This is a genomic window from Nocardioides sp. Z38_18 (assembly GCF_058215695.1).
Genome location: NZ_JBZAJE010000001.1, coordinates 2,129,693 through 2,187,363, shown reverse-complemented (window position 1 = coordinate 2,187,363; position 57,671 = coordinate 2,129,693). Strand labels below are relative to the sequence as shown.

Below are 57,671 nucleotides of genomic sequence, written 5' to 3'. Positions count from 1 at the left end.
CGTACGAAGCCGGATGGATTCCGTCCGCCTCTACGAGGATGCGGCAGCCCAATGGCTGGAGGACGAGCCGGCCGCGCTCGTCGGGGATGACTTGAACAGGTGGGTCCGCGATTGGGTGAAGGCGTTCGAAGAGGGCGACAAGCACGACCCGACGGCGCGCACCGCCCTCGAACACATCCTCGTCCTCGACTTCGTGAAGCCCGAGCAGGTCATGTACCCGCCCGGCGACCCCCAGAACCCCAGCGATGTGTTCGCGTTCTGGGTCCAGAAGCCCATGCCGGTGCTCCCCCCAGCCGCCGGCAGCGCGCCGTCCCAGGTCCTGTCCACACCCGGGGAGACAGAGTGATGTCTCGGACCTATCTCAACGTCGGCATGGGGCAGGTGCAGACCTGGCTCAACCGTTCACCCGACCTGGCAGGTCGCCGCGGGGCGTCCTCGATGCTCGCCGTTTATACCGGGAAGGGCGCCATCGCGAAGTGCCTCGGAGATGAGCCGGGAGTGGCCTGGAATGAAGATGCCGGACAGATCTCCGGCATCGCCGCCCTGTCGCTTGATCTCTCGTTGGAAGTGGCGCCGGTGGCGCAGCGGGTGCTGAGTCACCTGCGGGCCAAGATCCCCGGGGGCACCTTCACCGCTTCGTGGGCCCAGGGTGACAGTTACGTCGCTGCCTACGGCGGGCTCTCGGCGATGCAGAACTCGGGTTCGGCCCTAGTAAGCCGCCCACCACCCACCGAGCACGTCGGCGCGCTCCGGTGCACCCGATGCGGCCTCGACCCTGCGGTGGCTGTCGTGACGTTGGGCGGGGGCCGAGTCGCCCAGGTGTGCCTTGACTGCAGGGCTCGGTACGACGCAGCCGGGAACAAGCGCGTGCGCGCGGCCAACCTTGCGGACTACTACATGAACCTGAAGGCAGAGCCCGTCGACGACCTGCACATGTTGGCGCGAATGAACCGCTGGCCCGCCAAGGATGGAACTCGGGTGGCGGTCTTCTACGCAGACGGCAACGCTGTCGGCAAGTTCATCGGTGAGGTCCTCAAGACCGCCGACACGAGCGAGTGGGACATCAAGGCGAAGATTGTGCGTCTCATCTCTGAGGCCAACGACGCCGCCTTCTACGCGGCGGCAGAGAAGATCTCCGCCGGCAGCGACAGAGTTCAGGTCATTCCCCATCTGGTGGCAGGCGACGACATCCTTGTCTCGTTGCCTGCCAGCGAGGCGTGGGCGTTCGCCACGACCGCTCTGGAGCACTTCAACAGCGAGGTTCACCGTCGGGCATCCGAGTTCATCCCAGAAGGTGCGCCGCCCCCGACCCTCTCGGGCGCCCTGGTCTTCCACCACGCCTCCAGCCCGTTGCACGAGGCGATCACCATTGCCGGAAACCTCCTCCGACACGTCAAGGACACTAACGGCGCACGGCCCTCGCTGGGCTATCTCGACCTCATGCGTGACCCGCGCGACCTCGAGCATCACGGCGTACGAGAGCTGGCCTGGGTCCAGGAAAGCCACCACCTGGTGGAGTCGCTGACCCGAGCTCCACGAGCGCACCGAAAGCGCCTGCAGGAGCTTGCTTCCCCCGACGTCAAGGACTGGCCGACCTTCAAGGAGACCTGCCGAGCAGCGGGCACGAACCTGGCCGCCCATCTGACGAAAGCCAGCGGCAAGGCAAGCGAGAACTGGGACGACACCGCGACCTGGCTACTGGCCCAATGCGAAGACCTCCCAGCACCCGACGCCGAGGCGCAGGACAACCCATGAGTATCGGCGAGCTCGAGTTCACCATCACCTTCCACAGCCCACTGCTGCCGGCCACCGGGACCGCCGCACCGGGCTTCGACATCACCCTCGACCCACAGGCACCCCTGCGTGCCACGGCGCTCAAAGGGCTGATGCGGTCGTCGGCCCGAGATCTCCTGGGCGTGCCCGAGGAGTTAGTGAAGTCGGTCTTCGGGACGTCCCAGACCCCGTCACCCTGGCACTGGCGAGTGACCCGCCAACCCGAGGTCACCTCGGCACGGCGGACGCGGGTCGGGATCGACCCGAGGACGGGAGCAGCGATGGAGAACGCGCTGCTCCTCATGCAAGTCGGGCTGGCCAGCGACCAGGCGTCCTTCGTCGTCGAGACCGACGGACTGCCCGCCGGGCAGGACCGTGCCATTCACGAACGGATCCTGACCGCCGCCGCGCGCGCCTGTGCCGCGCTGGGCTCGCAAAGGCGTCGCGGACTCGGCTGGATCACGGTCTCCGGTGGGGCGGATCTTGCCCCCGCCGACTACGAGCTGATGGCCGCTGGCCGATGGGAGGTTCCGCGATGACGCTTTCGGTGGTCGAGCTCGAAGTCCGGCTGCTCCAAGACGCGGCGCTGGGCGGTGCCCCAAGGGCCGGACGCTCGGCGACGACGCTGAGTCACATACCAGGTTCGATGGTGCGCGGGGCCCTCGCGGCCCAGTGGATCCGTCGAAACGGGGTGCCGAGGGGACCCATCCGAGGCCGCTTCCTTGACCTCTTCGAGTCCCGGGTGCGCTTCGGTCCCCTGTACGCCGGCAACGCCCCGGTCGCGCTGAGCGTCCACACGCACAAGGGGGCTTCAGTCCGTGGGTGTTTGAGGCGCTACGACGCCGCCACACAGAAGACGCACGAGGTGTGCGCGTGCGGCGCCGGTTTCACCCAGTCCAAGGGCGAGCTCCCCACTGCCGTCCCCACCCGGGTCGACGTACACGTCGAGATCACCCCGCAGGGGACGGCCAAGGACGCCCACCTGTTCACCCGCGGAGTCGTGCGTGGCGACGGTGACCTCGTGTTCAAGGGGTCGGTCATCGGGCCGCGGGACCTGCTGGACGACGTTGCCGAGTTCACCCGGCTGCGCCTGGGCGGCAAGCTGTCGACACACGGGGCCGTCCGTGCACAATGGACGCACGCCGACGTACCGACGTACGGCATCCCCGGTCGCACCCCCGAAGGCCTCCTGGGCGTTCGAATGGCCTCACCCGGCATCTTCGTCGACGAGCTCGGGCGGTCTATTCCCCAGCCGGGGGAGTACGAGCTCGAGCGGCTGCTCGGCCGCGGCAGCAAAGTCGTGAGGCGCTGGATCCGCTGGGACGAGTCCGGTGGATGGCACGCAGCGTCGGGGCTACCCAAGCCCGTGGACGCGAGTGTCGTGGCCGGTTCGGTCTTTCTCGTGCAGACCGATGCGTCGCCAGCGCAGATTCGCGAGCTGGCGCTGACCGGTCTGGGGTTGCGTCGCTCCGAGGGGTTCGGTCTCGTGACGGGACTGGGGGGAAACTCATGAGCACGATCCACCTGTTCCAGGTGGAACTCGCGATGACCAGCCAGGGCGGGGTCTTGATGCCCAACACTGGCGACGGTGAGCCAGACGCGCGTCCTTTGCTTCACACGCTCGATGCTGTCCGTGCAGGTGATCGGCAACGACGCCTCGGTGACGATGGCGACGACCCGCTCACCGGTGAACACGACGCCAGTGTTGAACACGGCCCCGCAGACAGGAGCTACGAGGTCCCGGTCACCTCCCTGGCAGGCAGCCTGCGCCAGCACCTGCTCGACAGCGGTGCCGACGTCGAGTGGTGGCTCGGCAAGGTCATCAAAGGCGAGGCAGCCGTCGCCAGCCGGGTGTGGCTCGTCGGCAGCAGCCTGATCAAGGCCCAGACGCTGGAGCGGATGCAAACCGCGGTCGATCGTCGTCGCGGCGCAGCGCGAAACCGCACCCTGCGCCACCACGAGTTGCTGTGCCCCGGCCCGAAGCTCACCGTCTACTTACGGGCGGAGAACCTCGCCTCCCAGGAGCACGCCGGTCTTGTCGACCTGCTGGCCTCGTGGTCGCCGTACCTGGGTCGGGGAATCAGCGTCGGGCACGGAGCCACCGCGTCCCTCGGCGTCAGGCACGGGACGCTCGACCTGTGCACCGCTGATGGGCTGGAGACCTACCTCGACTTCGGCGGACCAGAGCTCTACGAATGGATCGAAGAGGAAGCTCCACCCGCCCCCGTTGCTCGCCAGGACGCCCACTGGTCCCTGCGCACCAGCAGCTGCGTCAGCGTCGGAAGTGGACACGCCCAGCGCAAGACTTCGGACGGGGCCGAGGTGGTCACCGTCCTGAGGGGGCCGGATGGCACCACGCCCATCGTCCCGGGCAGCACCTGGAAGGGCGTGCTGCGCTCTCGGATCGAATACGTGCTTCGTTCGCTGTGGCCGGTGGACCGCGAAGGCCGACCCTGCTTGGACAGCTCGTGCGGGCGGTGCCTGCCGTGTCGCCTCTTCGGCCACGCGGGCGGGGCGCAAGCGCAGAGGTCACGGGTGCGGTTTGAGGACTCACCGATCTCCGGGAAGCTGGTCGAGCGGACGCACGTCGCCATCGACCGGTTCACCGGCGGCGCCTCAGCCGGTCTGCTGTTCACACGCGAGTCCGTGGCGCCGGGGGCCGAGGTGACCCTGCGCGTGGTACGCCTTGGCGGCACCGACCAGGAATGGCAATGGACTCTAGCTCTGGTGGAGCTGGCGGTCCACGACCTCGGTCGGGGCCAGGTCGGTCTGGGCTGGGGGACCACGCGCGGCATGGGGTTCCTGACCTCGACACAGGACCGGGCCACGGCAGTGCAGGACGCCAAGACCGTTCTGCGGGGACTTGTGGAGACGTGGCAACCCGACGAGGAGTCGAGCGACATGCAGACGGAGAACATTGCATGAGCGCCACGCTGAACGGTGGGCTGAGCACCTGGGAGGTGTTCAAGCACTCCGCCACGGGCTGCATGCTCACCTGGCAGGACCCCGACGGCCTGCACGTATGTGCGCCACCTGAGACGGCGCCGTACACTTCCCTGCTTCACGGTTGGAACCCTGAGACGGGGGAACTGCTGCGCGCGCGTCTCAATGACGGCGAGGTACACCTCGCCCGGCTACACCCTGACACCCACCTGGCGGGCGAGGACGTCGAGATCAGGGTGGACGAGCTGTTGGCTTCGCGGGACGGGTCGGACTCGCGAATCACGTGGTGCCCCACCGCGCGGCAGACCGTGCCGCTGGGGCGCGTGACCACCCTCGACCACGGCACAGGTGGACTGGTCTTCACATGTGCCGTCGACGTCTTGGAGCAATGGCGATGAGTGTGCCGTTGGGGCCGGTGCGATGGTGGCTCCCCCTGAATGGGCTTGACCCCGAAGAGGTGCGCGTCGAGGCACTGCACGCGGCACTGAGCTGGTGGCTCGAAGAGCCAGCGGAGCACCAAGCCCAGGTCAAGCCGTACGCGCTGAGTCCCATCAGCGTCCGCGAAGGGACCTTCGGGGTGGAGGTGGTGACCCTCAGTGCCGCTTCGGGGGCCAGGTTTGCTGACTCCGCCACGGCCGGGGCGCGACTGCGTTTGGATCGGGCGACGGCGAGGGTGGCCGCTGACGCGCGGCCTCTGGCGCACGAATCCTGGGCTTCGCTCGGCACCCCGAGCGGTGCGCGACGGTGGCGGCTCGACCTGCACACCCCCACCACGATCCACTCTGCGAAGCGGTTCTCCCCGATGCCCCGCCCGGAGTCGTTTCTGCGTCGTCTCTCGCAGGTCTGGGACCACTACAGCGGTCTGCCGGCTTGTGTCGTGGACCGCACCGAGTACGGCGAGATCTGGGTCTCGGAGATCGAAGGGGAGACGATCACGATGCGGCTGAAGATCGGCGCTCGCGACTCCTCGGGCCGCCCGACCGCCGTGACGGTCGCCGGCTTCCTGGGGCACCTCGTGGTGCGATGCGACGAGCCGGTCGTAGCCCACCGGCTCGACGTGCTGTTGCGGACTGCGGGCTGGTGCGGGCTGGGATCCCTGACTGAGAAAGGACTCGGCGTCACGGAGGTGCGACCGCAGCATTCTCGTGCATCGTCTCGAGTGGGCTGAGAATGGGACGTCTTTGGCAGCGCGCCGTCGACCCGAAGTCCTTGCTCCGGGCCTGGCAGCAGATGGCGGAGGGGATTGATCCTGACGCCGGGCCGAACGGAGTTGCCGGCTTCGCACCCCACGCGGGCGAGCACATCGAGCAGCTGTCGGCCGAACTTCGAGTAGGCACCTACGTCCCAAGCAGCCTGCAGACAATAGAACTCGTCAAGGGCGACGGCACTCGGACCCTGCACGTGCCGTCCGTACGTGATCGCCTGCTCGAACGGTCCGTCCTGCGATCCCTCACACCAGTACTGGACCCACTGCTGGGGCCTTCCTCGTACGCCTACCGCCCGGGGCTGGGAGTCAGCGACGCCGTACGCGCGGTCGTGGAACTGCGTGAGGAGGGATTCGGCTGGGTCCTGCGAGGTGACGTCGAAGATTGCTTCCCCAGCATCCGACCACGCGTCGTGCGCCGACGTCTCTCCCTCACGGTCGACGACCCTGAGCTGCTGGAACTGATCGACCAGTTCCTGGCGCGCCGGGCTCGAGGGAGATTCCGCGGTACGAGGGCGGTCCGGGGGTTAGCCCAGGGGACACCGTTGTCGCCCCTGTTCGCCAATCTGGTGCTCGAGCAGTTGGACAGTGCGCTCACTGAGGCGGGCTGGCCTGTCGTGAGGTACGCGGACGACTTGGTGGTGGCGGCGACCAGCCGTGACGAAGCATGGGAGGCGGCTAGGGTGGCAACCGCAGAACTGGACTCGATGGGTCTCACGCTAGGGGCGGACAAGACCGAGGTCATGAGCTTCGAAGAGGGGTTCGCCTTCCTCGGCGAGGACTTCGGTGTCAGGTACCCGCCCACGGCTCAATCCGGGGGGCCCAACACGAATCGAGGTCCTCTACGTCGGAAGGCAGGGCTCGGGGGTTCGACGCCGGCGAGGCCGGATCGAGGTTCGTTCCAAGGACGATGCGACGCTGGTGGACGTGCCAGAGACCAAGGTGTCCCGAATGGTCTGCTTCGGATCCGTGGGGGTGTCCTCCTCTGTCCGCTCGTGGGCGGTGGAGTCCGGCATCGATGTGGTCCTGGCCTCCCGTCGCGGGCATTACCAGGGCCAGATCATCGGTGGCGGGCGCGGCCCGCGGATGGAACGGGTACGAGCCCAGTTCGACTTCGAGCACTCCCCGAGAAGACTGCCCCTCGCAGCAGCAGTAGTCGAGGCCAAACTGCGCAAACAGGTGGTGTTGCTGCAACGCTTCGGGCGCCGAGCAGGCGTCGATGTCGTCCGCCGCGAGATCAGGGCTGTGCAGAGCCTCCTGACGATGATTCCCCAGTGCACCAGCAACGAGGAGCTCATGGGACTCGAAGGTGCGGCGGCGAGGAGCTACTTCAATGCCTTCGGGGCGCTGATACCGGAGCCGCTCCAGTTCCCCGCACGGACAAGACAGCCGCCCCGCGACGTCGTCAACGCCGCGCTTTCGTTCGGCTATACCTTGCTGCTGGGGGAGTGTGAACTGGCCCTCCACTCGGCTGGTCTGGAGCCCAGCCTCGGCGTGCTTCACGCGTTCCAGGGGCAGCGGCCAAGCTTGGCTCTGGACCTGATGGAAGAGTTCCGACCGCTCATCGTTGACCAGTTGGTGCTGACGATGGCGCGAGGTAGGTCTCTGCGCCCCGAGCACGGCCGCCCCGACAAAGAGGGCGGCATCGGTGTCTACCTCACTAAAGCTGGTCGGGAGGAGCTCGTCTCGGCCTACGAACGTCGCATGCTCACGGAGAGGCGCGGCGCGCTGCAGGACTTCTCCGGAACCATGCGCAGACACATCTACCGGCAAGCGCAGCGAATGGCGCGCGAGATTCTCCGTGACGATGACCTGGAAGCAGGGGACATCGAGTGGACGGGACTGTCATGGCGTTGACCACGACAGTCGTGAGCTACGACATCCGCGAGAACCAACCGCGAGCCAAAGTGGCAGCCATCCTTCAAGCCTATGGCGACCGTATCCAGAAGTCGGTCTTTCTTATGTCCGCTACCGACGAGGAACTCTCCGAGGTGATCGGGCGGTGCCGACGTCTCCTCGATGAGTCAAAGGACAGCCTCTATGTGTTTCACCAGTGCGCGTCCTGCTGGATGGACCAAGTTTGCGTCGGGCAGGCGATGCCACCCACGGAGGCATGGCATTGGAGCGACTTTTGAGTGGGGCGTGGAGCTCGTGCATGCCCATGGGGTGTGCAGTGGCCCTGACCTGCGCAAACGCTCGTCTGCGAGTATTTCGGGGCCGGTCATCTGGCGGCGCCGGTGCCCGGGTGTGGTGGGGGTGTGCAAAGATGCAGGTCAGCGGCACGGAAAACCATTAGGGGTCCCGAAGGCCCTCTCGCGCAGCAGCGAATAGAAACGACGGAATCGTCGTCGACTCGTCCGTGGTGTCAGCCGTCCCGAAGGCCCTCTCGCGCAGCAGCGAATAGAAACCAGTTGTTGATCGTGGTGGGGCAGTCCTCGTTGAAGAACTCGTCCCGAAGGCCCTCTCGCGCAGCAGCGAATAGAAACACGTGCGCGTCGAGCGAGGAACTTCCGTGAGTGTCCCCAGCTGGTCCCGAAGGCCCTCTCGCGCAGCAGCGAATAGAAACACGCACCCCAGTTCACCTTGCCGTTGCATCCGATGAACATGTCCCGAAGGCCCTCTCGCGCAGCAGCGAATAGAAACTCATCGGGTTCGCCTGGACGTTCAGGAACACCTGTCCCGAAGGCCCTCTCGCGCAGCAGCGAATAGAAACGGCTCTGGCTCCGAGCATGTCGGCTCGTTCTCCGGGTCCCGAAGGCCCTCTCGCGCAGCAGCGAATAGAAGCGGCCACTGCTGGAGTAGTGCCAAGTGATCTTGCTGGTCCCGAAGGCCCTCTCGCGCAGCAGCGAATAGAAACGGGTACTCGCCTCCGTAGCCTGGCCGTACGTGTCGTCCCGAAGGCCCTCTCGCGCAGCAGCGAATAGAAACTGCCTTGTCGCTACTAAGCGGCCGTATTCCGGGTTGGGTGTCCCGAAGCCCTCTCGCGCAGCAGCGAATAGAAACCCCTTGGCGGCAGTGATCGTCTGCGTGTGGATGCCCACCAGCGTGTCCCGAAGGACCTCTCGCGCAGCAGCGAATAGAAACCTGGACTCGGTCGGGCGGACCGTGTCCTTGGATTGGGGTCCCGAAGGCCCTCTCGCGCAGCAGCGAATAGAAACGGAGTCGGCTTGGGGTTCACGCAGTCACCGACCCACTTGGTCGTCCCGAAGGCCCTCTCGCGCAGCAGCGAATAGAAACCTTCGTCGGGTCCATCTCCACGTAGTGCTGGTACAGCGAGCCAGTCCCGTAGGCCCTCTCACGCAGCAGCGAATAGCAACGCCAGCCTTCTTCTCCACGGCCTGGTTGATCGCCAGGTTCCGAAGCCCCTCTCGCGCAGCAGCGAATAGAAACCGGCTGAGGTCAGCCGTTGCGCACGTTGGGAGCGGTCCCGAAGGCACGTCTCGCGCAGCAGCGAACAGAGGAGGTCGTCGCCGACGGGTTGTGGTTGACGCCGAGTCCCGGAGAGTGTCGGCGGGCGAAGGGTGAGCGCTCTGGCCCCTTCTCGGTGAGGGAGGTACCAGGCTAGAAGACACCTCAGACGGCGGAGGTGTCGCGCGCTATGGAGGTTCGGGTGCGACGACGGTCGCGGTGCTCAGCTTGCTTCCCCTGGAGTGCGCTCACTTGCCGCAGGAGTGGTATCGATGCGCAATCACTCTCTGAAATGTCATAGTCGAACGTGGTGCAGTTCCGCTCTCTTACCCGTCCACTCGATGACATACACGATGCCTGGTTCAAGAGAGTGAACGACGGCGCTGTTCTCGTGGACGACCTCGGGAGGGTCCAGGGGCGGTCCTGGAATTGGGAAGATTGACAGTCCGCGCGGCCGGCCGAAGGATTGGAGTATCCGTTCGTGAGTGATGCGGGCTCTCGGGTGGTCGCGGTAGAACATCAGTCGCCCTCGCCGGTTGCGATTGGCCGTTTGGTGGTGTCGAGCCGTTTGGTGGTGTCGAGATTGATGATTCCTGGGGCGGTGCCGGTGCCGCCGCTGGTGGGGTCATTGTGGTCGGGGGCGTCGACCGCGTGCGGTTCGATGTCGTCGTCGACCTCCTCGATGTGATCGAGGATCTTCGGGCGTCGGTAGGGATGCTCTAGACCGAAGTAGCGGTCAAGGAACTCGGCAAGCAGGCGCTCAGGGCTCTCGAAGGAGAGGGGATCCTCGAACTCACGCGCCGGGGCCTGCTCACGGACGATGTCATCGTCACCGTGCGCTCGGACCGAGTCGATGAGCGCGGCGTCGATTTGTTTCATCCACCAGCCACGGCTGAACGCGTCCTTCCTGGCCATGAGCTCTTGGTGTTCGCGAGAGACCGGGTCGAGTTCTCCCTTCGGGCCGGCTGGCGGTTCGTCCACGTTGGTGCCGAGGTAGGGCACGGTTGCGTGGGCGATGAAGACATCGAGTTCTGGATTGTTCAGCGTGACGAGGTGACGGAAGTGGTGGATGGTGCCGAGGTAGCACTGGACGATGTAGCTGTCCCAGCGCGGCGCTTGGCGGTACAGGAAGGTCAGGTCCTGACTTTGGGTCATGAACTCTGAGACGGCCTCGGTGTAGGCCGAGTAGACGTTGGCTCGTAGTTGTTGGGCGTCTCTCTTTGCCAGGTCGTGGTGCTTGAGATTTGCGGATGCGGTTCCGTAGTCCCACCACTCCCGTAGGAAGAAGTATCCGGAGATGGCGAACTGGACCAGCATGAAGAACCAGAACCAGAAGGTCTCCTCGTCCGCTCCGCCGAGCTCCTCGGCGCGAAGCAAAGACAGCGGGACGAAGAGGATGACGAGCACCAGGCCGACGATGCCTGCGACCAGCTTGGCGCCACGGTCTTCGACCTCCTCAATGCGGGCCTTCTTCCGAAGCTTCGCGGGTATGGGGCCGCCGGCCTTCTCATGGGCATCGAGTTCGGCCTCGTGGTATCGGGTCACGCCTTCCTTGATGCCGATCGCGGAGTAGTGGGGGACCACCATCAGGATCAGGATGAGGCCCATCGCGAACAGGTAGGGCATGGCCGCATTGTCTTGGGAGACGACTTTGTCGAAGAGCGCGATCGAGATCGCGAACTCTGCGCCGAAGATGGCGAGCGCGATGAGCCACTTGCTCAGCTGGTAGGGCTTGGATTTGAGCCTGAAGTAGCGCCCGAGTTCGAGTTCATCCTCATGCACCTCCCGGTAGGACCGATTCCAGGAGTCCAGCACCACGGCGAGTTCAGTGTCAGCGACTCGGAGGTCGTCGCGGATCTCAGCGATGCTGCCGGCTGTTTGGTAGAGACCGGACAGGACATCTCGCGCGCTCGCGGCGACGAAGTCCGACAGCCGGTCACGCAGACCTTCATGGTCGTGGGCCAGGTGTCGTTCGTACTCGAATGCCATGCGCCCGCCATCCCACTGCTCTGGCTCCAGCGGCATTCGTCCGACGTTGACGGCCTCCTGCTGTGCCGCCCACCGGAGTGCGGCAAGGTCTGGCATGAGAATTGACGGGCCACCTTCTCCGGGCTCGTCGAGGATGGCGTCGTCGGCACCCATTCCAATCGGGCCATCGACGCCACCGCCCTCGGTGCCGCGGCGCTTGCCCCTGCCGAGGAAGTCCAGGATGCCCATCAGAGGTGCTCCCCTTCGGTGATCTGGTGCGTACCCGTCACGAGGGCGTTCGGCGTCTCGAAGCTGAGCCTTCCGGTCGGGGCCGTGACGTCTGATGCGCGGCTGCCGCGTCGTCCTTCGCCCTGTACGAAGCCGTTGCAGTAGCGAGACCAGAGGAGCTCACCGGTGTGCTTGATGCTGTCGAATCGCTGCTGGTACTCGCTCGGTAAGTTGTCGATCTCACGCTTGAGTTTCGAGATTTCGCTGCGAGCCTGCTTCGCCGCTTCGGCTGCGGCCTCGAGAGCGGCCGTTCTCGCCTGCTTCTTAGCAAGCGCTTCGGCTGCTCGGGACTCCGCTTCCTTACGTGCGCGTAGAGACTGACGCGTTGCGAGCGCGTCGACGAGAAGCTGCGAGGAGTCGCGGTTCGCGGAGCCGACCGGCTCGTGCGATGGGAGACCCGCGTCAACATCGGGCGCCGGTGGCTGCGCGGGGTCAGACATCAGCGAGTGGCTCTGGATGATCGCCTCACATTCGGCGATGCGGAGCGTTGCGTTCCGGCGAGTCGACACGAGGTCCTCGACCTGGGTGCTCCCCGCGAGGTGGACTGCATCGGTGAGCAGTTTCGACATCGAGGCATGGTCATACGCCTTCTTGCCGTCACGACGCCCCTTTCTGAAGAAGCGGTGAGCCAACTTTGGCGTCGGCTCGCCTTCGAGAAGTTGTGTCGCAACGTGTTCTGCCACGACGTCGACGGTGAAGCGTTCAAGCATGGATGCCTCCTCAGCAGTTTCCAGGCAGATAGCTGGGCTCGACGTTGTAGACGCAGAGATTGCCGCCGCCAGCCTCCACAAGCTCACTCCAGTACTGCTTGACCAGCGCTTCGCGATCGGGCGAGACCCGGTCCTTGTTGCTGGCCACTCCACCGCCGACGCCGCCGAAGGACACGTCAACTCCCTCTAGCTGCGGCACAAGTCCAAGCTGGACGGTTCGCTGGATCAGTGCGTTGACGTTGGAGTTCCTTCTCGTGGCGAGCTCACCAGTCTGATACCCGTCGGTGAGTACGACCAGGTACTGTCGTTCGGCTCCTTCGACCACTGCCTGTTGGTGGAGACTTTGGGAGGCCAGATGGAGTGCGGTGACGATGTCGCTCCCGTGTCCACCTTGGCTGTCTACGGAGGCGGTCTTGAAAACCGATTCCGTTGCGGCGAGAGCGTGCTTTTTGGCCTTTGTGACCTTCTCTTCGCCGACTGACTCCCGGTGGGCCTTGGGCCGCCACAGTTCGAATGGCTCCGAACTCGCTGTCTGAAGCTTGGCATTCTGGTTGTCGAAGTAGTAGACGGAGAACGAGGCGCGACGGTCACGACACCCATCGACCATGCGAGTAGCGAGCTTGAGGTAACTGGCTCGGGTCACCTCGTTGATCGACGATCCGGTTCGGTCGACCAGGATGGCGCAGGCGGCGCCCTGGGTCTCGCCCTGCATCGGTCGGAAGAGCATCCATCCGAACAACGCCACCACCGCGATCACACCTGCGCCGGCGGCGGCGTACATCCTGCCGTAACCGATCCCAGATGTCTTTCTCGAGCTGCCATAAGGTCGCTTCTTGCCGCCATACTTCTTATTCCCCCTGGTCCGGGAGGAAACGGAACCAACCATGGATCTGACCCCTTTACCCGTCGGCCCGGTGCCGACCCGGGACTCATCGATGCGGCTCGCCTGTCCCCAAGCTGTTTTGATCTATCCACCGACAGGCTGAATCTTGGCAGAGGGTGTGGTCTCGAGGCGGGAAATCTTCCTACTGTTTCGCATTCGGGACTGCCATAGTCCTATTTGTGCGAGAGATCTTGTCGGCACTGTTGGTGCTCGGGTGTTTAATCTGGATTTTCAAATTCGCCCTTTTTGGGGCGAAGGGGCGAGTGGGGCGTCCGCCCTCGGGAGTTCTCACGAGGTATCTCTCGCCCGCTGACGCGCCTGTCGCAGCCGCCACTATGGGTGGATACGCGCTCGGTACTGCGATCGTCCTCACTGATAGCCGGGCTGACGTCCAGACCGGCATTCTGGTCGGGGCAGTGGTGGCGGTATTCATGGCGTTCCGCACGGCGGAGCGACTCACCGTTCCGGCGCTCGGGGTGGTCGCGATGGTCTGCGCAGTCGTTCAGATGCTCCACTTTATCCGTGGTGATGAGTACGACACGCTCAAGACGGCTTATCGCTTGGCACTCGTCTTGTTGGTGTTCTCGTGCTTCGTACTTGGGACAATCCTGTTCAACCGGGCGTCGGCCCTCCGCGGGGAACGGGGCCTGGCGTTGCTCGGCTTGGTCGACATTGTGAGTTTCCTGGTGCGTCCTACAGGGGCGGACCTCTTCAACCTAGGGAGCGTCAGCCACGCTCTGTTTCTTGCAGGCGCCAGTGCTGCTGCGTTCGCAGTCGGCTGCGCAGTGTCCGAAGCCGTGCTCGGTTTGGTCGGCATCGCGGTCATTGGCCTGAGTGTGGCGCTGAACGCTCCGAATGGTTGGCTCGGTGTAGTAGCAGCGATCGCAGCGGCCTGCTGCACCATTGTCGCCCGATCCTTCACCCGCATGGTTGGGGCGTGACCACACCGAACTCGAAAGGCAAACGCTCCTCGCGGCGAGGGGCTCTGTTTCCCAACCGGAGCTTGAGTTGTGATTACCGCTCCTCCGTTGAACATGGGCATGAGCCAATTGCGCGGCGGCCGGTTGCCACGTTCATTGCGCTCGCGCGGCCCCTACTGGTACGGCGCCACTTAGGCCATGCTGCGCGACCTGTGAGGGAGCAGCCCGAGCTTGCTCGTGGCGCGGCCAGAGGGATGGCGTCAACACCCGGATTGCGGTCGAGGGACAAGGAAGCGTCAAGCAAGCCAGAACGCAACATGGAACTTGGCGGGATCTTCGGCGCCTTCGGCAGAGTCTTGGCCCACCCGACGCCATCGATATTTGCCACTGAGTACCCGAGAGTCCCAGCCGGGGTTCGATCAGCCCCATTTGATTCCGCAGACCGGACACTTCTTGAAGCGTTCGGGATAGGCCACCTCAGTGCCGCAGCCGCGGCACACATACATGGCCATCGTCAGCAGAGCGATTCCCTTGCTCAAGGTGGTCCTCCCTCGATAGTTGCGCCAAGGCACCCAGACTAGAGCGATCAACGGCATAGCAAAGCCCGTCTGCGTGCACTGTCCTCAGCCTGGGCCTGGCGGTTCGCTACGGCCCGCTCACAGCAGATCCTGTGCGTGACCAGATCAATGACGAATTTGCCCCAACTGAGAGTGACCTCTGGGAAGATGATCCTCGGGTACGTTTTCGTGCCACGCGTCACCATTCAGATTTGGAGCTTGATGACCCCCGACGGCACCACCCGCAGGCACTATCAGGAGCTAGCCAATCGATACGACTCGGTATGGGAGCACTCTCCGGATTTTCTGGCGTGGATGACCAGTGAGCTTTCTTTCCGCTTGCAAATTCGCGAGGGTGACTGGCTCCTCGATGTTGGCGCGGGTACCGGGCTTTATGCCCGCCAGTTGTTGGACCTGCATCCCGGTGCGGCTGGCGCAGTGTGCCTTGACCCTTCGGAGTCCATGCTTGCGCAGATCGACGATCCACGCCTGCACCCGTACAACGGTGACGAGTCGGAAGCCCAGGCCGCAGTACGGGCCGTCGGGATCTCCGCGGCGTCTCGAGTGCTTGTCAAGGAAGCCGTGCACCATTTCACACATGTAGCCGCAGGCATTGGTTCGGTTTCCCGAGCACTATCCCCGGGCGGACGGATCGTCGTTGCCATGCTGCCGCCCAAGATTGACTACCCCCTCTTCCAGGCCGCGCACGAGCTGTACGAGTCACGACAGCCGCATCATGACGATGTCGCAGACGCGCTCCGTCAACAAGGCCTCCGGTCATGGGTCGAACTCGCCGGCTTTCAGCTCACGTTCACCTTCGAACGCTACGCTGACATGGTCCGAGCTCGTTACATGTCGCTCCTTTCGGAGTTTTCCGACGAGGAGCTCGAGGCAGGCATCGCGGAGATCGCGGCACGCCGTGGCACCGGTACGCTGGGATTCGAAGATCGCTTTGCCTTCGTCATCGGGACCACCCCCGCGGCCGATGAGTGAGGTCGTCGACCGTCTTGAGCGGTTACGGGTTGAGCTCGACGGCTACGGGCTCGTCGCCAAGAAGTGGGAGCTCGATGTCCAGACATCACTTATTGGTCTCCGGAATGGTATTCCCGACCATACCGTCCAGCACATAGGGAAGATGACTGAGCGGGTTCTCAAGAACCTGTGGCGTCACTTCGGGACCGACGGGAACCCGGATAGCAAGGCTCTGAATGACCTGGTCAAAGGGGTGCGGGAACACATCGTTAGCCCGGCAACCCTCGAAGCACTTGGCGATATTCAACGACTGCGCAACCGCTCCGCCCACGACGGTTACGACGTTAGTGACGAGGACGCGCTGGTAGCTTTGCGTAAGTTCGTGGTGCTTCTCGACTGGGTGCGAACGACGCAGTCGAGTGCATTTGCTGAGGGTCCGGTAGTTGACCGTGAGGTGGAAAGGCGGGCGGGCTTCCTCGCAGGTTTGTTCAACCAGATGGACTACAGGCTCGCGAAACGCTTCGACCTGTCGTCGTCCACAACCTACTTACTGCTGGAGCGGCAGCGTGGATTGCGGCTCGATTTCATCGAGCTTGCGATCGGATCGAGCGAGGAAGAGCTGCGCAAGATCCTCGATAACTTGCCCGCCGAGCAGGTATTGCCCACGGACCGCCCAATACAGACACGGTTCCTAGTGGTTGACGAACTCGCCCCGGGCGACTTCCCGACGGCTGGCCACTCCTCAGACGAACGAGTGGTGAGCTTCGAGAACTTCGTTCGCGAGTACGTCGACCTCGACAAGCTCGCACAAACGCTGAGCGGGATCCGCGGTTCAGTCGACTCCCTGGAGGTCCGCTGCGAGCAACTCAACTTCAAGCCGCGCGCGGCGGAGTACGAACTCGGCAGTCCGATGACCGTGCGTGATTGGCTGACGGCGCGTGACGCTGGTCCGCTGAACGCCTTGGTGATCGGGCCTCCGGGCAGCGGAAAGACTGCGTTGCTGGCAGCGCTACTGGATGCCAGTTGGGAAGGCGCTCCGCTCCTGCGCTTCTACGTGGACCTGGGACGCGCGCAGCCGGGAGAGGCACTGAGCTCTTTGGTGACCCGGCAACTCGCGCCGTACGTCGCTATCGAGCAGCCGTACATCTATCGCGTCTTTCTATACGTGGTTCGGGCCGGCGGTGCGATGTGCATGGTCGATGGACTTGACGAGGTGCCCGACGACGGATCGGGCACGGCCAGCTTCGATATGTTCGTCGACCTCTGCGAATTCTTCTCGAGCGAGTCGAGCACCATCATCACCTCCCGCCAGCTCATGCTCACCGACTCCCCGTGGCTGCGGGAGCTGCTCCATGGTGACGCCTCGCCTAGCGACCAGGTCCGTGCCGACATGTTGGTCGGTGGAGTGGACACGGATGACCTGCCGGACTTCAGCGTCCTACAACTCGAGCGTCCTAGTAGCGCGACTGTGTCGGACCGGCTGGCTGATCTCATCCCGGCCACGAACTCCGAATCACTCGCTGTTGTTCGACGGGCGCTCGACGGTCTGTTAGCACATGTTGACCACACCCTCGGCGACGCTCGCTCAGACCGAGACCTCCACGACCTGATGGGGCGGGCCGCCTTCCGCGGCCTCTCACGGATTCCCATTGCTGAGTTCGCCGGTGCAGGAATCGGCTTGGGATGGATGTCCGTCGCGAGCGCCGACGGTCCGCTGACCTTGAGTGTCGACGGGACGTTCAGCTTCCCGCACCGCACGGTGGCCGAGGCCTTGGCAGCCCGGTGGTATGTAGATCGCCTGGACGATGACGCGGCTTCCCTGATCGGCCGTGCGGTCCCGAGTGAGTTGGTCAGGCGTTTCGTGTATGCACTTCTTGGCGAGTCCTCCCCGAACACGTTCGGTCCGACGACCACTCGCCCCGCCATCGTCGGGCCGGTCAATGACCTGTTAGTCGTGCGTCTGGATAAACCGGTCACGCTCAGTCGTCATCCGGTCACCATCGCTGAGTACCGCGACTTCCTCGACTCCTCGGGTCGTGATGGCCTGAAACTCTTGCATCCGGAAACCCCCCACCGCGGGGCGTTAGAGCCGATGTTCGAGAGGCTCACGCCGGGAAAGTTCCGCGATCGTGCCTTCGACACCCACCCCGCGACAACTATCTCTTGGTGGGGTGCCCACGCCTACGCGGCCTGGGTCGGAGGTCGATTGCCCACGAGTCTTGAGTGGGAAGTCACTGCGCGTGGCACTGATGCGCGACTCTTCCCGTGGGGCGACGACGCCGATCGCCTCCGTTCAAACTGCGCCGACTACTGGGCCGGCCGCGACATCGTCACCTACGAGCAGTGGAAGTCGCTCATGGACGAAGGGGTGATCCCGCCGGGAGCTACCACACCAGTGGGTTCCTTCGATGAATCACCAGCAGCCCACGGTGCTTTCGACATGGGCGGGAATGTCTGGGAATGGACTTCCACCGTGATCGAGGACCGAGCCGTCATCGCAGGCGGTTCCTATGACAACCCGATTCGCGGCCTCCGGGCATCGTCCAGGGGCCTCCCCACGAGGAGTAGCCGCAGCAACGCAGTTGGGTTCCGCGTCGCCTTTGATGGGCAGGTGCAATGAGTAGATCCACCGAGCAGCTCCGCGGCCGGGTGTCCAGTCTCGACCGCTCCGGAGGGGGTCCAACCGGCCAGGTCAGCCTCTACATGGTCGAGACCGAGGACCATCGCAGATTCACCTGCGACTACACAAACATCGCCACCGAAGGGCACAAGACTCTGACAGTGGGAGACCTCGTCGTCTTCGTCCCTGCGGAAGACGGTCGGGCGCTGTTTGTCCGCCACCTGATCGAACCCTCCAGCCGTGCGCTACTTGGCCTGCATGACTGAGCATCACGGCCGCATCTGTTCTGGTTCGCCGGCCTGGCCGGATAGCCTGCCTGCCACTGCGCGATATGGAGGTCATGGCCAGTGTCTTTGACTCGTCCGCGGCGGCTTCGCGCCACGCAACGGTGGGTTCTCCGGAGGACTGCGACGGCATCGTCGGGCTTCCAACGGCTGCCTATCGTCGCCAGTTCTGCAGAGAGTGCAGCATCCATATGTCAGAACGAATGCGATGGCCGCGGCATCGCTCGACCGCCACTGGCCCCGGTCCAGCCGAACGCGCTGTCTGGTGATCGCCACGCAGTGTTCGACCTGCGAGTCCGCGCGTGACCGGCCATCCCGCCGGTGTGAACGTCTTCGCCTGCCTAGTGTTGGCGGTCGAGAAGAACGGCGAACTGTCCGAGATCTGGAGGCCCGGCCCCCTTCCAGTGGCGCTCCCAACCACCACGGCGCACGGGCGCTCCGGCGGAGACCGGATAGCCGATCGAACCGCTAGATCGTCCTACTTCGCCTCGCGTGTTGTGGAAACCCTGTACGGGGCGGACCCCGCGACCGGCGCGGGTCGATGGCACATCAGTTCTGCCGGTGTGGAAGGCGATGGCGTCCGCCTCGAAGGATGGGAGTGCTTACTCCTGGCCGATCCTGATGCGAGTACTGCTCTCAGTGGCTACGCGGTCGCACACGTCCAGCTCATCGGCGATCCGATGGCCACGCTTCCTGAGCTCACGCGACGTACGGGCGCTGCGCGCGCTTGGTTGGAGGACCAGCTCCCTGTAGGTGTGAAGAAGGCAAGCGACCCGACTGTTGGGGTTGTCAGTCACCTTACGTACTTAGGGGCTCAGCTTCCAGAACCGTTCGACGACGCGGCAGTGCAGGAAACCCTGCGCTCCTGGAGCAGCGTGGATCGGTGGCTCTGGTTGACCGGTACTGGTGTCGACCCGCTCTCCTACCTGCCTGATCCAAAGGCACCGATGCCCGGCACGGTGGTCTTTTTATCAGCGGACTGGCGAGCGCTCGCGCTGAGGAATGGCGTCGCGTACTGCGCCCTAACCGAAGGCGCGGGCGCTCCCCACGACTTGCTGAGGGCCTACGTGCGGTCGATCCACCTCGACGGCTACCTCCTCGTGCAGCTCCAGTCCGACGGTGCCCACGCGTTGGCCGACAAGCTGGGTCGTTCGCGCGTCGCCGATCTGACCGTGGAGTCCGCCATGAAGCTCGAGGCGCAGTTGCTTGAGTTACGCGGCGGCCTGTGGTGGCGGCATCTGAGCAGCAGAGGTAGCCAGGTGGATCAGGTTGTGAAGGCACTCCAAGACGAGCGAAGCCTGCCGAAGCTGTACGAACAGCTCGTCGACGAACTAACGGACACAGCGAGGTTTATCGAACTGCGCAAGGCCCGTGAGGATGAGGTCCGCGACCGTAAGGTCAGCGAGGTTGTGTCCCTGGCTTCAGCCGCGTTCGTGACTCCGTCCGTGTTCTTGGCGGCGGTTGCCTTAGTGCCGGAGCCATCAGAGTCGGAACTGCTTGCCTTCTGGGGTGCCGCGATCGTCCTTGCGCTCGTCACTTGGGTCGTCATACGAACTTGGCTATTGAGGTCCGCAAGTGGTGCCAATTGAGGGTGCGCCTTCGAATCTGGGATACCTGAGCGAGGCTTCCAGCGCTTTAAATCGGGGCCGTGTTTCAGACGCCGTTGTCCAGTCTCGAGGTCCCTTGGCGACGGTGGGCATGTGTGCCGGGCGGAATCGGCAATCGGATCGAAAATGGGTGTGACCTCGGCAGTCAAGCCAGAACCGTCAATCGTTACCTGCCACACCTTGGTGCATGCCCGTCCGGCGCCGCCTTGGGCCGGGCGACCTGGTCCCGCCGGCAAGAGCGCTCGCGAACCTCGAGATCACAGGCGGAATGGAACGGTAGCCAGAGCCGCCCGCTGTGACCCGAGCATGGTCCGCCGGTGATTCACGGGACTCAGTGGCCCTAGTCAAGTCTGTCTGCGTGGTCGAAACGAACGAGGTTGGTCTGCTGAAGAGATAGGGGACTTCCAGATCGGCTAGGACGAGGGTCCTGGCTGGAAGGATGTTCACTGTGGCTGGCAGGTATCCCAAGGAGTTCAAGGAAGACGTGATCCGGGTCGCCCGCGATCGTGGTCCTGGCGAGACTCTCGACAGATTGCGCACGACTCGGTGTGCACCCTGTGACGTTGTCGAAATGGCTCAAGCAGGCCGACATCGAGGACGGCATCAAGCCAGGGGTCACCAAGACCAGGCGGGTGAGCTGCGCGAGGCACGGCGTCGGATCCGGCGACTCGAGCAGGATAACGAGGTCCTGCGTAGGGCGGCTGCGTATCTGTCCCAGGCGAACCTCCCGGGAAAAGGGTCTACCCGCTCGTGAGAGACCTCGCGGCGAGCGGGATCCCGGCCGAGGTCTCCTTGCAGGTGCTCGGATTGGGGCGTTCGCCCTACTACCGATGGCTGAGGGCCCCGTCACCGCCTCGGAGTTGCGTGAGGCCTACCTGGCGAACGCGATCATCTTCAACGCCCACCGCGACGATCCCGAGTTCGGGTACCGGTTCCTGTTCGACGAGGTCACCGACGCCGGACACGTCGTGTCGGAGCGGACGGTGTGGCGGGTCTGCTCCGACAACGGCTGGTGGAGCGTGTTCGGCAAGAAGAAGCGCCGCGGCAAGGGCAAGCCCGGCACCCCGGCGCACGACGACCTCGTGCGCCGCGACTTCACCGCGGCCGCCGAACCAGCTGTGGCTCACGGACTTGACCGAGCACCGCACGGGCGAGGGGAAGCTCTACCTGTGCGCGATCAAGGACGTCTGGTCGAACCGGATCGTTGGTTACTCCATCAGTGACCGGATGGAGTCCAAGATCGCTGTCGACGCGCTCAACAACGCCGTCGCCAGACGTGGAGTCGAGGGTCTGTCGGTGGTCGGGTGTCGGCTGCGCTCGGACAGGGCTCGCAGTTTCGAAGCAGGAAACTGCAGCAGGCGCTGTGGCGTCACCACCTGGTCGGGTCGATGGGCCAGGTTGGCTCAGCCGACGACAACGCCGCGATGGAATCGTTCTTCGCGCTGCTGCAGAAGAACGTCTTGAACCGGCGCCGCTGGCAGACCCGAGACGAACTCCGGATCGCGATCGTGTCCTGGATCGAGCGGACCTACCACCGACGTCGACGCCAAGAACGCCTCGGACGGTTGACCCCGATCGAGTTCGAACTCATCATGACCAAGGCCGCCGATCAGGCAGCGTAATCAGAAGTCCCCTGATCGCTCAGCAGACCCCGCGACGTGCGACGACTGGCCGCGGTTCGATGGTCTTGCGTCATGGGATAAGAAATCCTGTCACTGGGTTTGCCAATATCAGTCCACCAGGGGCTTCGCGATAGCCGCCGCTAGCATCGATCGTTGCCTGGCGGTGCTCGAGAGACGGGCGGTTGGCGGCCAGCGATACACCAAGCGGAAAGGCACGAGAACTTTGAAGTCAGGTGGAGTCGCGCGGGCTTTCTTGCCTTGACTCACCCGCGCGAGTTCAGTCTCCGCACCATCACGTCCAGACACCGCTTGGTTGCCCGGCTCAACATCGTTCCTTTCTTGATGTGCTTGGCCAGACCAGGGCTAACTGCGTAATAGAAGCGAATAAACCCTCTCCCGAGGGCAGTCCTGGAGAGAGTGCGATCCCGGAAACTGCGGAGGGTAAGGACTGGAAGCGCGTCGTAGGAACCGTAGACAGCAGTCGCGATGTAGCACCCGCCCGCATTGGTTCCCGCCGAGGTGTCATGTGCTTCTGGCGGCACACTCACGGGCGGGTTCGTGCTCGCGTTGGCGGAAGATTTGTCGCCGTCAGTCGGGATGACGTCGCGGACGTGGCGGCCCTCCTTGAATCTCGCGACCACCTCGGTGTCCAGTCGCGGCTCGAGTTCAATAACCGCTTGGGATAGCTCAGCGAGCATGGCGGGGTAGCCCCGAGGGGGGTAGTAGGTCAGATTCCCAGAGATCTTGGCAAGGTAGGACGCCAACGCGGACACGAAGGCCGGGGCCGAAAGCAGCAGATCTTCGATGACTCGGTCGTAGTCCGCGGAGGGATCCGGGTCTGAGGATTCGGCGCACCGTTCCGAGATCGCCTTGCTGATCACCGCTAGACGTAGCGCGTCGGCAAGGAAGCCGGCGCTCGCGACAGTCTTGTACAACGCATTGAGGACTCCGACGTGCGCGGTGTAAGCCTGGCGGGTCAGATCCACATAGGTCGTTGCTGAAGCAAGGTAGTTCCCGTTGCGCTTCAGGACGACTGCTTCACGGATCCTAGATTCCCAACTGGCAGGGTAAGGCTCCACGGTCTGCTTGAAGGAAGGAAGGTCTGCCTGGAAGGTCTGGATGAGTTCAGCGAATCCTGGGGCTGGGTACGCCTTGATGCTGCCCGACCCGCGGCTCGGTATCATGCCGCCTGTGGGCAGGATTAGTCCACGAAAGTAAACATCCTGGGTTCGCAGTATGCCCCACAGTCCGGGCCGGGCCCATAATTCTGCTCGGGCCAGCGCATTCATGCCGACGGCCAACTGGTTGCCGTCTTCTGCGCTAAACGTGAGGGCCTCTAGCATCCCGATGATCCGGTCGGTGTCTGCGGCTCCCCACAGGATCTCGATGAGCGATTGCGCCGCATTCAGGAGTTCCGTGATCTCGTCGCTAGCAGCGGATCTGTCAAGGCTGCTGTTGATGCCTTTTGCGGCAGCGAATTCTTCGTTCTCTGCGGCGAGTGCGTAGTTGAGGACACGCAACTGGCGGCTCGCGTTGGTGTCACCCAGATCCCGACCGTCCTCGAGTTTCCTAAGTGAAGCGTCCATTAGGTGGGGCGACACAGCGCCGAGAAGAATGCCGATTAGAGTTTCTGCGGCGGCGAGCCAGTCTCGTTCGCTCGTGTGGTCGAAGGCGTGCGCATTGGGATGCTGGTCCACCCGGCCTGCTACGTAGTTTGCGAAGACCTCAGAGGTCACGGGCCTCCGTCCTTGAAGAGAATCAATGTCTTGGCGAATCAACGGGTTGAATCGCTGCCAGTATTGCACCGCGTCCTCACCGTGACCGCACCCTCAGTTGGCACTGAGACTTCGAGTTGCGCGGGGAACGGGTGGGTGACAAGCGATCCGCGTTCCACCTCATACCGATCGCCAACGATTAGTTGAACCCAGTCAAGTCGGTCTTCAGGCTTACGCTAGCGATCGTGGATCTTGAGATATGTCCAGGACGTAGATGCGTCATCCGCACGATGGCAGAACACCGCGAGTGGTGCGGTCGACACGGGGGTCTGCTGCACGGATAGGTAACATCTGATCTGCGTCGTTGTGTGTCGACGCTGGAAGGATGTGCACCATGCCCGAAGGCCTTTCCTAAATCGTCAACCTGGACTTGGCCTTTCGTGGCTAGGAGCCGCTCGTGTCTTGGTCGTCGATCGGGTCATGTATCGCTGGGTGCCGACAAGCACGCCGGACAGGGATCATTCCCGCGCTGCGCCCAGCGGTCCATCCCATGATCCTTATCATCGTTCGGGAATCGAAGAACCGGTCGGCGATGCCCCTTAGGGCACAGGTCAACGCCCCACTGCGCACCGCACGCGTCACGCGAGCAGTGGGCCATAAAGCGTTCTCCGTCCGGCCTGAATACCTTGGCGGCGGATCTGCAGGTAGGGCATCGCATCAGCAGTCGCGTCCATCGGAGGGCGCTTCGCAGATCGTCGACCGCTCGACCGAGCTGTTCATTCCTGGCTGAGAATGGCACGAGAGCGCGCACCTGCTCCGCAAGATCAGTGTCGTTGTATACGGCGACGATGACGCACCCGTTGGCCGGCCCAGGCTGAATGCGAAGCTCGCGCTCGTCGATCTGCATCGCAGCGTGCGCAAGGGGACCAGGCAGACGGAGGACCTTCGGATATGTCAGGAGCTCCTCGCCCTCCAGATGCCAGCGAAGCGCAGATCCCAATGCCTCGACCCCGGTCAGGACGTACGGGCCTAGACCCACGAGCGTAGGACGACCACCACCTCCGAGGCGGAGCAGCTGATCTTCGTCCGGATCGGCTATGGCCGCCACGACCACAGGGATAGCGGAGGCGGCTTCGAGTTGCTCGGCGCCCTGCAAGTCCTCCAGCGCGACGAACTGAGGGACCACGCGGGCGACCCGCTCGGACCCCGACGCCGTCGTCGTCCGGACCTCAACGGTTCCGTCGGGACTCCGCTGCAAGCGCGGCACCGTGACGAGTCCCTCGAGATCGTGGTCAGCGCCTGGCCAGTCGGCGACAGCGTGCTGAAGACACGCCAGAACGTAGTCGTCGAACCGTTCCTCGCGAGCAACCGCGATAGCGCGACGAGCCGAGTGGTCGAGCTCGGTGTTAGAGGTGAGCCTGCGCCAGAGCCTGCCGATCTTGGAATACGACTCGTGGTCGCGCAGAAGGTTGCTCCCGAAAGCACCTTCGGCCGGCTGCTCTCGCCACGGCGCGAGCGCCCGGCCCAGCACCGAGCCGGACAGGTTGGCGATGGACGTCAGCGCCTGGATGAGCTCGCTGCTTCTGGCTCCAAGACCCCGCCTGCGCTCCTGGTCGGACTTGCTGGTCTGGCTCCATAGGCTCGTGCTGCGGCGCTGCGCCCCGAAGTGAAGGCGCTGGAGGTGGTTGCTGTCGTTGAGGATCGCCTGTCCACGGGCGTCCTCTGCCAGGAGGTCGAGGCGCTTCTTCAGTACCACCAAGGTATTGATCACCAAGCGATTCTCCGGGCGGTCGAGGTGCGGGTGCAGCCGCTCGACCAGGAGCCGGCGAGGTTCGACGAACCGACCCCGACGTGTGCGCCAGTCATCAGCATGGGAGGCGAGCCTGCGCATGGTCCTCGAAGTGATCCGGCCACCGTGGCCGACGGCTGAGAGCTCGTCACGACGTTCCAGGAGCTCGGCGGGATCGTTCATGACCCGTGTGAAGGCTGGGTACGCGTCGTCGAAGCCCATGAGCGCGTCCTCGTCCTCGGCGGCCGGTTGCAGCCCCAGGGCCAGGACCGGCTGGCCCCTGGAGGCGCGCTGGAGGTGGGCGAGCATCTCGATCGCCCGAGCGTTGAGGTCTAGTGCGCCGCTGTCGGCTGCTGGAGACGCATCGACCCGTCGAGCGGGCAGCTCTGCAGATCCGTCCAGGAGAGGAACGACGTCGCGGGCCTCGTCGCTGCGCACGAGCCGATACCGACCGGGCCAGACAGGGCCGGGGACTCCGAAGGTCAGTTCCTGTCGAAGCCGGTCCCAGACGAGGTCGTCTGCCACTACCCGCGACTCCTGGCCTTGGCGACCAGCGTTGAGGCACTGCTTCGCGAGCTGGCGTACTTCTCCTGCTGCCAAAGCCTGTCGAGGGCTTCGGCAAGGAGCCGGAGTGGCTCGTCGCTCGTCTGTGCCCGCGATCGCAGCGGGTAGAGCACCTTCGTGGTGAGGAGGTGGTCCATGCCGAGGGCGTCACTTCCCCCAGTTGCCCGCAACGTTGGGAAGAACGTGTTCGAGTAGCGCTCCAGCCGGTTGCCGGGCGCCAAGTCGAGCCGGTCAAGGGACTCGAATAGTAGGTCCTCCAGCCGGCCCAGCGCGTGCTCGCCCGCTCCCGGGTGCCGCTCGGCTGCGTCGGAGAACCACTCCGTCAGCTGCGCCAGGCCGAGATCGGCGGGAAGGGCCTCCGAATTCGAAACGATCGGGGTGTCTCGGTTTCGCACGAGTTCCAGTAGATGCGCCCTGTCGATGCTCTTCGGAGCGAACTCCTTGGTAGTCGCGTCCTGGTTGGCGGTACCGACGAACCACACGTTCGGTGGGACGTCCAGACTTCCGTTCTCCAGACGAGGCGGCATTCCGGTCAGACCAGGCGGTGCCAGTGACAGCGGCTCACGGATGGCGACGTCGATCTCGAGCCGGCTGAGGAAGTCAGTGAAGTAGCGCTCGAGGTAGGACAGGTTCGCCTCGTCGAGGACGATGAGGTACGGCCGATCCTGGAACTCGGGGGTGCCGGCCTTATACAGCGCTTTGAGGAAGTCGGTTTCCTGGAACTGTTGGTCGAAGGTGTTGAAGTACCCGAGGAGATCCTGTCGGTCGTTCCAGCCGTCCTGCACAGCAACGATGGAGCATCCCCAGCCCAACGCGCCGGCGAGGGCGACCGGCAGGCTCGTCTTGCCCGTTCCGCTAGGCCCTTGGAGAAGGTGCAGGTTGCTAGCGCTGAGACCTGCGAACTCGATCTGGAGGTCCTCGATCCGGTAGCGCAGCGGCGCCTTGCTGTCGTTCGCGAGGTGGTTCTGAAGGGCGGAGGCAATCGATCCGATGCCCGCACTCCGTGCCCGCCGCCCGGGGGGACGGGATCGCTCGACGCCGAACCGATCCGCCAGGGCCTCGCAGCCGGGGAAAGGCGACCCGTAGGACTCCCGCAGCTCCCCGATCCGGCCGCGGAGGTCATCCAACTCGGCTCGCTGCTGCCCGACCATTTGCTTGTACGTCTCGGTAGAGGCGGCCTGGAACGACAGGCGGGCGAGCTCCTGCTCCTTGGCGTCTCGCTGAGCGGCGGCCTCATCGGCGATCAGGCGGGACTCCTCTGCTCTCTTGCGGAGCGTCCGGGACTCCTTGCGCAACTGCTGGAGCTCGTCGCGGTCATTTTCCGAGAGCGCCTGCTGGGCGGGGGACTCACTTCGCTCCTGCTGGAGGGCGTGGATCTGCTCAAGTAGCTCGAGCGGATCGCGATCGCCCAGTTGGAGGCGAAGCAGCGTGTGCTTTTCCTGCTGGGACTGCAGGTCGCGTATCCGCGCGGCAGCAGCCTGGGCGGAGGCCTCGGCGTCCTCGACCTGCGCTCGAAGGGCGCGAATCTCCTCCTTGTCCTTGCGGCGCTCCAGGTCCGTCATCGCCTCGGCCTCGAAGATGCTGAGGCTCGTCGCGGCCTGTGCCTCAGCCGTCGTGCGCGCTGCCGTAGCCTCTCGCTCTACCGCGCGCGACACCTGCGCGGACAGATCGTCGTTGAGAGAGCGCTGACGTCCCAGCTCCTCCTCGAGGTCGCTGCGGATCGAGGCCAGTTGGGCTTCGACCTGGCTGCGCGCCTCGGACACGGCATCGGCAGTCTCCTTGGCCAGTTTGGTGTGGAAGTCGTCACGCGCATTTTCTTCCAAGGCTTCCAGCTCAGTGCGCCGCGTCTCGATCACGGGCGCGGCCTCGAGCCAACGTTTGGCCTCTAGGTGCGCTTCCTTGACCTGGGGAAGGAGGGGGCCGATCAGATCCAGGGCCGCACGCAGCTCCTCCTCTGCACTCTGTGCTGGCAACGGCTCAGCGGCGGGTGTCGTGACCGCTGGAACGGCAGACGTGGTGGAGTCGTCCGCGCTGTCCGGGTCTTCAGGGCTCGCAGGCACCAGGTCGACCGGCACAGATGGTAGGTCCGGAACGCCCTCGGCCGCCAGGTTCAGTGCTTCCTCAACGAGTGCGTCCGCGTCACTGCGCGGTGCGGCAACAGGGGAACTCAGCGGGCGCGCGGGTCGGGTGGGACCTGCCGGACGTTGCGGCGATCCGGTGCGCTTCCGGGACTTGTTCCGCTTAGCCAAAGGTCTTCTCCAATTCTTGTGCCGGCCGGTCGGCGGCCATCGAATACATCAAGGCTCCGACCGCGGAGTCGATCGGCTCAAAATCTCCCGAGCCTAGGAAGAGGTCGAGCGCCTTGTCTGTCGCGTCCGCTTGCACCAGCATGCCGTTCGCCTCCGACAGACTTCTCGGGTCAAGGTCCGTACGATGGGCGCTCCTTGCCGCTAGCGCAAGTAGAACGGCCGAAACGCAGGTGGGTTGCCCCGTGAGCGTGTGAGCAGCGACCTTGTTGATCGCACTTGCGGCGTTCTTGTCCTCCTGGAGCCAGACGAACTCGCTGCGCAATGCTGACACAGCACCCTCAACACCTGCACGGGCAGCAAGCCCGTCGAGGACGGTGTCGAGGTCGATACCTGGCGCAACGGCCTGCCTCGTGACAGCCACGACGAGGGCTGCGACAGCAGCAGTCGTGCGAGACCGGTCGCCGGTCGACACCGAACTGAGGCGGACCTCCAGGAGCTCATCGGAGCAGAGTTCGCGAAAGGTCCAGTGCAGCCCGAAGTCGCGGGACCGGATGCTGCCCAGGTCATGCAGGTGCTCGGTCAGCGGTTCGCGCTCAGCGGGCGGCAGCGCGTTAAGAATCCGCGACAGCCCCGGATGAGTTCGTGCGCCGGTCGAGCCGCGGAGAAACGGGTTAGCAGCCACGATCTGCTCATCCTCTTTGCCCAGCACCGGAACCAAGAGGTGGGCGGAGCGCGAGGAGCTCAGCACCGTGACGGCGCCACGAAGTCGGGGCAGGCTGTCGCTGATCAAGTTATGGCTCCGGATCCTCAGCACATCAGTCGGGTCGGGCCGGGAGACATCGCGATGCGCGACGCGGAGGGTCCAGTACCGGCGCTGCCTCTCCAGCTCCTCCCAGGACCACAGGTTCGACGGATGAGCAAAGACCTGCCTGGCTACGTCACTGGCGCCGAGGAGAGCCTCACCCGGGAAACTGAACACCGACAGGCCGTGCGCGGCCGGCGCCGATCCGTGTGCGAGATTCATCAGCGCGTCGTCGCCAAGCTGACCGTCGGTCCCGATGATCCCGAGGTCGGTGGCTTCGCCAAGGGCCATGGTCACGATCTGCGGGTCGATCTGCATCGTCTCCGCCACCGCGTGCGGGGCGAGGCCTGCGGCCGTCAGGCGAAGGACGGGCTTGAGCAGAAGCCGGCGCCGGTCAGCCTCCTGGTCGCCGACGATGACGACCTCGTGGATGTGAACTGGAAGTGCCACGACGAGGAGTCTGTGGTGATCCTCTTGCGGGCGGCGGAAGTCTTCGCTCATTTTCTCGGTGCGAGTCGTCGGGATGACGAGCTGGATCTCATCCACGGGTGGCCTCCTCGTCGGCGAGCCTTCCGAAGTCGACCAGGTGTCGCACTGACCGGTCCGGCGTCGACGTCAGGTACTCGCGGTCACCGATGACCACCAGCAGGCGACGCGCCCGAGATAGGGCCACGTTGAGGCGATTCGGATTCACCAGGTGACCGAAGCTGGAGATGCCATTGGTCCGCGGCCGACGTGCTGACCTGACGGTCGAGATCACCACGACATCGAACTCGCGCCCCTGCGACCCGTCCACCGTTCCGACCCAGAACTCCTCAGGCGTAAGGCTCTCGTCCGGCCACCCGAGCTCGTTCTCCAGGTGGCGCGACTGAGCCGAGTAGAACGAGATCACGCCGATCGACAGGCCCGGATCGGACTCGCGGACCTGGCGGACCGCCTCTGCCGCTGCCTCGACTTCGGCCCGACGCCAGCGACTTCCGCCGGGGAGCTGGACGTCGCCTCCACGAGACGAGGGGACGTCCCTCCACACCGCCACGGCCTGGCCAAAAGGCTTTATCTGCCGGACGAAATCGTCGTCGGATCGTGCACTAGTCAAGGTGATGCCTGCGGGTTGGTAGAACGTCTGGCTGACGAACGCGCCGATCCGCGGATGCATCCGGAACTGCTCCGTCAAGGTCGCTACTCGTTCGACACCGTCCCGACGACGCAAGTCGGTCAGGCTGTCGAAAAGCGTTTCGAACAACGGGGTCGAGACGCTCGCCCGGTCGGCCGGAGAGAGCTGGTCAAGAGACTCGGGCTCCAACAGAGCGGGCAGTTGCTTCTGGTCACCAACGAGCACGACCCGCTTCCGCGCTCGTTGGGCAGCGAGGAGGACGTCGAGCGGGTTGGCGCGCGCCGCCTCGTCGATGATCACAGTCTCGACCCCGACGTGGTTCAGCTCGTCGATCTCCGCCAAGCCGGCCCCGGCGAACTCCTGGTTGACCTGCTCGGACCCAGCAAAGCCGCAGGTGAGCGCGAAAGCATCGGCGTAGTGGCGCACCGCGTCCCGCACCGCTGCGGGCTCGTGCAGGAGGCTTTCACGGAACTCTGCAATCGCGTCGCCGACGGCAGAGACGGAGCTGCGCGCGATCGTGTTGACAGAGGTCACCACGACCTCCAACGCGGGCAGCAGGCCCTTGGGCAGGCCGAGGGTGCTAGGGGCAGCGTGTCGCTCGATCAGCTCGCCCTTCACCTGCGCGAGAGACTGCAGTTGGTCATCGGTCGGGTCTGCATCGTCTGCGCTCAGGATCTCGAACAGCTGCCGTGCCTTCAAGTCGTCGAGGTCACCTGCCAGGTCCTGATCGGCCAGGAGCCGTCGGAGAACAAAGGCGCCATCATCCTGGAACGAGACGCGGTCGCACCGCAGGCGGTGGATCAGGCGGCTGGCGTTCCCAGAGCGACTAGGTTCGTCATTGCCGAGGGCTGAGGCGAGTGAGCGGTAGGCAGCCTGATCGGCATAGTCGCGGGCCAGGTCCAACATCTCTTTGCGGTAGGTCTTCAAGGTCCGTGAACCCCCGACGGCTACCGCACTCTCGATGAAGCGGAGCCGTTTGAGAGCGGTCGAGAGGGACGACGGGCCCGAGGAAGCACCCAGACGTTCGGCCAGGCGTCCGGCCCACGCCTTCGTCGCCTGGTCGCCGTAGGGGTCGACCCCGAGGTCGTCGCCCGCGTCGGCGCGACGGCTGCCGAGGCGCGCTGCAGGCATCCGACGCTCTCCAGTCCCCGCGACCGCCAGGTTGTCCACCGCGTCGTGTTGGGGTCCGGTCAGCAGCACGATCGGAGCGCCGCCCCGATTGTGCTGCTCCTGCGCCAGATGCAGGCGCAACGCGGTGAGCAGGCGGGTCTTGCCGGTCCCGGGTGGACCCTGGATAACGGCGACGTCCGGGGTGTTGAGAGCGACTAGGAGGGCCTCGCGCTGGCTGTACGTGGGTTGACCGCGGAAGGCTTCCTCGAGGATCTTGCTCGACAGCCGGATCGGCCGCGGAGACGGGCGCTGCGAGCTCACGCCGGTCGCCAGAGTGAGGATCGGGACGTCGCTCCCGGTGGCGACCGCACGACGCAGCGCCTTCTGTCGTCGAACCAGTTGCTGCAATGCCCCGACATCGAGGGCAAGAGCGACGGGCGCACTGATCCTGCGGTGAGATCCGATCGGCTCGAGGACACCTCGATCAGCATCGAGCCGATAGGGGTTGAGCACCGCGCGAAAACCTTGAAGTGCGTTGAGGATCTCTTCGGGTGAGCCTCCTGCGGCGATCACGTCACGAAGACTCTGCTGAGCGCGTTCCGCAACAGCGCGGGCTCCGACACTGAGCCGGTCCTCACTCTTGCGAGGGTCGTTCACGGCCCCAGCATCTGCCGCTTCCGGGGACAGCTTGACCAGTCGAAGTGTCCGACTTCCATCGCCGGCCCCTTCGACCGGCTGCAGCGGGAGGTCGGCAGACCCACGAGCCAACTGTCCGATCTCGATGTCGAGCCAACGTTGGTATGCATCGTGCAGGCCCGACTGCGCGGTTCCGGAGAACAGGCCAGCAGCAGATGCCGACAACGACGGATCAGCGGCGTCGAAACGCGTGATAAAGGTGACCTGGACCTCGACGCCGTGAAGAGCACCCGAGAGCTTTCGGGAGCGGCTGAGTCGATGCGCGAGAGATCCCGACGTTGTTCGCTTCACGTCGAGAGTGAACCCCGCTCCGATCAAAGTGAATGCATCCGGATTCAGGCCCGCACGTCCGGCCTGGACAACGACCCGTGGGGGGGCGCCCGACGTGTCCACGAAGCGTTCTATCAGCCAGAGCAGGCTCCGATCTCCTGGGATTCCGTGCACACGGGCGAGGTCGTCGAGGAGGTAGTCGTGAACCACAAGGGTCCACGCGCGGTCCGCGACGGTCGTGGAGGCGAGCGGGAGGAACTCGAGCCAGACCGTCAGGTCTTCCACGGCCGAGACCCGGACCCAGGCCTTAGCGCCTCCGTGCTGGAGGCGAAGCTCAGCGGTTCGGCTCGCCGGTGCTAGTCGCTCGGCGCGCCCCCGGTCGGCGCCCGCGACTACGGCGATGCCGTCCAAGGACAAGAGGTCGAGTTCGTCTCCCGGAGACAGGTAAGTCGTCTGAAGAGCTCGGAAGGGGAAGATGCCCGTCGCCAATCCGAGGCGCCACCGGTTCACTGGTCAGATCCCGTCCGCGCAACCAACAGGACCGCGGTTCCGTGGCTCTCGACCGTACATTGCCCACCGAAGGGGACCAGTGTCTGGAGGTCGGACAGGGTGACAAGGATGCCGTCGGTGTGGGCCGATGCTGTCCCGTAGCTGGAATCGGCGAGACGGCTCGGACCACCGAGCACGTGGCGGCGGAGAAGCCTGGCGCCCGAGGCGCTGGAGACGCGAAGGAGCCACCGGCCGTGCGTGGTCTCGATCCGCAAGGTTGCATCCGCCAGGTGTTGGTGGCACCCGGGACACCTCGACCCCTGGGTGGCGACGTCGCACCTCCAACAGGTGAGGAGCATGTCGTGGTCGTGCGCGAGAGCACGCCACAGGTCTAGTGCCGTCGGCATCGTGTTTGGTGCGCGGGGGAACCCGTTGTCCTCGAGAAGAAGAGAGGCCGCTCTGGGGAGTACTGCGGCTTCCCCGCGACGGTCCTGGCTTCGCGATCTGGTCAGTTCCTTGGCCACGGCCCATACGTCTTCGTGTGCCCACGCGCGCTCGCCGGTGAAACCAGGCGGAACCAGGACTCGCACGCGTGCACCTTGGATCGACGGGTCATCGAACGGTCGGCCTTCCCGTGCCAAAGTGTCCAGGTCGACGAGCACAGCATCTCGTCCGTCCGTGCTCACGAGGACGTTCCCGGGATTCAGGTCGCCGAAGACGAGGCCACGTTGATGAAGGCGCGCTACGACCTCCACCACGCGGGTAAGACCTTGGAGCCAGTTGGAGGTCGCCGCCGTCCTGGTCCTGCCGCTAAAAGTCCCCCACGGGTCTCCGCTCAGCGCGGCGCGCATGACGTATCCGCAGTACGGCGGCGCCAACGCGGCAGCTGGCAGGACGACGTTCAGCTCCTCGAGCGGGAAGGACCGTTGACGTCGGAGTAAGTCTGGAACATCGAGATCTTTCTTGAAGATCTTCACCAACGTGTGCGGCTCGGTCGTCTTATAGATGTTGCCGAAGCCGGTGGCGGTGGACAAAGTCTCGCCGAGCACGTGCGTCCGACCAGCCGAGTCCTCGAGGGTCGCACCCAGGGGAGGCAGGCTGTCATCGCGAGCCACGAAGCGCTCCTGCTACCGAGTCGATCTGGTCGGCGCTGAATGGTGTCCTGTCGCCCGACTGGATCCGCGCACCGACGGCCTCGTCCGGAGAGTCACCGACAAGCAGGACATGGGTCGCGCTCGAAGCCGACTGACGGTCGCGGACCGCCTCCTGGGCCCGCCGGATCCCCGCGACGTCGGTCTCGTGGCTCATGCAAGCGTCCGTGACGATGACGACGTCACCCTGCGTTTCGGCAAGGAAATCTGCGAGCGCGTCCCACGAACACCTAGCGTCCTGGCGGGAAGCGTCGGGGTCGACAAGGTGCGTGATGCTCGAGGGGGCGATCACCGGGGCCCAGGAGTAGACAGTGGCCGGACTGGGTTTGATCGCGGCCACCAGCTGGGCGACGACACGCACGACAGCAAACCGCACCTCCTCGGTACTCCCGCTGACGTCGACGATGACGCTCACCGGCGTCTGGACAATCGTTGATCGAGCGACGTCAGTCGTGGTCATCGAGGAACGTCCGCCCGGAGAGTTCGAACATTAGGTCGACCCCGGTCATTCGGATCTGGGTGGACCTCGTGAGTTGTCGGCGCTCCCCGCTCCTGAGGTTGGACCACGGGAGCCATTGATTGTTCGGGAGGGCTTTCCGTGTCTGGCTGCCGTGCGTCGAACCCAGGTCCTGGACGAAGACCTTGCCGTCGATGTTCTCGATTTGGAGGTGGCGACGGCTGATCCGACCTGCATGACCCTCCGGCAGTGGCAGGCTCTCGAGATTTGATCCGGGCCGGTAGTCGCCCGCCCGGCCTAGGACACGTTCGTCCCCGTCCTCGAGGAAGAACCGATCGACTTCCGTCCACCGGGAGCTGGCCGCTTCCCGTGTCATCAGCTTCACCCAGTAGACCGGGAGCCGCCACTGAGCGCCCCTTTCGAGAAAGGCATCGCAGTCGGGGCACTGCGGCTGGCCGCGGCGCAGGTTCGGCAGTGGGACCACCTGATCGCGCTGGTCGCAGTTGTAATCACGGCAGTACCAGCGATGGTCCAGTTGGGGGGTAAGTCCGTCGATGCCGCGGTTCTGGCGGAGCTTCGCGTCGGCCAACGACGTAATGTCCGCACTCAGCAAAATCTCGTGCTTGCGCTTCACGAACTCGAGGTTGGTTCCGTTCACGACGACGTATCGGACGTCGCTCTCCCGCGCCTCGGCGCGCTTCATCTTGTCGCGGTACTTGTCGAAGGCGATGACAGTCGCCGTGCTGCTCGCCAGATGGTCGAAGATGACATCGTCGGCCTCGATACCGTCAGGCGCGATCTCGGCGAGGCCCTTGGAGGTCAGGTCCTCGAGCAGGCGTCGATCAGAAGGGCTCAGTTTGCGCGGCAGGTTGAAGTCGGCGACCAGGTGAAACCCGCCTTTCGGCTCGCCGTACTTCGTGACCCAGGCCGTGCGCACCCGGTCCCACCGGCGGAGTGAAGCATCGGAGATGCTTGGTCCCAGGGCTGCCTCGCGGGTGATGTTCGACAGGTCGACGAGTACCCACGCCGCTGGCGCAGGATCGCTCTCTCTTCGGTGCTCGGGATCAGGTACCTCTGCCATGGGGTCAGAGTAGTGGGGGAGGTCCGTCACGCGCCGGGGATCGACGCGGTGGCCTGGTCCCGGCCGCGCTGGGGCGCTGGAGACGGCATGCACGGCCTAGAGGACTTGACCGATCAGTGTCGTCAGCAAGCGGCAGGTCGCATTCACGGGACCGGGAAGCCTGCGGTCTCTACACTCCCCACAACGGTGAATGTCGTAGGAGAAAGAGGACTGAAATGAGCGCGAGCGGTACCCGGACTTGCTCTTGGTGTGGTGAGACAGGGCACGACAAGCGTTCATGTGATGTTTCGCCGAATGCTGGTCAGTGCAGCGTCTGTGACTTCCACGGTCACGACAAGAGGAATTGTCCTAGCCGGTAGCAGAGCTGGGTTCCTCGATAGTTCGGCTGGACCTGCGCGACCTCTGACATCTGTCGGCCCTGGGCGCAGAGTAGGTCCATGTTCGAATTCGACTACCGCTGGATCCCCTGAACCCGTTGCACGCCTTGTTGTGGGCGGAGTGGACGTGCTCGGTATGCGGCGAGGACGGTGAGCTCGACGACTTGGTCGCCGGACACGCCGCCGAATCCGCCCGGGCGGGCGTCCCTCTCGGCCGGATCGCGCACAGCCCCGCCACAAACGCGATGCGACTCTCCTCGAGCGCTACATCCGCCCGACCCAAGCCCTCCAGACGACCTCCAGCAACGACCTCGGCCTCTGATCGAGAACACTCACCCCGCGGCACGGTCCTCGTCTCACCGTGCACCCTCGCCGGGGAGCGCGGCAATGACAACCGACCCGCGAAGCCCCCGGCGCCAGAGTGAGGCGCCCACTTCGCCGCTTATGGGATGCCTCAGAACCATGCGAACCTCAGCTTTGGTGAGATGGGGAGCGCGTTACCGACCCGCCGCGTGTCCTGGCCGGCGCGAGTGAGCGGCGCGCTTGATCGTCCGCACTTCAGCTCAAAACACTGGTCTTTAACTGGTCGTAAACCCCCTCAGACGTAGGCCGGTCTGGGCTCTCGGAAGCAAGATCGGACAACAGGTCCGAGCGACGTCGGCCCAGGTCAGAGCGCATTGTGGCGAAGGCCAGCCGAGCGCGACTTGGTGGCTAGTCATCTCCAAGGGGTCGCAGGTTCAAATCCTGTCAGCCCGACCGAAGCACCGCCTCTGAACTGCGGAAACGCAGATCAGAGGCGGTTTCTGTTTTGACGTGGAACCGCAGAATGGTCGTTTACTAGTCGCAAACGAATTCGCGGGCTACGGATAGTCGCTCTCAGCGAGTCGCTCGAGGAGCTCGGAGAGGTCGGCTGAGACCGGCGGCTTGGCGATGTAGTGGTCCCGGGTGACCTGGCTCGAGGAGTGGCCGAGCTGGCGGGAGGCGAGCTCGGAGGTCGTTGCCTCGGAGATCAGCGTCGCCACCGTCTTGCGAAAGGTGTGCGGGGTCACCCACGCATACCCGGTGTCCTGGCGGATCTGCCGCCATCGCCGCTCGATGTTGACGACTTGGTGCCAGGTGCCATTGCGGGTGGCGAAGACGGCGTCATTCTCGTTGGCCGTCGCGAACTGCTGGCGCTCGCGGAGCAGCTCGGCTGCGAACCGGGGTAGCACCACGGTTCGCCGGCTGGCGTCCGACTTCGGCGTGGCCTTGCGATAGGTGCCCTTTCCGGTCTCTGTCTTGATCGTGCCGGACACCGTGAGGACGGGTTGGTCGCCCTCGAGGTCCAGGTCGCTCCAACGCAAGGCCAGGTCTCTCCAATGCGGCACCCGGTGGCGAGCATCAGGTCGATGATGTCGGCCATGTCGCCGGTGGCCCGAGGCCCGGGACGGTCCGCATTGACCCACCGGCGAACCGCTGCGCGGATCTCGAACAAGTCATCGACCCACAGGGCCCTGGTCTCCTGTTTTGGTCGGTGAATCCGGCTCGTCCCGTGGGCCGGGTTCGTCTGGATCGCATCATGTCGCACCGCGAGGTCAAGCAAGGCCCCGAGGACGACCTTGGCCTTGCGCTGACGGTTCACACTGCGATCGCGCAGCCGCAGCAGGAGCCTGTCCAGCCGACCAGTGGTGGCCTCGCGGAGCTTCAGCCCACCAACACTGGGGAGCACCAGGTTCTCGAGCACCCGGCGGTACTCGTTGATGGTGGTCTGCTCAATCCGCCCTTCGGCCTCCAGACCGGTGATCCACAGGTCGGCAAGATCGGTCAGCCGGGTCTCTACGGTAATGAGCTCACCGGCGGGCGCGGTGCGTGTGCCCAGGACATCTCGCAGCGCGCGCTCCGCAGCAGCCTTGCTTGGACCAGTCGCGGTGACACGACGCGTGTTGCCGTCGCTGTCGCCGTTCGAGGACGAGGAGCACTTCGGGTTGGTAAATAGCCAGTCGGCCTGGTCGCGGTAGTCGTCGGCGTGTAGCCGTGGGCCTGGATAGCCTCAGTCAGTGGATCTCGTCGTCGAACACAGGAAGTACGGGCCCACGAGTGCCAGCGGGCTCGCGGTGCTGGTCATGTGTTTCCTTCTGGTGCGGTCGGAGCGTGGAGGGAGTGCCGCGACGGACGGTCTAGCCGCGGTCGGCGAGGAGCTGGATGCCCAGATCGTTGGCGTTGTTGGCGACGTCGGAGAGGACGATGACGGCCTTGTGGCTGTCGCGGTCGATGCCGAGGTAGGAGGCGTAGCCGCCGGTCTGCCCGGCATGGGCGGTGATCGTCTGACCGTTCTCCCAGGTGGAGACCCACCAGAAGTCGCCGATGCGGGTGTTCGACTGGTCGGTCTTGGTGGTCGGCTCAAGAGCGGCCAGACCGGGCGCGGTCTCGTCGAGGACTGCGGTGGCAAGTTTCGCGAGGTCTGCGGTGGTGGAGACGGCGGCTGCGCCCGGTGCGTAGGCGTCCATGACCCATGGTTGGGCCGCGAGCCCGGTCTGCGTCGTTCCGCCCTCGAGCAGAGGACCGTCGACCTGAATGGCGGTGTCGGTCATGCCGAGCGGCTCGAACAGTCGGGTGCGCATCAGGTCGGGGTAGCTCAGGTGGGTTGCCGCCGCAACGGCCTGCCCGGCGACGGCTGAGCCGAGCGTGGAGTAGACGTAGCGGCCCCGGTCATCGAGCGACTGTGCACGAGCCTCGGTGGTCATCTGCCCGGAGTCGGCGGTCAGGAAGCCCCTGCCCAGGGGCGCTTTCCACGCACCGCGGCGCACGGTGGCGGCCCCGAACTCGGAGTAGCCGGATGTGTGGGTGACGAGCTCGTGCAGGGTTGCGGTGCCGGCCGGAGAGCCCTTGAGCTGCGGGAGGTAGGTGGAGACTGGGGCGTCCATGCGGATCTCGCCGCGGTCCACGGCGTCGGCGATGACCAGTCCGGTCATCGCCTTGGTCATCGAGCCGACCTCCATCACGGTGGTGTCGTCGGCACCGATGCCGGCCAGCCGCACCGGTTGGGTCGCGTCCAGGTCGACCTCGGCGACGGCGACGCCGTGGTAGCCGGCCAACCAGCCCATCCGAGCTTGATGGTCTAGATGCGCCAGGACTGTCGGGTCTCCGTTGCGGGTTTCTGACAGCTCCGGGGCCAGCACCCACGACGTGACCGCGACGGTGACTGCGCCTATGAGGACGGTGAGCAGCAGGCGTCGTGTGGCGAGGTAGCTCGCGGCCAGGACGACGAGCATGAGGAGCGCTTTCCAGCTGTCGTCGGCGTAGCGACCGTACCGGCCGCCGACCACGGAGAGCAGCAGCATCGAGGTGGGGATGGCGACCAGGGCCGCGGCGACCAGGACCTTGCCGGGCCAGCGACTGGCGAACGTCGCCGAGTCGTGGGCCAGCAGTGTCCGCAGCGGGCGGCGGCGTACCAGGCTCTCGAACACCGCCACCATCAGGACCCCGGTCAGCAGATGACCCACGAACCCGAGCTCCAGCAGTACGCCGAAGGCGAGCCAGACGACGACAAGTCCGACACCGGCGCCCACGGTGGCGCGGGGTCGGCGCTGGCGTTGGCGTTGGCGCTCAGGCAGTGACAGCTGGTTGGGTTCTGCGGTGCGGGTGGTGTCGTCGAGGAGGTTCTGGGTGGGGGTCATCCGCTGCACCTTTGTGCGTAGTAGGAGTTCACGAGCTCGCCGATCTCGGCGGGCGCCTTCGCCGGGGTGCCGGCGTCGTAGAGGGGTTGGGAGTCGTACTCGAGGGCCAGTTGGACGGCTTGGGCGACCGCCGGACCGTGACTGAGATCCAGCAGCATCAGGGGAAGGTCGATTCCGGCTGGGGCGCCGGGGGGAGGTGGCACCTTGCCGGCCCAGACGACGTGGTGGTCGCTGTAGGTGATGCCCGCGTCTGAGAGCAGTTTGGGTTGAGGCCCAGTGTGTGGCGACGGATGCGCCGCCCTCGGGCGCCGGCTGCAGCCAGGTAGCCCGAGCCGGTGTCGACGCTGAGCGTCCCGATCGTGGTGGGGGCAGATGGCGCAGCCACTCGACCAGTCGGGGTCCAGCTCACCTGCGCAGTCAGCGTCGGGTACGACCTCTACGACGGCGCTAGCGAGGTTGGTCATCGTGCGTGCGTCATTTCGGCGGTGATGGCCGCGGGCTTGAAGCCCTTCACGATCAGGTAGATGCCGAAGCTGAGCTCCCAGAAGAACTCGGGCAAGCTGGCGAGGACCAGCGGACCTGAGCTGGGCTCGATGACTCCGAAGATGACGGCCGTGCCCGAAAGAAGGATGCCGGTGCCGCCGAGGAGCCCGAGCATCGCCATGGCGCGGGGAACCAGGCCGGTGCGGTACATCATGTAGCCGAGCAGGAGCCCGTTCCCGACACCAACGACGACCCCTGGACCGAGGTTGAACGTCCACTCCTGCAAGGTGGTCAGCGCATGACCGACGGCTCGGAGGCTGGAGTCATCACCGGCGGAGCCGGAGAAGTCCTGACGCATGGTGACAAGAGTCAGGACGCTGAGGATGCCGACAGCGATGAACACGCTCTCCATGATGCGAGCGGCCACGAAGCCGAGGCTCATCGCGGGAAAGCGCCTTCTCAGCACGGGGTAGAGCGCGACGGCGGTGCCGATGTTGGCGAAGATCAGGATCATCTCGGCGAACGCGCCCCACAGGACTCGGGTGTCCTCGCCGCTGCCGGCGATGTAGTCGGCGTTCTCCAGGAACGGCGGGTAGAGCGCGAACTTGGCGGTGATGGAGGTGATGTAGGTGATGACGAACAGGACGCCGACAACGAGTGCTGTCCGACGCATGTTGTCCATCGGGGCTCGGGGCGAGCTCTTGGTTGCGGGGGTGTGGGCGGTGGTGGTCATGACTGTCTCCTCTGATGTGGTGTGTGCCTAGCGGGGTTGACGCTGGGGGAGTGGGGGCGCTCTTCGGGTTCAGGCTGAGTGACTGAGATCAGGGGCTGGCCGGTGTCGCGGACCTGTTGGAGCAGGCCATGGAGCGCGGCCTGGTCGACGACGTGACCCTGGATGAGGGTGGTGCCGTCGCCTGGATCGGTCAGGGTCATCGGCTCGAAGTGGTTGGCCCAGCGGAGCGGCAGGCGGCCCTTGATGCGGATCAGGTACCAACCGGAGTGGGGTCCTCGATCGGCGGGCGGGGTGTTCATCGGTGCTCCTTGCGTGGTGCGGTGCGTGCACGCTAGGAGCCGACTTGGTGAGCAGGCGTCACCACATTTGGTGAGCAGGTTGGTGAACTTCGTTGCTTCCGGTCGCCGTCAAAGTCTGCGTCGGCTCGACTGGTCCTGTAGGGGCTGTTGGACGGTCAGCGGCTCGGGCCGCGCAGCAGACCCATCCGCGCGGCTTCGCGAACGGCCTCACGACGGTTGGTGACGCCGAGCTTGGCGTAGATGTGGCGGGTGTGGGTTCGCACAGTGTTCACCGAGACGCTGAGCTCGCGGGCGATGTCGGGCCCGCCCAGGTCGCTCTCAAGCAGCCGCAAGACGTCGAGTTCGCGGTCACTGAGCGAGTCAACGAAAGTCGCCGCCGCGGGTGTGCCGAGGCCTAATTCGTCGGGGTGCTGCGCCTCGGCGTCAGCGGCGGTGAGCACGGTGCGCGCGTACTGCCCACCGGCCGCGTCGGGCTTGATGGTGGCGAGCAGTACGTCGAGGGCTGGGCGTGCGTCGAGGAATACCCGGAGGTGGCCCTCACTCTCGGCCAGGGACAGCGCCTCGCCCAAGAGACGTGTGGCCCGCGACCGGTGGCTGCCCTCAGCCTCGGACGCCAACGCCAGGTGCACGAGGATCTCGATGAGGTTGCCCGTCCTGCCACCCGCGGCCGCTGCGATCTGCAACCGTTCGAGCAGTCCTCTGGCGACGTGCACGGCCGTCGGCGAGCGTCGGGCACGGTGCTGGGCCAGCAGCACCATGGCGAGGGTGATGTGCTCGAACTCGCGCATGTAGGTGAGCTCGTCATCGGCGGCGAGGTCGAGGCCCTGCGCCCAGGACTCCGCAGAGGCGAGGTCTCCGGCAGCGAGGTGTAGGCGTGTGCGCAGAGCTGCGATGGGGCGCACGTTCGGGGCGAAGTCGCCGAAGTACACCTGCTCGGCCTCGTTGAGGAGTTCGATCGCCGCCGGGAGGTCCCCCTGTGCTGCGAGGAGGCGCGCCTGGGCGACGCGGCGGCGGTAGGGGTTCTGGGGCAGACCTGCGGCGTCGCCGAGGTCACGGCTCAACTTCAGGTGATGGGCGGCCGTCGTTAGGTCGTTGCGCTCACAGGCGATACCGCTGATTCCGACGTACATGTCAGCAGTTCCTCGGGTTACCGGGGCTGGGTCATTCTCGGCGAGGCGCAGCGCATCACCGTAGGACCGTAGTGCCTCGGTCAGGCGCCCTTGGGTGATGCGGAGGTCGCCCACTGTGATGGAGCAACCGAGCACGTCGGAGATGTGCCCGACCCGCCGTAGCCCGGCCACGCAGATCGAGTAGGACCGGTGCGCCTCCTCCAGGTCGCCCCCGGCCCACCGCGCGAGCCCGGCCGTGGCGGCGGCCCCAGCTCGGGTCAGGTCATCATCCTTGGCGGCGATGGCGGTGGCCCGGTCGGCGTGCGTGATGGCCGCGGCCAGATCGCCGTGGATGAGCGCCAGGGCGGAGCGGTACAGCTCGAGTGCTGCGGGCATCCGTACCCACTCGACCCGGTCGACGACGGTGATCCCGGGTGGTGGTGGGCTCGCCGCACCGTTGGGACCGGGGGCGGGCATGTGTTGCTCGAGGTCGTGCAGGCGTTTCGGGACGTCGGTGAACTGCCCACTCGACATCAGCGCCCCGATGAAGCCCAGTGCCAGAACAGGCCGTGCGTGCACCAGCTCGTCCGGGAATGCCGTCAGCCAGCCCGCGATGATCGCCTCCTGCCGGTCTCGTTGCAGCGCAGGCACGGCTAGCTCGGCGAGGTCGGCGGCGTAGTCGAGGTCGCCGGCCGCGAGCGCGTGGCGTACCGCGGGGACCGATTCACCGGCCGCGTCGTACCACCGGCTGGCGCGGCGGTGTAGGTCTGCGACCTCTGCGGGTCGAGCTTCGAGGAGGTGGGTGCCGAGCACCTCGGCGAACAGGTGGTGATAGCGGTACCAGCGGCGGGTGGCGTCGAGCGGGACGAGGAACAGGTTGGCGCGGTCCAGATGTTCGAGCGTCTTTTGGCTCTCGGTGTTGCCTGTGACGGCCGCGCACAAAGGTCCGCTCAACCGGTCGAGGATGGAGGTCTGCAGCAGGAAATCGCGGACCTGGGGTGGTTGCCGACTGAGTACCTCTTCGGCGAGGTAGTCCACGATGTAGCGGTCGTCGCCCGCGAACGCGGCGATGAACGCGGCCGGGTCACCACGGCCACGCAGTGAGAGGGCCGCCAGCTGCAGGGCGGCGATCCAGCCTTCGGTGCGGGTCTCCAGTACCGCGATATCGCCTGGTGTGAGTTCGAGCGCGGCGACGTCGTTGAGGTAGGCCGCGACCTCGGTCGGGGTGAAACGCAGGTCGGCGGCGCGGATCTCGACCAGGTCTCCTCGGGCGCGCAAGCGCGCCAGCGGCAGTGTCGGGTCGACGCGGGTGCTGATGACCAGGTGTACCTGGGGTGGAAGGTGCTCGAGGAAGTACGCCACGCTCGGTTGCAGGTCGGGGTTCTCGATGAGGTGGTAGTCGTCGAGAACCAGGTCCAGCTCGGTCGGCGCACTGCTCAGCTCGTTGATCAGGGTGGCCAAGACGCCGTCGAGGGGCGGGCGACCCGTCCCCAGCAGCGTCAATGCGCTGTCCCCGACCTCTGGCACCGCCCGCTGTACTGCGGTGACCAAGTAGGTCCAGAACCGGGCGGGCTGGCTCTCTCCCTCATCCAGGGACAGCCATGCGATGCAACGCCCGCACTGGCGGACGTACTGAGCCACCTGGAGAGCAGCGTTGACTTCCCGAAGCCGGCTGGTGCGGAGACCAGGGTGAGCCTCGCAGTTCGACCTCGGTCCAGCAGTTGGTTCAGCCGGGGGCGTGCCACAGCATCTCGGCGGGGCTGCGGGACGAAGAGCTTCGTCTCCACCAAGGGACCTGCCACCACAGCTCCCCTCCTGGGCGTCGAGGCGATGCGTCGAGCCTAGAACACCGAGATGTGTCGGCGCGGCTCCTATGATTCGTGAGTGCCGTCTGCGGTGCTCGCCACGAAGCTGTTCGCGCCGGCCCTGCGCTCCCAGGCCGTCGCGCGCACCAGACTGCGAGAACGGCTCGACACCACCCTCGAGCCGGGCCACCGGTTGACGCTCGTGTCCGCTCCCGCCGGCTTCGGGAAGTCCACCGTGCTCAGCGACTGGGTCGTCCACCTGGCGCAGCGAGACGCCGAGGCGCGGGCTGCGTGGCTGTCCCTAGATGAGGGGGACAACGATCTCGGACGGCTGCTGAGACATCTGGTCGCCGCCCTGGCAGGCGTCGGCGTCGACCTGAAGGAGTCGGCTGTCCTCGACATGCTGCCCGGTGACCCGAGAGCGGCCATGACCTCTGTGGTCAACGCTGTCGCGGATGCCGCAGAGCAAAGGCCTGAGGTGCGCTGGGTGTTGGTCCTGGACGACTACCAAGTCATCACGGCGCCTGAGGTCCACGAGGCCGTCTCGTTCCTCCTCGAGCACCTACCCGACCAGCTGCGCCTGATGATGGCCACACGCGCCGACCCGCCCTTTGCGCTCTCGCGGCTGCGCAGCCGCGGGCAGCTGGTCGAAGTGCGTGGCGCCGACCTTCGTTTCACACGGGACGAGGCGCAGCAATTCCTCAACGAGGCGATGCACCTCGACCTCGACACCACACACGTCGAGGCCCTTGAAGGACGCACGGAAGGCTGGATCGCCGGCCTGCAGCTCGCGGCACTCTCGTTGCGCGCGATCCCCACCAGGTCTGAGGTCGGTGACTTCATCGAGGCGTTCACCGGCAGCAACCGGTTCGTCATCGACTACCTGGCCGACGAGGTCTTGGCCCGGCAGCCCGCAGGGGTTCGCGACTTCCTGCTGCGGACCTCGGTCCTCGAGCGACTCACCGGTTCCTTGTGCGAGTCGGTCAGCGGTCAGTCCGGTGGGGCCGCGATGCTGGCCGATCTCGAGCGCGACAACCTGTTCCTGGTCCCGTTGGACACCGAGCGCACCTGGTACCGCTACCACCACCTCTTCGCAGACGTACTGCACGCACGGCTGCTCACCGAGGACCCTGACTTGGTCCCAAAGCTGCACCGGCGGGCCAGCGACTGGCACGCCGAGCGCGGCCTCGCCGCCGACGCCATCCGGCACGCTCTGGTCGCCGAGGACTTCACTCGCGCCGCGTACCTGATGGAAGAAGCGCTGCCCGCGCTTCGATGCGCCCGCGAAGACCAGCTGATGCTGGCGTGGATCCGGGCGTTGCCGCCCGCGGGCGTGCGACGCAGCCCGGTCCTGAGCATCTGGGCCGGGTGGGCACACATGATGACCGGTGACCTCGATGGGCTGGAGGCGCGCCTCGATGACGCCGACGCCGCGCTGGAGGCCGGCAGCGTTGATGAGGACCTGACGGCGACCTGGGCACAGACCGAAGACCTTCGCACCGCAGCGGCGACGATCTTGGTCTACCGGGCCTCCCTGGCCCAGGCCCGAGGAGACGTCGCCGCAACCGTGCGCCACGCTCGAAAGGCCTTTGGGCTGGCCGGCCCAGAGGACCACTTCGTGCGTGCCGGTGCAGGCGGGTTCCTCGGCCTGGCCGCGTGGGCTGCCGGTGACATCGAAGAGGGCCTCGCCACGTTCTCCCAGGCGGTGCGCAGCCTGCACGCCGCAGGAAACCTCGTTGATGAGCTGGACGGCACGGTCGTGCTTGCCGACATGTGGGTCGCCGCCGGGCGGCCCCGCCGCGCCCGCAGGCTCTACGAGCAGGCGCTCGCGACTGCGACCGTGAACGGTGAGCCGTACCCGCGGGCGACCGCGGACCTGCACGTCGGACTGGCCGACCTCGACCGGGAACTCGATGACCTCACCGCCGCCGAGATCCACCTGGAGACCGCGCGCGTTTTGGCCGAGCGGGCCTCCATCACCGAGAACCGACACCGGTGGCCCATGGTCGTGGCCCAGGTGCGTGCCGCTCGCGGCGACCACGAAGGAGCAGCGCGCCTGCTGGAGGAGGCGGCGTCGCTGTACCGCCACGGGTTCTACCCAGACGTGCGCCCGATCGCGGCGATGCGGGCCCGTCTTCAGATCGCCACGGGTGACCTGGAGACGGCCGAGACCTGGGCTCGGGAAGCGGGGCCAGGAGTGGATGATGATCCTGACTTCCTGCACGAGTACGAGCACCTCACCCTGGTCAGGCTGCTGGTGTCCCACCATCGCGCCTCCAAGCGCACCGAGAGCAGCGCAACGACCCCGGCACTCACAGGCGCCATCAGGCTCCTCGACCGGCTGTACGCCGCCGCCGACGCCGCGCACCGGGATGGCAGTCTGCTGGAGATCCAGGTGATGCAGGCCCTGGCCCACCACGCCGGTGATGACGGCGACATGGCGCTGAGGGTCCTGAGCCAGGCGTTGCACGGCACACCGGAGCCGGAGAACCATGTCAGGCTCTACCTGGACGAGGGCGTTCCGATGCAGGACCTGCTGCGCGACGCCGCCCAGTTCGGGAACGATGAAGAGGAGCAGGCCCTTCGGGCTTGGGCACGACAGTTGCTCCAGCGCAGTAGGGCCGTGGGCGAGGAACCAGCACTTCACCACGACCCGCTGGCCGACCCACTGAGCCAACGCGAGGTCGAAGTCCTCCGGCTCTTGGACTCCGAGCTGAGCGGGCCCCAGATCGCCGCCCAGCTCTACGTCTCCCTGAACACGCTGCGCACCCACACCAAACGGATCTTCACCAAGCTCGACGTCACGTCCCGCGCCGCCGCGGTACGCAGGGCCCACGAGCTCGAGCTCATCTGATCTGACCCCGGCGCCAACGGTTCAGGCCTGCGGTCGGCTCGATGTCACATCGTCAATCACATCATGTGGTGACGCCGAGACCCCCCGCCGCTTCCTAGGTTTCAGATATCCCCGCCGCACCGGCCGCGGACCAACCCGAAAGGGGCCAGACATGACCATCACCGCGAACCTTTTGACCCGGTGGGCCGGCCTAGCGGCCGCCGCCGCCGGGGCCATCTTCATCGGCGTCCAGATCAACCACCCGCAGCTGAATGCCATCACGATCCAGACCACCGAGATGGGCGTGCGCGACACGTTCAAGGTGCTGATGGCCGCCCTCGCCCTGGCCGGCATCACCGGCATGTACCTGAACCAGATCCGCAAGCACGGGGTCCTCGGGTTCATCGGCTACGTGGTGTTCGCCGTCGGGTACCTCGGCATCATGTGCGTCGCCTTCACCGCCGCCTACGTACTGCCCGAGGTGGCCACCTCCAGCACGAGTTTCGTCAACGATGCCATCTACGCCAACACCGCGCGGGGCACCGTCGAGGGTGACATCGGAGCGTTCGGCCCGGTACTGAAGGTGCTCGGGTTCGCCTACCTGGTCGGCAGCCTGCTCTTCGGCATCGCGCTGTACCGGGCACGGGTCCTACCCCGCTGGGCCTGCGCCCTACTCGCCGTCGCCGGTCTCGCCACCGCCGGCCTCGCGCTGACGCCCGACTCCGTCTACCGCCTGTTGGCCTTCCCCAACGGCATCGCCATGATCGCCCTGGGCTACTCGCTGTGGCAGGTCGCCCGCAACGACGCCGCGACCCAGTCGCAGGCCGTGGACACCCCAGCACCCAGCACCGCAGGTGCCGCGTGATGGTCATGCCCACAACCCAGCGCCGCCCCCAGCCCGGCACCGGCTCTGCACCGGCGCCGGGCAGGGGGCGGCGCTGGGCCGGCTGGTGGGTGGTGCCCGGCCTGCTGGGGCTTGCTTTCATCCCGGTCCTGGGCGGCAGCGGACGGCTCATTGAACTGCTGGGCGGACCCGAGGTCCTGCCGACCGACTCGCGGTTCGCCGCGTCCCCGATTCCACTGGTCGCCCACATCGTGGCCTCCGTCGTCTACGCCGTGCTGGGTGCCTTCCAGTTCTCCGCCCGGCTGCACCGTCGCCACCCCGGCTGGCATCGCCGAGCCGGGCGGCTCCTGGTGGCCCTCGGCCTCGTGGTGGCGTTCTCCGGGCTGTGGATAACGTTGGCGTACCCACAGAAGGAGGGCACCGGCGACATCTTGTGGGCGACCCGGCTGCTGGTCAGCTCGACCATGGGAGCCAGCGTCATCCTCGGTCTGGTCGCCATCCGCAGCCGCAACATCGCCCGGCACCGGGCGTGGATGACCCGCGCTTACGCGCTCGCGCTCGGCGCCGGCACCCAGGCGTTCACCGTCGGCTTCGGTGAGGTCCTCCTCGGCGCCGGTGTGGTTCGCACCGACTTGATGATGGCGTCCGCCTGGGCCATCAACCTCGCCATCGCTGAATGGGTCATCCGCCGCCCCGCCCGCCGACGGGCCAATCGCGTCCGCCGCGCCCACCCAGTTCTGATTGGTTCGTCATGACCTCGCCAGCACCCGACGGACCCGCCTCCTACGAGTTCCGGGTCCAGGGGCATCTCGACCACTACTGGTCGACCTGGTTCGACGGTTTCACCATCACCCACCAGGACGACGGCACCACCACCCTTCGCGGCGTGGTGCGCGACCAGGCCGAACTGCACGGCCTGCTCGCCAAGGTCCGCGACACGGGCGCACCCCTGGTCTCGGTCACACCCCTCTGGGTCGCCGGCAGCGACGACCCCGGCACCAACTCCCAACAACAGCAACATCCCTAGGTCACGAGAGCAGGCACGACGAACGTGATGCCTAGGTCGACGCAACACCCATGCGCCAGTCACCGCCCATCCCGCTCGAGCAGGAGAAACCAATGGTCACTTTCATGCCGGCCGCATCCACGACCGCATCCGCCTCTGACCTGTCCCCGACGCGCCCCGCTAGCGTGTCGCTGACTGCGCGCGGCGGTGCCGGCGACGAAGTTGAGTACCGACCTGAGTACCTGCGCTGATGGCAGAGCCATCAGGAAAAGGCACAGTCGACGTCATGACCGCACACCTCCCCCGCACCGGACCAGCCAACCGACCAGCCACTGGACCCGACGCTGCCAGCCCGACACCGCGACTCCGGACCACTCTCCTGACCAGCCGCTGGTCCCGCGCCGTCGTCCTCGCCGGCGCAGTGGCGGCCGGAACCTTCACGGTCTCCGGGTGCGACTTCGCCACCGACACCCCACTCAGCGTCACCTCGACCACCCGTGCGGCCGCCCCTGGTGACCCGATCACCGGGAAGGTCATCTACCCCGACGGGAAGATCACCGTCACGATCGCACCCTTCGCCTCCCCCCGGAACGCCAAACTGCACCGGACCGCAGGGGAGAAGGCGTGCGAGTACCACCGGTTCTCCAAGAAGTACTCCTGCCCGACCACCGACCTCGAGCAGGGCCTCTACATAGTCCAAGTCACCGACGCCGCCCAACCAGGTGAGGGGACCGCCCAGGCGCAGGTCGCAGTCACCGACGCGGTCACCGAGGCTGGCGGCTACAACCCGCACATCGTCATCAGCAACGTCGAAGGAGAAGCCAAGACCGGTCCCGCGACCCTGAAGCTGACCGGGTGGCGTCCCGGCGTGCCAGTCCAGATGAGCATGATCGATGAGAACGACAAGACGGTCTTCACCGGCACCGCTGTCCCGGACAAGGACGGGGCCGCCACCGTGCGCACCCCGTTCCTCAAGGTCGGGCACTACAATCTCTCCGCGACCGACGGCCTGTGGAAGTTCAGCGGCGACGAGGGCTCGCAGAACGACGTCTACGGCGGCCTCGAAGTCTCCTGAGCAGACGCGACCGCAGCCGCAACTCGCCCAAGGTCCTCCAGCCGTCACGGCACGCCGATCATCGACCACGCAGAGTCCAGGGTTCGCCTCGCCCAGGGCACGGGCACGGGCACGGGCACGGGTGCGGCGTACCCTCGGACCAATCGACATAGTGGCAGCCGATCCGCGGCTGAAGGGAGCGTCATGGCAGTAGACGCCAGGCACACTCTGTGGGTCCCCAGCGCGATGGTGTTCGGAACCGGTATCGGACTGACCGTCGGCGTGGCCTTGGGTGGCGCGACCTTCATCGCCTCGGGCATGTTGTTGGGCGCGGGGATCGGCCTTGTGGTCGGTGCCGCCGCTGCTGCTCGCCGAACCTCACGCGAGTTGACTCCTGGGAGTTCGGGTGACGGCGTGAGCGGACCAAGCTCCGGGGGGCATTGATCATCGCCGTGAACTTCGTGGTGCCACGGCTTCGGAGGGGCAGGCGTCTTTCGGCGAGTGGACTTGGTCCAAGTTCGCCGGCGACCTGCCCATATCGGTACTGATAGGGCAAGTCAGGACCTTGGTCCCTTATCGATGGCTGGCCTACAGACTCGAAGACAGGCCCCCGATCGAAGAGGCCCGGACCAAATCCCAGTTGCCTCGTGACCGCCAAGCAGGCGTCAAACCCACGGCCCCTGTGGTCAATGGAGAGGCATCAGCCATGCATGACGTACGTGTAGAAGAAGACCTGCTGGGACCCAAGGAGGTTCCGGGTGATGCCTACTTCGGCATCCATACGGTCCGCGCCATGGAGAACTTCACGATCAGCGATGTCACCATCAGCGACGTACCAGAGATGGTGCGCGCAATGGTCCAGGTCAAGAAGGCCTCGGCGCTGGCCAACAAGGAGCTGCACACCATGTCGGGGGAGAAGGCAGACGCCATCGTGGCTGCCTGTGACCAGGTCCTCCAGCAGGACCGCTGCATGGACACATTGCGATCCCGAACAACCCCGAGACATCCCAGGTGGATCAAAATCTGAGGGGTACAGTGGGGACATCAACAGCGCGGCTCGCGGCATCAGCCCAGGTCAGAGCGATTTTCTCGGCGAGAAGTCGAGGGATCTCGAAGTCCCGGCCCCCGGCCTAACTGGTTCAAGGGGTCGCAGGTTCAAATCCTGTCAGCCCGACCGAATTCAGGCTCGGAGATCTGCGATCTCCGAGCCTGAAAGCGTCTGAGATTTGATACACCCTCCACTTACCCTCCACTTTCAGATCGCGCCCGCGGCGAATCCCGGTCCGGCGCCCATGGTGCTCCTGACGGTTCCGGATGACTCCCGCTGTTGTGGGATCGGGTGCGCACCTGTCCTGCATGGACACGTTGTCGAACCCAGCGGCTGCCTTGGAGCCACTGCTGAGCACCCAACAGCTCGCCGACTACCTCTGCGTCCCGCTCAAGACTCTCTACGAGTGGCGCACCGGCGGTCCCGGGCCATGCGCCGTGCGGGTCGGTCGGCATTTCAAGTTCGCGGTCTCTGACGTTCGGGCCTGGGTCGCACAGCAGCGCGAGAGCTCGCCGGGGCGCGTGCTCAAAGCGGGGGTGATCTGATGCCCAGACCGCGCACTGCGATCGGGACCTTCGGGCAGATCGAGTTCACCAGGATGCCCAATGGCACGGTCCGGGCACGTACGAGGTGCAAGGACGCCGATGGCAGGCTTCGCCGCATCGAGGTCGCCGTACCCACGCGCAAGCACATCATGGAGGTGAACCACTTGTAGGGTGCGGCCATGGAAGAGTCGGTCGCGCAAAGGCTGCATCAGGTCATTCAGCCGGTGCACTCCTTCATATATTTCGCCCCGGAGCCGGCCTCGGAGTATGCCGCCCTCGGCTACACCACCCACGCGGGCTACTTTGCCGGACGCGGAGCCGCGCTTGGGCCGGTCAGCGCTGAGGTGCTCACGGCGACCTTCTTCAACTTTCGCCATGACACGGTCGTCGCGGGTACGCCTTCGGACTGGACGCGGGCCGACACCGACGCCATCCAGCAGGCGCGTTACCGCGCAGTCGGGGCGGCGCTGGACCGGTTGGCCTCGGGGGTGCTGTCGGAGACTGAGATCGCCGAGGCGACGGACTTGTGTCAACGTGCCTGCGACCGGATCGGATACGAGGGCAAGCCGCTCGCGGCTGGCAACCGGTCGGCTCCACTGCCCGCCGACCCGCTCGTGAAGCTCTGGCAGCTCCTTGCCGTCATCAGGGAATGGCGCGGCGACGCCCACGTCGCGGTCCTCTGCTCAGAGCCGCTCACGGCGCTGGAGGCCCTGGTGCTCGAGAGCAACCGGTCGTTGCCGGTCAAGCTGCTCAAAGCGACGCGTGGTTGGTCGCAGGACGAGTGGAGCGGCACCGTCGAACGACTGGCTGCGCGGGGACTGGTCACCTCGGGCGGTGAGCTCACCGATGCCGGCAACCGGTTCCGCGACGCCATCGAGGAACGCACGGACCGAGCGAATCTGCCCCTGTGGGAGACGATCGGTGAGGAGGCGACGATCCGGTTGCACGACCTGTTGGTCCCCCTGCGTTCAGCGATCGCCCGGAACGGCGGCTTCGCACGTCGCGACGCAGCGTTCGGTTGATCTGTCGGTCGGCTGCCCGCGCGACCCGGTGCCGATTCCTGGACCGGTAAGCAGTCGCTCCTGACGCCCGCAGCCCCGGTGAGCACTCGAGGCCGGGTTGTTCGTCCCAGGCGCTGGGCGTACCCCGCGTCGGCACCGACGACGATTCTTGGCGCTAGGTGGCCCACTTGCGCACCGCTTGACCTCCGCGTGGATCGCGGATGGGGGCTACCCGGTCTCACCGGGCACGGCCGCCATAGTGGCTCGTAGCCGACTCAGCCCGGCTCGGATACGGGTCTTCGTCGTCGCGAGCGGAACCCGACTGGCGCACCGGCGGTCAAGGGCCGTGCGCCGTGCGGGTCGGTCGTCATCTGAAGTCTGCAGTCTCTGACGTTCAGGCCTGGTCGCACAGCAGCGCGAGAAAGCGCCGGCGAGTACAACATCAGCGCCCCTGTGTGAGCGTCCCTGTCGGTTCAGCCAGCTCCGGGGAGACACCACGGCGATCACCCAGAAGTCCCTCACCGCGACGCTTCGACGGCCTGAGCGGAAGGGCATCGTCGAGCGGCTGCTGCTCAACACCCGAACCGTTGCCGTCGAGTATCGGATCACGCTCTTGGGCAGGACCCTCCGGGCGCCGGTCGAGGTCATCCTGGACTGGGCGGTGGCGCACATGCCGGAGATCACGCACGCCCGGGAGAAGTTCGATCACCACACCTGACGGTCAGGACTCGGAGCGCGTGCAGCTCGCGGGAAGCGCGTGGTGTCGACGCGGCGCACAGAAGCGCTTGCACCTTTCGATGGAGCCCGTGAGGTTCATGCCTTTGCCTCAGGTGGGCAGCGGCGCAGACACCTAGCGTCAAGGGGAAAGCGCATCCCAAGAGCCACGGAAGGGAGCGGTCATGACCGCCATCGACACCACCACGAGTACGCCGACTCGCGCAGACCGGCTCGACCTCATCCGCCGCCACCCCCTGCTGTCCTTCTTCATCCTCGCGAACCTGCTGAGCTGGATCGCCTGGTCGCCGTACGTGCTGTCGGAGAACGCCCTCGGCGTGCTTCCCGTCCACATCAACGAGATTGCCGGGATGCTGCCCGGCGCCTACCTGGGGCCGATCTTCTCGGCCTTCCTCGTCACGGCGATCACCGACGGGCGGCAGGGAGTGCGCGGCTGGGCCGGACGTCTGCTGCGTTGGCGGGTCGCTCCGCGCTGGTACGCGGTCGCCCTTCTCGGGATCCCCGCGGGGATGCTGCTGACCGGACTCGCCTTCTCCGGGGGCGACGTCCACGCACCCTCCGCCATGGCGCTCGCCATGTACGTCCCCATGCTGGTCGTTCAGTTCGTCACGACGGGACTGGCCGAGGAGCCGGGCTGGCGCGACTTCGCCCTGCCGCGCTTGCAGGCCCGTTTCCGTCCCCTCGTCGCGTCGATGATCCTCGGCCCCATCTGGGCCGTGTGGCACCTGCCCCTGTTCTTCACGCCCTGGGGGGACTACCCGGATGCCAGCTGGACCCGGGCAGCGGCATTCCTGCTGTTCTGCGTCGGGTTCAACTTCGTCATGACCTGGATCTTCAACCGGACGGGGGAGAGCCTGCCCGTGGCGATCCTCGCCCACGTCAGTGTCAACTCCTTTGCCTCCCTGATCTGGGGCGAGATGTTCCCCGGGATCGACGGCGACTCGTGGACGCACGCGCTGGCCGCCGGAGCGCTCGTCGCCGGGGGAGCGGTGATCATCGGCACGCGCGGCCGGTTGGGCTACTCCGGGCCGCTCACGAGGTAGGACATGGAGTCACCGCGACCCCGGGGCCCAACCGGGCCTCGGGGTCCTGCGCTCAGGACCCGGTCCTCGAACCCGATGGCCCTGCTGCACGACGATCTCATCGGGGCCGGTGGCACCGGTGGCCCCGGGCGTTGGTGGCGAAGGTGCACCCTGCCCGCGCCTCGGGGACGGTTGGCGTCTACCCCTTCGGAACGCTCCGGGTCTGGGTGATCTGCTCGGCGAGTTGTCGCAGCTTCAGGTTCTTGTTGCGTGACAGCCTGGTCAGTACGTCGAAAGCGCGGTCAGCGTCCAGGTCGAACCGCTCCATGACGATGCCAGTTGCCTGGCCGATCACCGTCCGGCTACCCAGTGCCTTCTCCAGGTTCTCCACTTGTTGGGCCCCCGCCAGGGCAACGCCGACGTGCGCTGCGAGAGCGAGACCGTCGTGCTCGTCGTCGGCACTGAAAGCGGAACGGACCTTGCCGTAGAGGTTCAATGCGCCGAGGCTGTCACCGCTGGAGAACAGGCGGTAGCTGACGATGCTGAAAAGTCCTAGTCGTCCGGAAACTTCGCGACCCCAGTCCGGCCACCGCTCGTCGCGGGACAGATCGCTGCTGCGAACGGTGTCGTGCTCCTGCAGGGCGTCGATGCAGGGCCCTTCCTTCAATTCATGTTGCAGGGCGTCCACTTCGCGAAGTGAGTCGATGCTCGTCGCGTGGGTGTCGACACGCTCTCCGCGGTAGACGACGCACACGCCAGCGGCGTCGCAGCCGGGCAGGATCTTGGTTGCGATGTCCACCGCGCGCTGCATCGCTTCCTTGGGGCTGGCCTCGTCCTGCATCCCCCTGGCCGCGGTTGCCAGCTCGACGCTGAAGTCCTCGTAGTTAGGCATCAGAGCAGGATGTCCCAAGGGCTGACGCCGTGCCAACCCGGCACGCGCGGGACGAGGCGTCGTGTAGAGCCCTCCCGCTCAGTGGCTTGTTCAACTGCGGCTGACCGAGCCTGGGAGCGTCGCTGTCGAGGCCGCAGTGCGGGTGAGAGATTGGTCGTTGCGCAACGCCACAGCCTCCTTGGCGACCTCGCGGAGCTTGATGTTCGTGTGCGAGGTAACCCGGGTGAGGTACGCCCACGCCCTGTCCTCGGTGGTCGAGTACATGTGCAGACCGCCCATGGTCTTCGCGTCCGTGTAGAGCCGCATGCCGAGTTGTGACGAGAGCCCCAGCTCGACCGCCGGGGGATGAACCGCGGCCACCGGCTCCAGGCAGAACAGGCCGCGATGGTGCTCGACCACACGCGTGAAGTCAGCGGCCTGCGGGCTGCGCTTGAGTCGCGCGCAGTCATCGGGCAGGCCATGGGGCTACTCATGCGCGCGGCCAGCCTCACTGACGTCGCAGCCTTCCAGGTGTTGAAGAAGTCGATGGTGTTCGTCATCCCGCTCCCGGTCATCGCGATCGCAGTGATCGGCCTGCTGGTGATCAGCCAGATGGCTACCTAGAGACGGCGGGTGCCGAAAGGGCCCCGGTCACCTGGTGGTGTCCGGGGCCCTTCAACAACTGTGGGTCAGCGAGCGTTGCGGTCGTCGTCGAAGAAGTCGCGGCTGCCGGACTTCGCGAGTCCTCGGCTGATCATGTAGCCGATGGTCAGGAAGGTGACGTAGCGCCAGGCCTCCTGGGCTCCGAAGTCGCTCGAGTCGACCATCGCCGAGGCGATCAGGACGGCGATGACGGCGACGACGTAGGCGATGAGCTCGGTGGTCTTGAACGACGCCTTGGTCTCGGTGCTGACGCGGCGGGCCGGGCTGTAGGCGTGGTCGCCGGTCGCGTGGTGGTCGTTGTGGGTGGCGGTGTCGATGTTCGACATTGAGACTCCTGTTGCGTAGTGCAGGCACAGATGCCTCGCTGTTGAAGCGCGTAAGTGCAAGCGTGAATGCCCGCCAGTTGGCGGGACACGTACTCATTGCCCCCAGGGAGCGCGCTCAACCGAAGTATTCGAGTGATCCGAGTCTCACTCAGAGAATCAAGGCTAGAAATGCCCGAGTAGCCACGCGTCTCGGGGTTCGGTGCCTACCAGGCGTCTGGGGTGTCCTGGTCGGGGTCCGGTGTGTCGCCCGGGTCCTCCCCGGGGGCGATGGGGTTCACGGTGGGTTCGGAGTCAGTGCCAGGGTCGCTGATCGGCACGTTGGTTGTCGTTGTCATGGCTGCTTCATACGTGGCCCCGATGAACGGCGGGCATCCGTTGCTGAACAAGTGTCCTCACTGCGTCCTCGCGCGTCCGCTGAGCACGAGTACGCAGTTCAGCACGGCTACAACCCGTCTGCTCCGAACCAGATTCGCAGCCTCCACCCGCTCGAGGGCACCACACCGGAGTCGGAGTGACGCCGAGGCGGTTGGCGACCCAGCCGATTGTGCTCGGTGGTCGCCATATCGGTGGGCGAATCTGGTTGCCCGTGGGCCGCGGACAGAGCTCGCCTGACCTTCACACGTGAAAGGGAGCCGCGTCCGGCCCCGACGTACCCGACCTGCAAGCACTCACCGGCATCAAGCACACGTCACCGTTCTGTGGCTACCTCTGTTACTTCGCCACGCCGAGAAAGCCCTGCTCGCCGTCGAGGTACTGGAACGCGTCGACGCGGGCATGCTGGCGCCCTCTCGGGATGCCAGATCCCGGTTACGCGGGTTCGGTCCACCGGCGGCTGCCGGAACCTCAGGACAGCGCCTTGAGGTCAGCCAGCACGATCCCGTGGAATGAACAAGCTCAGATCAGGCGCACGGGATCTCACCGACGCGGTGGCGGAGCTGTCCCAGGATGCGGCTGAGAATTCGTGAGACCTGCATCTGGGTCACCCCTAGCCTCTCGCCGATCTCACGCTGGCTCAGTCCTTGGTAGAAGCGCAGGCGGAGGATCAGCCGGTCACGTTCATCCAGCGTGCGAAGCACGGGATCGAGCATCAGGCGGGCCTCGGCAGTTTCGCGGTCGCTGTCCTCGTCGGGCACCAGGTCGCCCAAGGTCGCGGTGTATCCCTCGCCGCCGACCGGGTGGTCCAGGGAAGTCACCGTGAAGTAGCCATCGCTCGCCAGGGCCTCGATGACGGATTCGGCGGGCTCGTCCAGATGTCTGGCGATCTCCAGAGGCTGAGGGGATCGCCCCAGTTGGTGGGAGAGCTCAGCTTCCGCGGCGTTGATGCGGGCCTGGAGCTCCTGGATCCTGCGCGTGGGCCGGATCATCCAGGCGTGGTCGCGGAAGTGCTTGCGCAGTTCTCCACGGATCGTGGGGGCCGCATAGGACAAGAACTCATTGCCGGTGGTGACGTCGTAGCCTCGCGCTGCCTTCGTCAGGGCCATCGCGGCCACCTGTCTGAGGTCTTCGAGGGGTACGCCGCGGGAGCGGTAACGAGCCGCTTGGGCGTGGGCGTAGTCGAGATGCAGCTCGATCACGGTGTTCAGCAGCTCGCGCCGTTCTTGCTCGCACGCGCACGTCTGGGCCAGCTCGAAGAGCTCGCGGGTGCGGACAGAGCGTTCTTCGGATGCGCTGTGTCGTACCGCGTTGCGGGTCTGTAGGGAAGCAGTCATGGCACACCAACCGTGACGTCTCCAAGGAGACGGAGTGGTGAGTGCCGCTCGTTTGGAGCACCCAGGAGCCTGGTCGATTGGCTTCAACGAGGCAGACGTCGCCCAGAGGGGCAACTTGGTGTGTAAGTCTAAACGCCGTGTGCCCGGCCCGGCAAACACCGAGGCCCAAGTTGGCGCTTCAGGCGCCTGGGCTCGGCACATGCGTGCTGGGACGGTCGCCCCGGCGCATGATCGGCAGCCGCTCGACCCGGCCAGCAGCCTGCGCCAAGGCGTGGCTCGAGCGCTGGAGGGTGCGGGCCATTCGGG

General features: G+C 65.7%; 48 protein-coding genes, 3 pseudogenes and 1 CRISPR repeat array (1 of these 52 cut by a window edge). Of the genes and pseudogenes, 29 read left to right on the top strand and 22 right to left on the bottom strand.

All coding sequences use genetic code 11. The annotated features are described in order from the left end of the window. From AC4BGC_RS10570 to cas2, 10 genes and pseudogenes are all read left to right on the top strand, one after another. Nucleotides 1-346, top strand: partial view of a hypothetical protein gene (locus AC4BGC_RS10570; protein ID WP_490555588.1) — the final stretch only. 1,505 nt of this gene lie to the left of the window's left edge; 346 of the gene's 1,851 nt are visible here — the last part of the coding sequence; its start codon lies off the left edge, out of view; the stop codon is at nt 344-346. Next, the gene (locus tag AC4BGC_RS10565; RefSeq protein ID WP_490555586.1) at nt 346-1,755 is read left to right on the top strand and encodes a Cas10/Cmr2 second palm domain-containing protein; all 1,410 of its coding nucleotides are present in this window, start codon (nt 346-348) and stop codon (nt 1,753-1,755) included. The genes AC4BGC_RS10570 and AC4BGC_RS10565 overlap by 1 nt, the downstream gene beginning before the upstream one ends. Beyond that, nucleotides 1,752-2,312 carry an RAMP superfamily CRISPR-associated protein gene (locus AC4BGC_RS10560; RefSeq protein WP_490555585.1) on the top strand — a complete coding sequence of 187 codons (561 nt, stop codon included), beginning with the start codon at nt 1,752-1,754 and terminating at the stop codon, nt 2,310-2,312. The genes AC4BGC_RS10565 and AC4BGC_RS10560 overlap by 4 nt, the downstream gene beginning before the upstream one ends. After that, entirely contained in the window at nt 2,309-3,286 is a 978-nt protein-coding gene (locus tag AC4BGC_RS10555) for a type III-B CRISPR module-associated Cmr3 family protein (protein WP_490555583.1), read from the top strand. Before AC4BGC_RS10560 ends, AC4BGC_RS10555 begins: the two co-directional genes overlap by 4 nt. Further along, nucleotides 3,283-4,698 (top strand): RAMP superfamily CRISPR-associated protein, encoded by a 1,416-nt coding sequence (locus tag AC4BGC_RS10550; RefSeq protein WP_490555582.1) that lies wholly within the window; start codon nt 3,283-3,285, stop codon nt 4,696-4,698. Before AC4BGC_RS10555 ends, AC4BGC_RS10550 begins: the two co-directional genes overlap by 4 nt. Continuing rightward, nucleotides 4,695-5,114 carry a hypothetical protein gene (locus AC4BGC_RS10545; protein ID WP_490555581.1) on the top strand — a complete coding sequence of 140 codons (420 nt, stop codon included), beginning with the start codon at nt 4,695-4,697 and terminating at the stop codon, nt 5,112-5,114. The genes AC4BGC_RS10550 and AC4BGC_RS10545 overlap by 4 nt, the downstream gene beginning before the upstream one ends. Before the next feature lie 59 nt (nt 5,115-5,173). Next, a complete protein-coding gene (cas6, locus tag AC4BGC_RS10540) occupies nt 5,174-5,884 on the top strand; it encodes a CRISPR system precrRNA processing endoribonuclease RAMP protein Cas6 (protein ID WP_490555579.1) in 711 nt (236 codons plus the stop codon). 2 nt (nt 5,885-5,886) lie between these two features. Further along, a pseudogene (locus AC4BGC_RS10535) lies at nt 5,887-6,684 on the top strand (reverse transcriptase domain-containing protein); the annotation flags it as partial. A 22-nt stretch (nt 6,685-6,706) separates the two neighbouring features. Then, nucleotides 6,707-7,777, top strand: coding sequence for a CRISPR-associated endonuclease Cas1 (cas1, locus tag AC4BGC_RS10530; RefSeq protein WP_490555578.1), 1,071 nt, complete (start codon nt 6,707-6,709; stop codon nt 7,775-7,777). An 11-nt stretch (nt 7,778-7,788) separates the two neighbouring features. Then, the gene (gene cas2, locus AC4BGC_RS10525; RefSeq protein WP_490555576.1) at nt 7,789-8,055 is read left to right on the top strand and encodes a CRISPR-associated endonuclease Cas2; all 267 of its coding nucleotides are present in this window, start codon (nt 7,789-7,791) and stop codon (nt 8,053-8,055) included. Nucleotides 8,056-8,218: 163 nt separating this feature from the next. Next, a CRISPR array of direct repeats spans nt 8,219-9,310; the repeat unit is 37 nt; unit sequence GTCCCGAAGGCCCTCTCGCGCAGCAGCGAATAGAAAC. Between the two features lie 537 nt (nt 9,311-9,847). Here cas2 and AC4BGC_RS10520 read toward each other — a convergent pair. Genes AC4BGC_RS10520 through AC4BGC_RS10510 form a run of 3 tightly spaced genes read right to left on the bottom strand, consistent with a single transcriptional unit; the run spans nt 9,848 to nt 13,075 of the window. Continuing rightward, on the bottom strand, nt 9,848-11,545 hold the full coding sequence (locus AC4BGC_RS10520; protein ID WP_490555574.1) for a hypothetical protein: 1,698 nt from the start codon (nt 11,543-11,545) through the stop codon (nt 9,848-9,850). Beyond that, nucleotides 11,545-12,294: a hypothetical protein gene (locus AC4BGC_RS10515; protein ID WP_490555572.1), complete on the bottom strand. Its 750-nt coding sequence runs from the start codon at nt 12,292-12,294 to the stop codon at nt 11,545-11,547. The genes AC4BGC_RS10520 and AC4BGC_RS10515 overlap by 1 nt, the downstream gene beginning before the upstream one ends. 10 nt (nt 12,295-12,304) lie before the next feature. Then, nucleotides 12,305-13,075 (bottom strand): hypothetical protein, encoded by a 771-nt coding sequence (locus AC4BGC_RS10510; protein WP_490555571.1) that lies wholly within the window; start codon nt 13,073-13,075, stop codon nt 12,305-12,307. 437 nt (nt 13,076-13,512) lie between these two features. On the opposite strand from AC4BGC_RS10510, the gene AC4BGC_RS10505 reads away from it, so the two are divergent. The 6 genes and pseudogenes from AC4BGC_RS10505 to AC4BGC_RS10480 all read left to right on the top strand — a co-directional run bounded on the left by AC4BGC_RS10505 (nt 13,513) and on the right by AC4BGC_RS10480 (nt 21,759). Continuing rightward, nucleotides 13,513-14,118, top strand: coding sequence for a hypothetical protein (locus AC4BGC_RS10505; protein ID WP_490555569.1), 606 nt, complete (start codon nt 13,513-13,515; stop codon nt 14,116-14,118). A gap of 758 nt (nt 14,119-14,876) precedes the next feature. Next, entirely contained in the window at nt 14,877-15,647 is a 771-nt protein-coding gene (locus tag AC4BGC_RS10500) for a methyltransferase (RefSeq protein ID WP_490555568.1), read from the top strand. Continuing rightward, the gene (locus AC4BGC_RS10495; RefSeq protein WP_490555567.1) at nt 15,640-18,246 is read left to right on the top strand and encodes an SUMF1/EgtB/PvdO family nonheme iron enzyme; all 2,607 of its coding nucleotides are present in this window, start codon (nt 15,640-15,642) and stop codon (nt 18,244-18,246) included. Before AC4BGC_RS10500 ends, AC4BGC_RS10495 begins: the two co-directional genes overlap by 8 nt. 83 nt (nt 18,247-18,329) lie before the next feature. Continuing rightward, nucleotides 18,330-18,512, top strand: a complete 183-nt coding sequence (locus AC4BGC_RS10490) for a hypothetical protein (RefSeq protein WP_490555566.1) — start codon at nt 18,330-18,332, stop codon at nt 18,510-18,512. Nucleotides 18,513-18,832: 320 nt separating this feature from the next. Continuing rightward, on the top strand, nt 18,833-20,119 hold the full coding sequence (locus tag AC4BGC_RS10485; RefSeq protein WP_490555565.1) for a hypothetical protein: 1,287 nt from the start codon (nt 18,833-18,835) through the stop codon (nt 20,117-20,119). A 457-nt stretch (nt 20,120-20,576) separates the two neighbouring features. Next, nucleotides 20,577-21,759 (top strand): annotated as a pseudogene (locus tag AC4BGC_RS10480) (IS3 family transposase). A 263-nt stretch (nt 21,760-22,022) separates the two neighbouring features. On the opposite strand, the gene AC4BGC_RS10475 reads toward AC4BGC_RS10480, so the two are convergent. The 9 genes from AC4BGC_RS10475 to AC4BGC_RS10435 all read right to left on the bottom strand — a co-directional run bounded on the left by AC4BGC_RS10475 (nt 22,023) and on the right by AC4BGC_RS10435 (nt 36,966). Then, nucleotides 22,023-23,495 carry a CFI-box-CTERM domain-containing protein gene (locus AC4BGC_RS10475; protein WP_490555564.1) on the bottom strand — a complete coding sequence of 491 codons (1,473 nt, stop codon included), beginning with the start codon at nt 23,493-23,495 and terminating at the stop codon, nt 22,023-22,025. Between the two features lie 457 nt (nt 23,496-23,952). Beyond that, nucleotides 23,953-25,788 carry a hypothetical protein gene (locus tag AC4BGC_RS10470; protein WP_490555563.1) on the bottom strand — a complete coding sequence of 612 codons (1,836 nt, stop codon included), beginning with the start codon at nt 25,786-25,788 and terminating at the stop codon, nt 23,953-23,955. After that, nucleotides 25,788-27,902, bottom strand: a complete 2,115-nt coding sequence (locus AC4BGC_RS10465; protein ID WP_490555561.1) for a hypothetical protein — start codon at nt 27,900-27,902, stop codon at nt 25,788-25,790. The genes AC4BGC_RS10470 and AC4BGC_RS10465 overlap by 1 nt, the downstream gene beginning before the upstream one ends. 166 nt (nt 27,903-28,068) lie before the next feature. Continuing rightward, entirely contained in the window at nt 28,069-29,424 is a 1,356-nt protein-coding gene (locus AC4BGC_RS10460) for a hypothetical protein (protein WP_490555560.1), read from the bottom strand. Beyond that, on the bottom strand, nt 29,417-32,353 hold the full coding sequence (locus AC4BGC_RS10455; RefSeq protein WP_490555559.1) for a DEAD/DEAH box helicase: 2,937 nt from the start codon (nt 32,351-32,353) through the stop codon (nt 29,417-29,419). Before AC4BGC_RS10455 ends, AC4BGC_RS10460 begins: the two co-directional genes overlap by 8 nt. 221 nt (nt 32,354-32,574) lie before the next feature. Beyond that, complete coding sequence (locus tag AC4BGC_RS10450; protein WP_490555558.1) at nt 32,575-33,672, bottom strand: protein kinase family protein; 1,098 nt, start codon at nt 33,670-33,672, stop codon at nt 32,575-32,577. After that, entirely contained in the window at nt 33,659-34,168 is a 510-nt protein-coding gene (locus tag AC4BGC_RS10445) for a hypothetical protein (RefSeq protein ID WP_490555557.1), read from the bottom strand. Before AC4BGC_RS10445 ends, AC4BGC_RS10450 begins: the two co-directional genes overlap by 14 nt. Next, nucleotides 34,155-35,246, bottom strand: a complete 1,092-nt coding sequence (locus AC4BGC_RS10440; RefSeq protein WP_490555555.1) for an FHA domain-containing protein — start codon at nt 35,244-35,246, stop codon at nt 34,155-34,157. Before AC4BGC_RS10440 ends, AC4BGC_RS10445 begins: the two co-directional genes overlap by 14 nt. A 1,237-nt stretch (nt 35,247-36,483) precedes the next feature. Further along, on the bottom strand, nt 36,484-36,966 hold the full coding sequence (locus tag AC4BGC_RS10435) for a tyrosine-type recombinase/integrase (protein ID WP_490555554.1): 483 nt from the start codon (nt 36,964-36,966) through the stop codon (nt 36,484-36,486). A gap of 215 nt (nt 36,967-37,181) precedes the next feature. Here AC4BGC_RS10435 and AC4BGC_RS10430 point away from each other — a divergent pair, with 215 nt between their 5' ends. After that, on the top strand, nt 37,182-37,598 hold the full coding sequence (locus AC4BGC_RS10430) for a hypothetical protein (protein WP_490555553.1): 417 nt from the start codon (nt 37,182-37,184) through the stop codon (nt 37,596-37,598). Between the two features lie 181 nt (nt 37,599-37,779). Here AC4BGC_RS10430 and AC4BGC_RS10425 read toward each other — a convergent pair whose 3' ends face one another. The 5 genes from AC4BGC_RS10425 to AC4BGC_RS10405 form a co-directional block, all read right to left on the bottom strand. Next, a complete protein-coding gene (locus tag AC4BGC_RS10425) occupies nt 37,780-39,279 on the bottom strand; it encodes a serine hydrolase (protein WP_490555552.1) in 1,500 nt (499 codons plus the stop codon). After that, on the bottom strand, nt 39,276-39,437 hold the full coding sequence (locus AC4BGC_RS10420; RefSeq protein ID WP_490555551.1) for a hypothetical protein: 162 nt from the start codon (nt 39,435-39,437) through the stop codon (nt 39,276-39,278). Before AC4BGC_RS10420 ends, AC4BGC_RS10425 begins: the two co-directional genes overlap by 4 nt. Nucleotides 39,438-39,739: 302 nt before the next feature. After that, on the bottom strand, nt 39,740-40,495 hold the full coding sequence (locus tag AC4BGC_RS10415) for a DUF4386 domain-containing protein (RefSeq protein ID WP_490555550.1): 756 nt from the start codon (nt 40,493-40,495) through the stop codon (nt 39,740-39,742). Beyond that, nucleotides 40,492-40,794 (bottom strand): DUF8691 family protein, encoded by a 303-nt coding sequence (locus AC4BGC_RS10410; protein WP_490555549.1) that lies wholly within the window; start codon nt 40,792-40,794, stop codon nt 40,492-40,494. The genes AC4BGC_RS10415 and AC4BGC_RS10410 overlap by 4 nt, the downstream gene beginning before the upstream one ends. Before the next feature lie 155 nt (nt 40,795-40,949). Further along, on the bottom strand, nt 40,950-43,265 hold the full coding sequence (locus AC4BGC_RS10405; protein ID WP_490555548.1) for a winged helix-turn-helix domain-containing protein: 2,316 nt from the start codon (nt 43,263-43,265) through the stop codon (nt 40,950-40,952). Nucleotides 43,266-43,787: 522 nt separating this feature from the next. Here AC4BGC_RS10405 and AC4BGC_RS10400 point away from each other — a divergent pair. From AC4BGC_RS10400 to AC4BGC_RS10350, 11 genes and pseudogenes are all read left to right on the top strand, one after another. Beyond that, complete coding sequence (locus AC4BGC_RS10400; protein ID WP_490555547.1) at nt 43,788-46,562, top strand: winged helix-turn-helix domain-containing protein; 2,775 nt, start codon at nt 43,788-43,790, stop codon at nt 46,560-46,562. 151 nt (nt 46,563-46,713) lie between these two features. Beyond that, a complete protein-coding gene (locus AC4BGC_RS10395; protein WP_490555546.1) occupies nt 46,714-47,406 on the top strand; it encodes a hypothetical protein in 693 nt (230 codons plus the stop codon). Beyond that, on the top strand, nt 47,406-48,140 hold the full coding sequence (locus AC4BGC_RS10390) for a DUF2306 domain-containing protein (RefSeq protein WP_490555545.1): 735 nt from the start codon (nt 47,406-47,408) through the stop codon (nt 48,138-48,140). The genes AC4BGC_RS10395 and AC4BGC_RS10390 overlap by 1 nt, the downstream gene beginning before the upstream one ends. Further along, nucleotides 48,137-48,412, top strand: coding sequence for a DUF8691 family protein (locus AC4BGC_RS10385; protein WP_490555544.1), 276 nt, complete (start codon nt 48,137-48,139; stop codon nt 48,410-48,412). The genes AC4BGC_RS10390 and AC4BGC_RS10385 overlap by 4 nt, the downstream gene beginning before the upstream one ends. A gap of 265 nt (nt 48,413-48,677) precedes the next feature. Next, entirely contained in the window at nt 48,678-49,466 is a 789-nt protein-coding gene (locus tag AC4BGC_RS10380; protein WP_490555543.1) for a hypothetical protein, read from the top strand. Nucleotides 49,467-50,151: 685 nt separating this feature from the next. Then, nucleotides 50,152-50,472 carry a lyase family protein gene (locus AC4BGC_RS10375; protein WP_490555541.1) on the top strand — a complete coding sequence of 107 codons (321 nt, stop codon included), beginning with the start codon at nt 50,152-50,154 and terminating at the stop codon, nt 50,470-50,472. 287 nt (nt 50,473-50,759) lie between these two features. Continuing rightward, complete coding sequence (locus AC4BGC_RS10370) at nt 50,760-51,038, top strand: helix-turn-helix domain-containing protein (RefSeq protein ID WP_490555540.1); 279 nt, start codon at nt 50,760-50,762, stop codon at nt 51,036-51,038. Then, the gene (locus AC4BGC_RS10365; RefSeq protein ID WP_490555539.1) at nt 51,038-51,208 is read left to right on the top strand and encodes a hypothetical protein; all 171 of its coding nucleotides are present in this window, start codon (nt 51,038-51,040) and stop codon (nt 51,206-51,208) included. The genes AC4BGC_RS10370 and AC4BGC_RS10365 overlap by 1 nt, the downstream gene beginning before the upstream one ends. A 9-nt stretch (nt 51,209-51,217) precedes the next feature. Beyond that, complete coding sequence (locus AC4BGC_RS10360) at nt 51,218-52,060, top strand: SCO6745 family protein (RefSeq protein WP_490555538.1); 843 nt, start codon at nt 51,218-51,220, stop codon at nt 52,058-52,060. 379 nt (nt 52,061-52,439) lie between these two features. Then, the gene (locus AC4BGC_RS10355) at nt 52,440-52,757 is read left to right on the top strand and encodes a winged helix-turn-helix transcriptional regulator (protein WP_490555742.1); all 318 of its coding nucleotides are present in this window, start codon (nt 52,440-52,442) and stop codon (nt 52,755-52,757) included. A 181-nt stretch (nt 52,758-52,938) separates the two neighbouring features. Next, nucleotides 52,939-53,655 (top strand): annotated as a pseudogene (locus AC4BGC_RS10350) (CPBP family intramembrane glutamic endopeptidase); the annotation flags it as partial. Between the two features lie 340 nt (nt 53,656-53,995). Here the strand turns inward: AC4BGC_RS10350 and AC4BGC_RS10345 are convergent. Both AC4BGC_RS10345 and AC4BGC_RS10340 read right to left on the bottom strand, forming a co-directional pair. Continuing rightward, complete coding sequence (locus tag AC4BGC_RS10345) at nt 53,996-54,688, bottom strand: GAF and ANTAR domain-containing protein (protein ID WP_490543909.1); 693 nt, start codon at nt 54,686-54,688, stop codon at nt 53,996-53,998. A gap of 90 nt (nt 54,689-54,778) precedes the next feature. Further along, nucleotides 54,779-54,994 (bottom strand): hypothetical protein, encoded by a 216-nt coding sequence (locus tag AC4BGC_RS10340; RefSeq protein WP_490555537.1) that lies wholly within the window; start codon nt 54,992-54,994, stop codon nt 54,779-54,781. A 39-nt stretch (nt 54,995-55,033) separates the two neighbouring features. Here AC4BGC_RS10340 and AC4BGC_RS10335 point away from each other — a divergent pair, with 39 nt between their 5' ends. After that, nucleotides 55,034-55,291, top strand: a complete 258-nt coding sequence (locus AC4BGC_RS10335) for an ANTAR domain-containing protein (RefSeq protein WP_490555536.1) — start codon at nt 55,034-55,036, stop codon at nt 55,289-55,291. Nucleotides 55,292-55,356: 65 nt separating this feature from the next. Here AC4BGC_RS10335 and AC4BGC_RS10330 read toward each other — a convergent pair whose 3' ends face one another. The 3 genes from AC4BGC_RS10330 to AC4BGC_RS10320 all read right to left on the bottom strand — a co-directional run bounded on the left by AC4BGC_RS10330 (nt 55,357) and on the right by AC4BGC_RS10320 (nt 57,365). Then, nucleotides 55,357-55,656 carry a hypothetical protein gene (locus AC4BGC_RS10330; protein WP_490555535.1) on the bottom strand — a complete coding sequence of 100 codons (300 nt, stop codon included), beginning with the start codon at nt 55,654-55,656 and terminating at the stop codon, nt 55,357-55,359. A 203-nt stretch (nt 55,657-55,859) separates the two neighbouring features. Then, on the bottom strand, nt 55,860-55,991 hold the full coding sequence (locus AC4BGC_RS10325) for a hypothetical protein (protein WP_490555532.1): 132 nt from the start codon (nt 55,989-55,991) through the stop codon (nt 55,860-55,862). 564 nt (nt 55,992-56,555) lie between these two features. Further along, the gene (locus AC4BGC_RS10320; RefSeq protein ID WP_490555531.1) at nt 56,556-57,365 is read right to left on the bottom strand and encodes a sigma-70 family RNA polymerase sigma factor; all 810 of its coding nucleotides are present in this window, start codon (nt 57,363-57,365) and stop codon (nt 56,556-56,558) included. Between the last annotated feature and the right edge of the window lie 306 nt (nt 57,366-57,671).

Coding starts and splice junctions, on each gene's coding strand:
- AC4BGC_RS10565 (WP_490555586.1), top strand. CDS start 346: ATGTCTCGGACCTATCTCAACGTCGGCATGGGGCAGGTGCAGACCTGG.
- AC4BGC_RS10560 (WP_490555585.1), top strand. CDS start 1,752: ATGAGTATCGGCGAGCTCGAGTTCACCATCACCTTCCACAGCCCACTG.
- AC4BGC_RS10555 (WP_490555583.1), top strand. CDS start 2,309: ATGACGCTTTCGGTGGTCGAGCTCGAAGTCCGGCTGCTCCAAGACGCG.
- AC4BGC_RS10550 (WP_490555582.1), top strand. CDS start 3,283: ATGAGCACGATCCACCTGTTCCAGGTGGAACTCGCGATGACCAGCCAG.
- AC4BGC_RS10545 (WP_490555581.1), top strand. CDS start 4,695: ATGAGCGCCACGCTGAACGGTGGGCTGAGCACCTGGGAGGTGTTCAAG.
- AC4BGC_RS10520 (WP_490555574.1), bottom strand. CDS start 11,545: ATGGGCATCCTGGACTTCCTCGGCAGGGGCAAGCGCCGCGGCACCGAG.
- AC4BGC_RS10515 (WP_490555572.1), bottom strand. CDS start 12,294: ATGCTTGAACGCTTCACCGTCGACGTCGTGGCAGAACACGTTGCGACA.
- AC4BGC_RS10510 (WP_490555571.1), bottom strand. CDS start 13,075: ATGTACGCCGCCGCCGGCGCAGGTGTGATCGCGGTGGTGGCGTTGTTC.
- AC4BGC_RS10505 (WP_490555569.1), top strand. CDS start 13,513: ATGGGTGGATACGCGCTCGGTACTGCGATCGTCCTCACTGATAGCCGG.
- AC4BGC_RS10500 (WP_490555568.1), top strand. CDS start 14,877: ATGACCCCCGACGGCACCACCCGCAGGCACTATCAGGAGCTAGCCAAT.
- AC4BGC_RS10495 (WP_490555567.1), top strand. CDS start 15,640: ATGAGTGAGGTCGTCGACCGTCTTGAGCGGTTACGGGTTGAGCTCGAC.
- AC4BGC_RS10490 (WP_490555566.1), top strand. CDS start 18,330: ATGGTCGAGACCGAGGACCATCGCAGATTCACCTGCGACTACACAAAC.
- AC4BGC_RS10445 (WP_490555557.1), bottom strand. CDS start 34,168: ATGACCACGACTGACGTCGCTCGATCAACGATTGTCCAGACGCCGGTG.
- AC4BGC_RS10440 (WP_490555555.1), bottom strand. CDS start 35,246: ATGGCAGAGGTACCTGATCCCGAGCACCGAAGAGAGAGCGATCCTGCG.
- AC4BGC_RS10430 (WP_490555553.1), top strand. CDS start 37,182: ATGTCGCACCGCGAGGTCAAGCAAGGCCCCGAGGACGACCTTGGCCTT.
- AC4BGC_RS10425 (WP_490555552.1), bottom strand. CDS start 39,279: ATGACCCCCACCCAGAACCTCCTCGACGACACCACCCGCACCGCAGAA.
- AC4BGC_RS10420 (WP_490555551.1), bottom strand. CDS start 39,437: ATGCTGCTGGATCTCAGTCACGGTCCGGCGGTCGCCCAAGCCGTCCAA.
- AC4BGC_RS10415 (WP_490555550.1), bottom strand. CDS start 40,495: ATGACCACCACCGCCCACACCCCCGCAACCAAGAGCTCGCCCCGAGCC.
- AC4BGC_RS10410 (WP_490555549.1), bottom strand. CDS start 40,794: ATGAACACCCCGCCCGCCGATCGAGGACCCCACTCCGGTTGGTACCTG.
- AC4BGC_RS10395 (WP_490555546.1), top strand. CDS start 46,714: ATGACCATCACCGCGAACCTTTTGACCCGGTGGGCCGGCCTAGCGGCC.
- AC4BGC_RS10390 (WP_490555545.1), top strand. CDS start 47,406: ATGGTCATGCCCACAACCCAGCGCCGCCCCCAGCCCGGCACCGGCTCT.
- AC4BGC_RS10385 (WP_490555544.1), top strand. CDS start 48,137: ATGACCTCGCCAGCACCCGACGGACCCGCCTCCTACGAGTTCCGGGTC.
- AC4BGC_RS10380 (WP_490555543.1), top strand. CDS start 48,678: ATGACCGCACACCTCCCCCGCACCGGACCAGCCAACCGACCAGCCACT.
- AC4BGC_RS10375 (WP_490555541.1), top strand. CDS start 50,152: ATGCATGACGTACGTGTAGAAGAAGACCTGCTGGGACCCAAGGAGGTT.
- AC4BGC_RS10370 (WP_490555540.1), top strand. CDS start 50,760: ATGACTCCCGCTGTTGTGGGATCGGGTGCGCACCTGTCCTGCATGGAC.
- AC4BGC_RS10365 (WP_490555539.1), top strand. CDS start 51,038: ATGCCCAGACCGCGCACTGCGATCGGGACCTTCGGGCAGATCGAGTTC.
- AC4BGC_RS10360 (WP_490555538.1), top strand. CDS start 51,218: ATGGAAGAGTCGGTCGCGCAAAGGCTGCATCAGGTCATTCAGCCGGTG.
- AC4BGC_RS10345 (WP_490543909.1), bottom strand. CDS start 54,688: ATGCCTAACTACGAGGACTTCAGCGTCGAGCTGGCAACCGCGGCCAGG.
- AC4BGC_RS10340 (WP_490555537.1), bottom strand. CDS start 54,994: ATGCGGCTCTACACGGACGCGAAGACCATGGGCGGTCTGCACATGTAC.
- AC4BGC_RS10335 (WP_490555536.1), top strand. CDS start 55,034: ATGAACCGCGGCCACCGGCTCCAGGCAGAACAGGCCGCGATGGTGCTC.
- AC4BGC_RS10330 (WP_490555535.1), bottom strand. CDS start 55,656: ATGTCGAACATCGACACCGCCACCCACAACGACCACCACGCGACCGGC.
- AC4BGC_RS10325 (WP_490555532.1), bottom strand. CDS start 55,991: ATGACAACGACAACCAACGTGCCGATCAGCGACCCTGGCACTGACTCC.
- AC4BGC_RS10320 (WP_490555531.1), bottom strand. CDS start 57,365: ATGACTGCTTCCCTACAGACCCGCAACGCGGTACGACACAGCGCATCC.